This window comes from Methylohalobius crimeensis 10Ki (assembly GCF_000421465.1).
GTDB lineage: Bacteria > Pseudomonadota > Gammaproteobacteria > Methylococcales > Methylothermaceae > Methylohalobius > Methylohalobius crimeensis.
This window is the reverse complement of sequence record NZ_ATXB01000001.1, coordinates 509423-565268: the sequence shown is the minus strand read 5'-3', so window position 1 is coordinate 565268 and position 55846 is coordinate 509423. Positions and strand designations below refer to the sequence as shown.

Sequence of the window (55846 nt, the reverse complement as noted above, 5' to 3'; positions counted from 1 at the left end):
GCGGGATCCCAGCGGACGTACTTGTTGCGCCGCGACTCGAAATCAACCAGCTCGTTCATATAAAAGAACATATCCTCGTAGCGTCCGATCTTGCGCAACATCACTTCCGCGGGACTATGGGGAACGAAGGCGATCCGCTCGGCTTTTTGCAGCACCGGGTCGTCCCAGTCCTGCACCGCCATCCCCTGCCGGGTGACGAACACATAGCCGGAGCGGTAGTAGGGTTCCGTGGTCGCCAGGCGCGGGTCTCCGGGATCGGCCCCGATGATGACGTCGCATTTGCCGGCATTCAGATAATTGCGCACCACGAAACGGGCATCCTGCCACCATACGTACTCCACCGGCCGATTGAGCGCTTCGCCCAATTTCTCGGCGATGGCGTTCTCGAATCCCTCCCGCTCGCGGTTGGAATAGGGCAGCTCGTTTTCCCCGGCGCAAACCCTCAAGGGTTTCGCGGATTCCAGCGAGGCCAGACCGCTGTTATCGGCGGTCTGGCAGCCGGAAAACAACACAAGCAGCAGCGTACTCAATAATCGTTGTTTCATTTTCTCCTTGCCTTCTTGACAGGGCGTGTTGACTGACAGTCTGTTTCCAAACTCGATCTCCCGTACCAGCCTGCGAGGCACGTCATCGCCTTAATCCCTTCTCCGTCCGTGAATGACTCAAATAGAGTCCCTTCTCTCGTTGGCGGGAGAAGGTTAGGAAGAGGGTGGATCTAATTGCAATGAAAGGCATTTTTTGATTCAAACCACCCTCTCCCGCCAGCGGGAGAGGGTGGTTTTATGACACCTTAATCAGGTTTCATCCAAGGCGAATACCATCACGCCGCCGCCCATCTTGGTGTAGTGGGCCAATTCCTTGAAGGCGCCCACCGCGCCCAGACCCGCGGACGGGTCCTTGAGGTCGAACACCAGACCGACGCCGGGCCAACCGCCGACCCCGTAGTAGATGGCGAGGTACTGTTTGCCGTTATGTTCATAGGTGACAGGATGGCCGATCACCCCGGAAGGCAGCTTGAACTTCCACAACTCATCGCCGCTGCGGCTATCCAAAGCCTTGATCCAGCCGTCCAGAGTGCCGTAGAAGACCAGATCTCCCTTGGTCGCCAAGGTGCCGCCCCAGACCGAGAATTTCTCCGGCACGGTCCATTTGTATTCGCCGGTCTTGGCGTCGTAGGCGCGCACGAAGCCCATCACCCCTTTCGGTCCGGGATACATGTTGAGGGTGGCCCCGACGAAGAACTGACCGGCCCGGTAAGGCAGCATGAACGGTTCCCAGTCCATGCAGATATGATTGAGCCCCAGGAAGAACAATCCTTTCTCGGGATCGTAGGAATCCACGCCTTGGTTGTGATAACCCATGGCCGAGGGGCAAATGTTCTTGGCCTGATGGTCCATCCGGGTGGAATATTCCGGGTCCCGCACCGGTTGCCCGGTTTTGAGATCCACGTATTTGACCCAGTTGACCGTATCGTCGAGCTTGTCCGCCCGAACCAGTTCGCCCGTGTCGCGGTTGAGGCTGTAGATGATTCCGTTCCGGTCCGGATGGGTCAGCAGCGGGACTTTCTTGCCGTTGACCCGCTGTTCGGTGAGCGCCATCCAGTTGACCCCGGCGTAATCCCATTCGTCATGGGGGGTTTTCTGATAGCCGAAGTAGGCTTCACCGGTATCCGGATCGCGCGACCAGATGGTCATGGTCCATTTATTGTCCCCGGGACGCATGGTTTCGTTCCAGGGCGCCGGATTGCCGGAACCGTAATAAATCCGATCCAGCTTGGGATCGTAGGCATACCAACCCCAGTTGGTGCCGCCGCCGATCTTCCAGGCATCCCCTTCCCAGGTTTTGAGGCCCAAACCGAAGCGACCGTATTGCGGGGTTTGTTCGTTGAATTTTTCCGACAGCAGGATATCCTCGTCCGGACCGGTGGCATAGGCGCGCCATTCCATCTTGCCGTCGTGGATATTGAAGGCGGACACGTAACCCCGCACCCCGAGTTCGGCCCCGGAACAGCCCACCAGCACCTTGTCCTTGACCACGAAGGGAGCCTGGGTAATGGTGGCGCCGACGCGGATATCGCACACCTCCATCTTCCAGACTTCTTCCCCGCTCTTGGCATCGAGGGCCACCAGGTTGCCGTCCAATTGCCCCAGGAAGATCTTGGCGGGCTTGCCCGCCTCTGCCGGCGCGTAGGCAACCCCGCGGTTGACCACGTCGCAGCAAGCGACCGCCCGAGCGGCCGGACTTTGCTTGGGTTTGTACTCCCACAAAACCTTGTTGGGATCATCCAGATCCAAGGCATAAACGGTGTTGGGGAACGGCGTATTGATATACATGATGTCGTTCACCACCAACGGTCCGCCTTCGTGACCGTGGAGTACGCCGGTGGAGAAGCTCCAAGCGACTTTGAGATTCTTAACGTTCGCGGTATTGATTTGGTCCAGCTTGGAATAGTGGGTCGCTGAATAATCTTTGGTCGGCATCACCCAATTGCTGTCGTCCTGGGACAGACGAACCAGGCCTTCGTTGGCCTGCAGGGCGGTAGCGCCCGAGAGCAACGCCACGCCAACGGCGCCGCTCAATGACAGACTTTGCTTTATTTTCATTCATATCCTCCTTTATGGTTACGGGCAGGCGTCAATCCCGCACCCATTATGGGGCCCGCCCCCGGAGGAGAGTTACCGATATCCCCCCGCAAATCCACGGGACAAAACCGCGCCGATAGATAGGACGCCAACCCATGCGATCAAGGAGTCCGCCCCATGGGAGCAGGAAACTTTCCTATAGCTTTCGAGGCGCCATTTATCCGAAAATAAGGGGATGCTCCGACACTTCAGTCTGAAAACCCGTCTCAACCTGATCATTGCCGCCATTTTGATCGGCATCGTGGCGCTCGGCAGTTTTCTGGTGATTCACCGAGTGCGCCAGTCGGTGGCCGAGGAAACGGTTTCAGCGATGGAAATGGCCCGCCGAACCGTGGAAGCCACCTACCTTCAAGGACCGCTGTCGGAGTCCATGGTGCAACCCTGGATCGCGATGCTGGCGAGCCTGAACCAACTCCGTCACGTCCGCCTTCATGTGACCCGCGACCGGGTTCTCGCCCCCGAACCTCCCGCGCCCGAATACGGCAACCCCGAAATCCCCCGCTGGTTTATCAAACTGATCCAGCCGCCTCCTCTGCGGATCGAACAGTTGATCCCCATCCGCGAAGGCGGTCGGCTGCGGGTGACTTTGGTCGCCGACCCCCGCGACGAATTTCTCGAGGCCTGGCACGAAACGCGGGTGTTTTTAGGGTTATTCGCCCTACTGGTGCTGGGATTCTTCATCGCCGTGACCATCGTCCTGGGGCGTGCCTTCCGGCCGGTGGACGCCATTCTGCAGGGACTGCAGGCATTGGAGCAGGGAAACTACCATTGCCGCCTACCCAGCTTTTCCGACCCCGATTTCAACCGGATCGCGGCGGCGTTCAACCACTATGTCGACGTGCTGGAACAAACCCGCAGCGACAACCGCAATCTAACCCGCCAATTGCTGAAAGTGGAAGAGGAAGAGCGGCGCCTGCTGGCCCGCGAACTGCACGACGAATTGGGACAGGTCCTCAGCGCCATCAAGGTAATGGCGCGATCGATCCAAAAAGGCAGCGACCGCGAGCCGGTCGTTCATGCGGCAAAAAATATCACCGCGAACGTGGATCATTTATTCGACATCATTCGCCTGATGATCCAGAAACTGCGCCCCCTGATGCTGGACGATCTCGGCCTATCCGCGGCCATCGACACCTTGGTTTCCGGTTGGCGGGAAAAGCAGGCCGACACTCGGATCCATCTGAACTGCGACCAAATCGTGGATCGTTTTCCGCGGGACAGCCAGATTCATGTCTATCGGATTGTCCAGGAATCCCTCACCAACGCCTTCAAGCACGCCCACGCCAAAGAAATTCGGGTGAACCTGACCCGGCAAACCAGCGACGTTCCCCGTAGGCGCTGGCTGAGAATTAAAGTCATAGATGACGGCCGCGGCACGAAGATCGATTCATCCCAAGGTTGCGGCTTGCGGGGAATGCGGGAGCGGGTGGAAAGCTTGGGGGGCCGATTCGAGATTCGCACCGAACCCGGTCAGGGATTCACGATGTGTGTATGGTTACCATTCGAGGAAGAAGAGGAAGAAAATGCCAATGCCCATTCGCGTCATGCTCGTGGATGATCACGCGGTGGTCCGGGCCGGGTACCGTTTCCTGCTGGATCAATTCCCGGAAATCCAAATCGTGGCCGAAGCCGGGGACAGCCACGACGCCTATCACGCCTATTTCAAGCACCGGCCGGATGTCATGGTGCTGGATCTATCCATTCCGGGGGCCGGGGGGCTTGCGGTGATTCGCCGCCTGCTGGCGCGGGACCCCGACGCCAAGATATTGATCTTCACCATGCACCAGGAAACGCTTTACGCCAAACGCGCACTGGAAGCAGGCGCCAAGGGCTATATTCCCAAAAACGCCGATCCGGAAATCCTGCCCGAGGCGATTTTGAAAATCGCCCGAGGCCAAAGTTACGTCGTGGACGCCATTGCTCAGCAACTGGTGGCGCAATACGCCAGCGGCGCATCCGGAGAAACCCTGCTGGGCTGCCTTTCCAATCGTGAATTTGAGATTTTTTGCCTGGCCGCGCGCGGGCTCACCACCCATAAGATCGCCGAGAAACTGCACATCAGCAACAAAACCGTGGCTAACTATATCACCCAAATAAAACGCAAACTGGAGGTGGATACCCTGGCGGAACTGACTCGCTTGGCTTATTTGCACGATGTGTTTGACAAATAGTCGATGTTTATTCACTATCGCATCATGGTCGACAGACTATTTACGTAGGCAGCGCGGTGCGACCGGAAATGATCGCCTGAATTTTCAACCGTTTTGGGAGGTGTATGTCATGAACAAGGTCGTAGCAATATCGATCGCCGGGGTATTGGGGCTTGCTTCATCTGCCGTCATGGCAGAAAAAGACCCCTTGGATCGTTGTCTCGATGCGGTGAAAAAAGAAAAATCAGGCAAGTTCGTGAAGGTGGAACGCCTCGACTTCGAAGGCAAACCCACTTATGAAATCGAATTATGGGATGACGCAGGCAATGAATGGGAGTTCATGTGCGATGCCGCCACCGGTAAAATCTTCGAAACCGAAAGTGAAGTCGAATCGGAAAACGACCCCCGCTTCCGGTCCAAAATGAAAGTCGATCTGGAAACGGCCAAAAAAACCGCATTGAAACGCTATCCCGGCACCGTCCGGGAGATCGAATACGAGATCGAGTCCAATGGCGATGCGTCCTATGAGATCGACATCGCCGACGAATCGGGGCGTGAAACCAAGGTCGAAGTCGACGCGGCCACGGGCAAGATCATTGAAGTTTCTGAAGAATTATGGCAGATCGGCGAAGAGGCCGAAGAACACCCCTGAATCATCTTCACGGCAGCATGCGGCAATCCGGAGGTCAATAATCAATCCGGCGCTCGGTGAATTATTCGCCTATCAAGCCTCCTAAAAACGCAGCTCGCCTTCCAGCTGCTCTCGGCAAATGGCCAACACCGCCGGATGATCCGAGCGCCGTTCGTGATAAATGGCATAAAAATGCACCCTCACTTGGTCAGTGCGGCCGATCACCTTAACCTGATATTGAGCGACGATCTCCTTTTCCAAGATCGTGGGAGCACAGAAAATACCCACGCCGGCCTGACCGAAAACTTTGAGCAACGCGCTGTCGTCGAACTCCCCCACCACCCGGGGCTGCACGCCCAGCTCCTCGAACCATTGCTGGAGATGTCCCCGCAGCGGGGTATCGGGCGCCATCATCAACATGGGCGCGCCGTCCAAACCGGGGGGGAAATCCCGGGCATACACATCGGCCAACTCCGGAGCGGAGAAAAAACTCACCCCGCTCTTGCCCAATAAGCGATCACAGGCCCTCACCGGCGCATCCTCCGGCAAAGACCGGTCACTCAACACCAAATCCAATTTATGAGCGGCCAAATCACCCAACAGCTTCTCCAGCCGATCCTCATGACAATGGATTCTCAGTTCCTCCGATAAAGTGTAAACCGGCCGTAATAATTGATAAGCAATGAGTTTGGGCAAGAATTCGGTCAAGCCGACGACGAAGTGCTGTTGATGCGCCACCGTTTGCCGATGGACTTCCTCGGCCAATTCCCGCCCCAGGGAAAAAATTTCATCGGCGTAACGCCAGACGGTCTTTCCCATTTCGGTCAACACCAGATTCCTTCCTTGGCGCCGAAACAATTCGGCGTTGAGGCGTTCCTCCAAGGCTTGAAGCTGACCGCAGATGGTCTGCGGGGTGAGATGCAGACGCTGGGCGGCGGCGGTCAGGCTTCCCTCGTGAGCGGTCGCCCAAAAATAGTACAAATGCTTGTAATTGAATGGTATCGACACGATACTTCGTAAAAATAGAAAGGTTAGCTGGAAATTTCGAATTATTTTAATGCATCGAAGCGGTTATTCTAAGCAAAATTGGAGATAGCCGGTATGGCCACAACGTAAGGAGGAAAGCGATGCCAGCACAGCAACGCAACGACGATTTAAAAATTTGGCGTAATTTGCGTTACGACCTTCCCGCCGGATTGGTGGTTTTTCTGGTGGCGGTGCCGCTTTGCCTGGGAATCGCCCTGGCCTCGGGCGCGCCCCTGTCTTCCGGCATCATCGCCGGTATCATCGGCGGCCTGATCATCCCCTTGCTCAGCCGTTCGCCGCTGGGGGTCTCGGGTCCCGCGGCGGGGTTGGCGGTGATCGTCTTCGAGGCGGTCGGACAGATAGGATTCGAAGCTTTCTTGACGGCCGTGGTCCTGGGCGGCATGTTGCAAATTGCCCTCGGCTTTCTCCGCGCCGGCATCATCGGTTATTACTTTCCCTCCTCGGTCATCACCGGCATGCTGTCGGGCATCGGAATCATCATCGCCCTCAAGCAAATTCCCCACCTGGTGGGTTACGACACCGATTGGGAAGGAGATACTGCTTTCGTGGAACCCGGCGGCGAGACCACCTTGTCTGCCTTGGTGGACATGCTGGGTGCATTCCACCTGGGCGCCACCCTGATCGGCGCCATTTGCTTGGCAATTTTGATCGCCTGGGAGATGCCGTTCTTCAAACGGCAAAAGCTTTTTCAGTGGCTCCCCGGACCCCTGATGGCGGTGATCGCCGGGGCGGTGGTCAATTGGGCCTTCAACCAGTACGCACCTGAACTGGCGGTGCGCAGCGAACATTTGGTATCCCTGCCGGTTCTGGACGATTTGAGTCAGTTGCCGCAATTTTTTACTTTCCCCGACCTGACCTCCGTGACCGATCCGCATATCTTTACCCTGGGCGTCATCGTGGCCGTGGTGGCGAGCCTGGAGACCCTGCTTTCGGTGGAGGCGGTGGACAAGCTCGACCCCCATAAACGCGTCACCCCCACCAATCTCGAACTCATCGCCCAGGGTGCCGGCAATATGGCATCCGGCCTGATCGGCGGCCTCCCCATTACCCAGGTGATCGTGCGAAGCTCGGCCAATATTCAAGCCGGGGGCAGAACCAAAATGGCGACGATGGTCCACGGTACCTTTCTGTTGGTCAGCGCTTTTTTCTTTCCCTTCCTGTTGAATAGGATTCCTCTGGCCAGCCTGGCGGCGATCCTGCTGCTGGTGGGCTACAAACTGGCCAAGCCCCAATTGTTCACGCGCATGTATCGGGACGGCTGGTATCAGTTCATTCCTTTCATGGTGACCATCGCCGGCCTGGTGTTCACCGATTTGCTGATCGGGGTCGGCATCGGCATGGCGACTGCGATTTTCTTCCTGCTCCTGGAAAACTTCAAAATCGATTACTACCGTCACGAGGAGGAAGCCGATCACCGCGTCCAGATCACCCTTGCCGAGCAGGTCACATTTTTGAACAAGGCCAACCTGCTCAAGGAATTGAACCGCATTCCTCCGTACAAGAAAGTCATCATCGACGGCTCCAACGCCCGCTACATCGACCACGATGTATTGGAGATCCTCGATAACTTCAAAAGCGAGGCCAAGTTCAAGAATATTCACTTGACCTTGATCGGCCTTCCCATCGAGGGAAGCCTTCCTCCCCATACCCCGCCGGTAACCGGCGTAGCATCCAATGTACCGAAAGCCGCCATTCGATAATCGGACCTGAGGAGACGATCCATGCGTTTACTGCAACATTTGTTCGACAATAACCGCCGCTGGGTGAAAACCATCGAGAAGGAAAATCCCGGATTCTTCCAGCGATTATCCCGGGGACAATCGCCCGAGTACCTGTGGATCGGGTGTTCCGACAGCCGAATTCCGGCCAACGAGGTGGTGGGTCTGCTGCCGGGAGAGTTGTTCGTGCACCGCAACGTGGCCAATCTGGTAATTCACAGCGATATGAATCTGCTGTCGGTCCTCCAGTACGCGGTGGAAGTCCTCAAGGTCAAGCACGTGATCGTTTGCGGCCACTACGGTTGCGGCGGGGTGCTCGCGGCGATGCAATGCGGCTCCCACGGATTGATCGACAACTGGCTGCGCTTCATCAAGGATACCTATCACCATAACCTCCAACTTCTGGAAGACGAACCCGAGGAGCGGAGAGCCGACCGACTGTGCGAATTGAACGTGATCCAGCAAGTCGCCAACGTGTGTCACACCAGCATCGTCCAGAATGCTTGGCGACGGAATCAGACGCTGGCCGTACACGGCTGGATTTACGACATCAAAGATGGTCTGCTCAAGGATTTGGACGTCTGCATCAGCGCGCCGGAGCAGATCCCCAACATTTATCAGCTGGAGGCCCGGATCGACTAGGCGTTCAGTTTTGGTGGATGCGCTGCGCTTAACCTCTTAAGCGCAGCGCATCCACCGATTCCGGCAGAATTAACTCCCCCCGACCGGCGGCGATTGAATATACGCCGATTTATTCTCGCTCAAGCGTACCCACCCCACCACGATCCGATACACCATCCAGATCATATCCGCGATCAGGATCATATAGCCCGCCAGCCACATCAGGGAGATGCCCCCCAGGACACCCCACAGCAGGCTGTACCAAAAAGTCCGGATCTGCCAGAGATAATGGGACTCCAGCCAAGTGCCGCGCGCCTCGGGGAGCTTGAGGTAGGCGACGATCAGCGCGGCGATATAACTGATCCCGACAATAAACGACACCGCCTGTAGGGCATAGCCGATCGTCGCCCACTTTTTAAGTGCCTCGACCTGCCGGGTCTCGGTTTCTTCAATCGGTTGGCTCATGGTTCTCCTCCTCGTCGTTTTAATTCACGATCCCATGCCTTCAATCTTTCCGGCGTCCCGATATCGCTCCAAAATCCGCGATACAATTGCCCACTCACGCTTCCTTCCGCAATCCCCCGACGAAGCAAAGGCGCCAGGGCAAAACGCCCCGGTCGACAATGGCAAAAAAGCGCGTGGCTGTAAATCCCGATTCCGCTAAAGGTATAGGTCGGTTCGGAAACACCCGAGGGAAGCACGCGTCCTTCCCGCAGGGCGAAATCGCCGCCGGGATGATGCGGCGGATTGGGCACCAGCACCAAATGCGCCAGACCGCGCGGATTCCGAGGCAGTTCGGCGAAAGGAAAATCCGTGGCCACATCGCCGTTCACCACCAGGCAGGGATCGCTCAAATGGGGAAGCGCTTTGAAGATACCGCCCCCCGTGTCGAGCGCGGCTTCGGGTTCACGGGAATAGACGATGCGCGCCCCCCAGGCATCGCCTCCTCCCAAGGTTTCCTGAATCTGACGGCCCCGGTATCCCAGGTTGATCACCAGATCCGTCATCCCGGCCGCGACCAACTGCTCGATCATGCGCACGATCAGGGGTCTGCCCCCCGCTTCGAGAAGCGGTTTGGGAGTCGTATCGGTCAAGGGCCGCAGTCGCTCGCCGCGGCCGGCGGCCAGAATCATCGCTTTCATGGGCTTATCCTTTGCCCGACTCGGGGCAGTATCTCCCGGTTCAAATAGTCGCCCAAGGCCTGCAATTCTTTATCTTCGCGCCCCACGTCGACGATATAGTCGAGGGTTCGGGGAATTTCCTTGAGATAGCCGGGCCGCCCGTCGCGCAACCACAAACGGGCAAATATGCCGGCCGCCTTGAGATGGCGCTGGGCGCCCATGCGATCGAACCAGCGACGCCACTGCGGCGGTGAAATATCGATCCCGGCGGTCGCCAGTCGCTGGCGGTAGTTCTCCCGCCAACGCGCCACTTGCGGGCCGGGCCAGGCCAGATAGCAGTCCCGCAGAAGGGATACCACATCGTAGGTCACCGGCCCTACCACCGCATCCTGGAAATCCAGCACACCGGGACCATGCCCGGGGAGCACCATGAGATTGCGGCTGTGATAGTCCCGGTGGACGCAGACCCGGGGTTGCTCCAAGGCGCTGGCCACCAGCCCTTCGACGGTGGAATGCCAGATTGCCTCAGGCACGCTGACCTTTAACCAGCGCGTCAACAACCAGTCGCGAAAAATTTCCAATTCGCGCCGAAGCAAGCTGTCGTCATAGGGGGGGAGATCGCAATCGCCAGGGTCGATGCGAGTCTGAAGACGAAACAGGGCGGTCAGGGCATCGCCGTACAACTTCTCCACTCGATCTCGATCCAGCGCCCGAAAATAGGTGGTATCGCCGAAATCCTCCAGGAGCAAAAAACCCTCGTCGATCCGCCGGGCATGGATCTGCGGCACCCGTATCCCGGCATCCCGCAACAGCGCCGCCACCGCCACGAAATGAGGGAGGGTTCGGTCCGAAGGCGCGTCCATGACGATCCACGACCGATCCGGCGTCAGTACCCGAAAATAGCGGCGTGCGCTGGCATCGCCCGCCACCGGTTCCCAAGATTTCACCTCCAATTCCAAGTCACTCTGAATCCAGGTCAGAAGTTCTCGGGTCCGCTCATCCCCGTTTTCCCGTCTCGCCGCCTCGCGATTCCCCGGTCTCACCCTGCTTTTCTCCATGTTAAAATGCCGACTTCATTTTTCGCTACCGTCTAACCGTCTCCAGCAACTCTAATAAGACCAAACCGATCATTCCACGATGCCGTCCCAACTTACGGGGAGATTTACCCTGCCGCTGGCTTTGCTGGCCTGTCTGATCATTCTGCCTCAGATTGGCGCCGGCGCAAATGTATCCGAGTGGGACTGCCGTCTCTCGGGCGATGAATGGATCTGCGTAACCAAGGGGGAAAAGCCCCAACCGACCGAACCCGCCGTGAGCGAACCCCTGCCTCGGGAAGCGCCTTCGCCATCCGAGACCGCCGCCGTTTCAGCGCCGGAACCCGCCTCGGGTCCTGAAATCCGCGTCGGCCAAGTGCCCGCAATGCCCCAGGCACCGCCGGCAGTGAGCCAAGCGGATTCGGAAGGCTGGACCTGCGAATCCGATCCGGAAAGCGACGACTGGCGGTGCAAACTGATCGGCACCGACCCCGGGGGCAAACCCCGGCTGGTGGCGAGTCGCCAGCGCGGCTGGTACGAATTGTCCCCGACCTTCTCCTCCCTGGACGAACAAATGTTTTGGCGCCTCACCCAAATCCTCCCGGAAGATCCCTGGCCGGCGTATTGCCAGGGACGCAACGCCACGCTGCCGGGACTCGCAGCCGCCCCGAGCCGGCGCGGTCTGCCTATGGATTTGGAGGCCGATTTCAGTCAATCCTTAGGCGAAGGTCTATTGTATTTCTCCGGCAACGTCAAAGCGGAACGGGGTCCGCAGCGACTTTGGTCCGACGCCTTGTCCTACGATCGCGATCCCCAGATCCTCAACGCCTGGGGCAACGTGATTTACGAAGAAGCCGGCTATGTATTCGCCAGCGACAGCGCCTGGCTGGATGTGCAGCACGACAAGGCCAAGCTCGACCGGACCCATTTCGTGCTTGGCAACACCCCGGCCCGCGGCACCACCGCCCGCAGCCGCTTCGAGAGCGAAGCCTTGTCGCGCCACCACGAAGTCGCCTATACCACGTGCCCGATCGGCTCCGAGGATTGGGTCCTGCACGCCAAGGACCTGCGCATCAATCGGGATACCGGCAAGGCCGCCGGTCATCACGTGTGGCTCGAATTCATGCACGTGCCGTTCTTATATTCACCCTTTTTCGGTTATCCGATCGACGACCGCCGCATCACCGGCTTTTTACCCCCGTCTTTCGGCCGTTCGGATACCAGCGGAATCGATTTTTCCCTCCCCTATTACTTCAATCTGGCGCCCAACTACGACCTGACCTTCACCCCGCGCGTCCTATCGCAGCGGGGATTCATGGCCGGGCTGGAATTCCGTTATCTAACCCCCAACACCCGAGGTTTTTTCGCCGGCGAACTCTTGCCCTACGATAAGCAACGCAAAAAAACCCGCGGGGAAGTCGCCATCTTCAACCAGACGCGATTCAATCCCTACTGGACCAGCTTCGCCGATCTGCGCTACGTCTCCGACAACCATTACATCAACGAATTGGGGGACAATCTCTCCCTCTCCAGCAACCGTCAAATCCGCAGCGAGGCACGGGCGGAATACCGCCGGAATGGCTGGTATTTCCTGAGCCGACTGGAAAACTGGCAAACCATCGACCCCAACATTCCGGATGAAGCCAAACCCTACCGGCGCCTACCGCAACTTCTGTTGACCAAGGACCTGCGCCTGACATCCTGGGCGGTGGGGCGCTGGGAAAGCGAGTTCTCCTACTTTCAGCAGGACGAACGGGTCGACGGCCAACGCCTGCACTTGCGTCCGACCATCGGCATTCCCTGGCGTACCGCCGCCACCTTCCTGGTTCCCAAAATCGGCCTCGATTACACCCAATATTGGCTGCAGGGCCAATCTCCCGGCCAGAACGATCAGATTTCCCGCATCCTGCCGGTAGCCTCGGTGGACGGGGGCCTTTTCCTGGAAAAAGCCTGGGGACCGGACTACTTGCAGACCCTGGAGCCGCGACTCTTTTATCTCTATATTCCACACGACAATCAAGACGACATCCCGGTGTTCGACACCGCCGTGTTCGACTTCAATTTCAATCAACTCTTCCGCGAGAACCGTTTCAGCGGCCACGACCGCCTGAACGACGCCAATCAGCTTTCCGTCGCCGTCACTTCGCGCCTGCTGGAATCCGACAGCGGCCGGGAACGTTTGCGCGCCAGTCTGGGTCAGATCTACTATTTCCAGGACCGGCGCGTGACCTTCCCCGGGCAGGAACCGGAAACGGACAGCGGCTCCAACATCGTCGCCGAAGTGAACCTGTTGCCGACGGATACCTTCTCGTGGTTTTCCGCAGCGCAGTGGGACCCTTATGAAAACCGCCTGGATCGAGGGGAAACCCTGGTGCAATACAAAAACACCGACGATTACATCGTCAACTTCGGCTACCGCTTCCGACGCGATCAGCTGGAGATTCTGGACGGTTCCTTCCGCTGGCTGCTGTACCAAGGATTGCATGCGGTGGGGCGCTGGCAATATTCGCTCCGCGACGCGATCACCCTGGAAAGCTTCCTCGGGGTGGAAGTGGAGTCGTGCTGTTGGCGCCTGCGCCTGATCGGCCGGCGCTTCATCCGCGACGTGAACCGCAACGAGGACACCGCGGTGTTCGCCCAACTGGAGCTCAAGGGGCTGGTCAGCTTGGGCACCCGGGTCGACGAGTTCTTGGAAAGGAATGTACGCGGCTATCGCCTCGACGACTGATCGAATGGATCAAGCAACAACGATATGAAATGTAATCGGCTTTTCTATTTCATCCCCTTTCGGGCCTGGCTTTTCTGTCTGGGTATCTTTACCCCTTCACCCCTTCCCGCCGCCCCCCAACTTTTGGATCGTATCGTGGCGGTAGCCGAGGAAGACGTGATTTTGGCAAGCGAGCTGATGCGCCAAGTGGGGGCGATCAAACGGCAAATCGGCGCCAGCGGCTCCCGGTTGCCCCCGGATCAGGTGCTGCGCCGGCAAGTGCTCGAACGGATGATCCTGCACCGCCTGCAATTACAGTTGGCTCAGCGCCAGGGGATTCAAATAGACGATGAAACCTTGCGCCAGGCCTTACTCGACCTGGCTCGGCGCAACCAAATGGATCTGGACAGTTTCCGCCGCGCAATCGAAAACGAGGGCATGAATTACGCCCAGTTCGTAGACGATCTGCGCACGGAACTCATGCTCAACCGCCTGCGCGCCAGCCAGGTAAACGCCCAAATCCAGGTCAGCGACAGGGAAGTCGCGCATTTTTTGGAAACCGAAGGTCAAACCGCCTCCTCCAAGGGCGGAGAATACCACCTCGGCCACATCCTCATCGCCACCCCCGCCGCCGCTTCCCCGGAAAAAATCCAACAAGCCCAGCAAAAGGCCCAACAAATCGTCGCCGAGCTCGAACAGGGTTTGGACTTTCATCAAACCGCCATCGGCATGTCCGATGGCGCCCAAGCCCTGAAGGGCGGCGATTTGGGCTGGCGCAAGCGGGAGGCGATTCCCACCCTTTTCGCCGACATCGTCCCCGACATGGAAAAAGGCGACATTCGGGGACCGATCCGCAGCCCCAGCGGTTTCCACATCATCAAGTTGATCGACGCGAAAGGCACCGACACCACGCACATGGTGACGGAAAGCCACGTGCGCCATATCCTCGTCAAGACCAATGAAATCATCGACGACGAAGAGGCGCGGCGACGTTTGAAGCTGCTCGCAGAGCGTATCCGAAAGGGGGAGAATTTCTCCGCCCTCGCCCAGGCCTATTCCGAGGACACGGGCTCCGCCGCCAAGGGCGGGGAGTTGGGGTGGATCACACCCGATGCGGTGGTGCCGCCGTTCGCGGCCGCCATGAACGAGCTCGAGGAAGGCGAACTCTCGGACCCCGTCCAGACACCGTTCGGCTGGCACCTGATTCAGGTTCTGGAACGCAAGACCCGCGACGATACGCTCGAATACCGCAAAAAACGCGCCCGCCAAATTCTCACCCAGCGGAAAGTCGAGGAAGAAACCGAATTGTGGCTGCGCAAATTGCGCGCCGAAGCTTATGTGGAAGTCAACCTGGATGAATAACCCATTACCCCATCTGGCATTGACGGCCGGCGAACCCGCCGGCATCGGGCCGGATCTGTGCCTAATACTCGGCCGCCGGGCGCTGCCCTGTTATTTGACCGTATTGGGCGACCCCGAGACACTCGAAAATCGGGCCGAGCGGCTCGGCCTGCGGTTGGAATTCCACTCGGGTCGGGCCACCGACCCCCATCGCCCCGGCCACCTCTGGGTCCAGCCGTATCCCGTGGCCGCCCCGGTCACCGCCGGCCGGTTGAACCCGGCCAATGCCCGTCACGTATTGGCTTTGATCGAAGCCGCCGCGCAAGGGTGCCTGGAGGACCGCTTCGACGCGATGGTCACCGCGCCGGTCCACAAGGGGGTCATCAACGACGCCGGCATTTCCTTCAGCGGGCATACCGAATTCATCGCCGAGTTGACCGGCGGCCATCCGGTCATGATGCTGACTGCCGGGACACTCCGAGTCGCCCTGGCCACCACCCATCTCCCCTTGCGGGAAGTGCCGCAAGCCATCACGCCCGAGCGTCTTCGAAGCGTCCTTGAAATCCTCCACCACGATCTGCAAGCCCGTTTCGGGATCGGCCGCCCCCGGATCACCGTCCTGGGTCTCAACCCCCATGCCGGCGAAGGCGGGCATTTGGGCCGGGAAGAGCTCGACATCATCCAGCCGGTGATCAAAGAACTATCCATCCAAGGGATGCGCCTGACCGGCCCCTTGCCCGCCGATACCGCCTTCCTTCCCCCCCAACTGAAGCAAAGCGACGCCTTCCTGGCCATGTATCACGATCAGGGCTTGCCGGTGCTCAAATACGCCGGCTTCGGCCACGCGGTGAACATTACCCTGGGCCTGCCGATCGTCCGCACCTCGGTGGATCACGGCACCGCCCTGGAGTTGGCCGGCACCGGCCGGATCGACGCCGGCAGTCTCCAGGAAGCAGTCGCCACCGCCATCGATCTCAGCCGACATGCATAGACCCAAAAAACGCTTCGGCCAGAACTTCCTCCGGGACGGCCGGGTCCTCACTCGCATTCTAGCCGCTGTCGCGCCGCGCCCGGACGATCACATTGTGGAAATCGGCCCCGGCAAGGGGGCCCTGACCCGGTATCTGCTGCCCCATTGCCGCCGCCTGGACGCGATCGAAATCGATCGAGACCTGATTGAACGGCTAGAGGAGAAATTCGAAGACCAGCATTTCCACGTCCATGCCGCCGACGCCCTGGCTTTCGACTTCAGGCAACTGGCCGCCCCGGGAAAGCGCCTGAAGGTGGTGGGTAACCTGCCCTACAATATCTCCACACCGCTACTGTTTCACCTGTTCGAACAGAAGGCTGCGATCACCGAAATGGTGTTCATGCTGCAGAAAGAGGTGGTCGAGCGCCTGGCCGCCCTTCCCGGCAACAAGCAATACGGGCGCCTCAGCGTCATGGCCCAATACCATTGCCGCATGGAAAAGCTTTTCACGGTCGGACCGGAGAGCTTTCAGCCTTCCCCCAAGGTGACTTCGGCGGTGATCCGGCTGACTCCCCACGAGGTTCCGCCGGTGGAAGTGGGCGATCTTAGCTGTTTTAAACAGGTGGTGACGGCCGCCTTCGGGCAACGCCGCAAAACCTTGCGTAATTCCTTGAAATCCTTGCTGCCGGTGGAAACCATCGACGCCTGCGGGATCGATCCTCGCGCCCGGGCGGAGACGCTTTCGCTGGAAGATTTCGGTCGCCTCAGCCAAGCCATGGAAAAAGCCCCTGTACACCCGATTGCCGGCTAGATGATAATATCCGGCTTTACTATCAATCGATCAAAGCGACCATTATGAAAAACTTATTGATCCTCACCCTCACCGCCGTTTTGCTGGGCGGCTGTGCCAGTAAGGAGCGCAATGAATTTCAGGAAAAACTGGCCGCGCGCCTGGCCACGGACCCGGATTTGAAAGATTACAATCTCGATCCCAACGAAGTGGCCGAATGCGTCACCAGCGAGATTGCCCAGACCTTACCCGGCTTCCGCGGCACGCCGGCGCGCAAGCCTTACTGGGAAGCCTACGCCGCCTTCGAATCCACCCGCACGACGGACGAGGCGCTGGATACGATCAAAAAATACAAAGACGTGTTCGGTTCCGAGCAAAAAGCCAGCGCGGCGGCATTGGGTGTCACCCAGTACATCATGCAGTGCATGGGAAAACTCATCGAGAGTGCCCATCCGGCGCCTGAACCGGAACAATCTCAAGACTAGGCTCTGTTGACATCTGCAGCAGAAGCCGGGGAGAGCGTTCCGGGACACACTGTGAATACCTCCCTGTACGCTCGAATCGCAGCATCCCTGCTGCGAACGGTCCCGGAACGCTCTCCCCGGCTCTCCATAAACGCTGGGTTTATCAAAATGTCAATAGTCCCTAGAATTCTGTCAGTCGGAACGAAAGAGCGAACCGGAAACCAATGCTCGGGAGGTGAACGATGCGTATCCTGCATACCATGCTCCGGGTCGGCGACCTGGATCGATCCCTGCATTTCTATACCGAAGTCCTGGGAATGAAGCTGTTGCGCCAGCGCGACTATCCGGAAGGTCGCTTTACCCTGGCTTTCGTCGGTTATGGCAACGAAGGGGAAAAGACCGTCCTGGAACTGACCCACAATTGGGATACATCCAACTACGATCTAGGCGACGGCTTCGGGCACATCGCCATTGAAGTGGACGATGTTTACGCGGCCGCGGAAAAAATCCGCGCCCACGGGGGAAAAGTCGTCCGGGAACCGGGCCCGATGAAGCACGGCAATACCGTCCTGGCTTTCGTGGAAGACCCGGACGGCTACAAAATAGAGCTCCTCAGCCCCCATCGTAGCGATTGAGCATTGAAATTTCTCCCCGCGCCTCCATATTCCAGTTGTAATGAAACGATTGGTTATGGAGGCAAACGTTATGGCTCAAATCACTCGCTATGAACCTTGGACTTTTCTGAATCAACTGCAACGAGAGCTGGAGCGGTCATTCGAAAGCATGCGCAGCGACATGGTACGCGGAGGAGAGGAAATGCCCGCCGCCGCCGAATGGGCGCCTGCGGTGGATATCAAGGAAAAAGCCAATCAATACGTGGTCCATGCGGATCTCCCGGGCGTCAAGCCGGACGATATCGAAATCACGCTGGAGAACAGCATTCTGACCATCAAGGGCCACCGGGAAACCGAAGCCAAGGAGGAACAGGAAGACTATAAGCGCGTCGAACGGGTTTACGGCGGCTTCTTCCGCCGCTTCGCCCTTCCCGACTCCGTCGATGCGGATAAAATCCAGGCCAATTACGAACAAGGCGTGTTGATCATCACGATCCCCAAAAAAGCCGAAGTGCAGCCCAAGAAAATTACCGTCAAAACCGCCTAAATTTCAGCAGCCGGATTGCCGGCGCTCTTTAGGGGGCGCCGGCGATTTTTCAGCTTCCCCTGCCAACGGCTCGACCACCAACAACGCACCTTTTACTCGGCTCACCCGCACCCGATCGCCTCGCTGCAACGCCTTGTCCTTCCCGGCCGCGATCGCCAACCACAAAACCCCGTCGATCAGGACGTCGCCACGTCTACCCACCGGGATTCTTTGGCGGACTTCCGCCCGCCGGCCCACCAGAGTGCGCGCCGCGTTAGAACGCTTCTTTTCACGCTGCCGCCGCCAGCCACGCCAGAGAATGACCAAGATCGACATCAGGGCAAGGGCAAAAAATACCCCGACGAGGAACGACCGGTCATTCGCCAGCAAGAACTTTATTCCCGTTACGACGGCGATCAATCCGAAGATCGCCGACAATCCGGCCGCTGCTTTCATGGTCTCTCCAACCACCCCACCTGAAATCAGAAAACCCTAAGCCTAATGATATAATTAGCAGAATTTTTATGGTTAACACAGATCGAGTCGTGCCCCCTCGGAGCCCTTCTCCCGAAAAACGGAATATCCTTGCCGATCTAATACCGCGTTCGGGTCGTTGTCAATTCGACCGGATCTGCCGGCAATGTCTGTAGGTCGGTGGCTCCTCCGGAATTTATCGTCTCCATTATTCTTAGAGGTCAACCCATTATGAGTCGTGCCTTCGTCAAAGAAGATAACGCCGAAGCGGTCGAGGAACTGCCCGACAAACCGATCAGCTCCCACACCAATTACGTGACTCCCGACGGCTTCAAGCAATTGCAAGCGCGGCTGGCGCAACATTTGAAGCATCAATCGGAATTGAACCGCCGCGACGACTTGAGCGCCCGCCAGGAACTGCCGGTCGTTCAACGCGAGATCCGCTATCTGGAAAAACGCCTCGAATCAGCGGTGGTGGTGGATTCCAGCGCCCAACCTTCGGACCGAGTCCACTTCGGCGCCTGGGTAGAAGTGCTGGACGACGCGGATAAGCGCCATATCTACCACATCGTGGGCGAAGACGAGGCCGATGCAACGCGCGGCTGCATCAGCTGGGTATCCCCCCTCGCCCGAGCCCTTTTCGACGCCCGCGTCGGCGACCTGGTCACCTGGCGCCGACCGGCGGGAGACGTGGAACTGGAAGTGATCGCCATCCACCGGGACGGGAAATCATGAGTTATTCACCGCTCGCTACCTTGACCGACTGGTTGGAAAAAGGCCTCCGCCGCCGAGTCCCTGCCACCGGCTTGGGAATCTTCCGGATCGGCTACGGCTTGGTGGCACTGCAGGAAATCGCCTTTCTTTATTTCTTCCGCCACCTGATTTTCGACGAAACGCCGTATCTCGATCCGGGTCCGCCCCTGATTTCCCTCTTTCTCTTGCTTTGGGGAACCGCGGCGCTGGGCTTGACCCTGGGGTTGAGAACGCGGCTGTGCGCGGCGGTCAATTACCTGTTTTGGGTGCTGTTTACCAGTTTCACCCCCATGTGGCGGGACTTCGACGGCGGTTTCGATCAACTGATGATCTCCTCGGGGCTGCTGCTCGTCTTTCTGCCGTCCTGGCGGGCCCTGTCCCTGGACAATCTGCGTCTGAAGCTTCAAACCTCGACCTTGGGACAGCGCTTCGAGCCTCCCCGGACGGTCCCGATCCTGGCCTATTATCTGCCGCTGCTCATTTCCCTGGGACTGCTGTATTTCGATTCGGCCATCCATAAACTGTTCGCCGAACACTGGCGCAACGGCATGGGCGCGTGGCTTCCCTCCTCCCATCCGTATTACGTCTCTCCGCTCAGCATGCGCTGGCTGCTGGAACTGGAATGGCTCCAGCGCGCCATCACCTATACCATCATCGGCTTTCAGTTCCTGTTCCCCTTCTTATTCTGGCATCGCCGTTTCCGGGTTCCGTTTTTAATTCTGGGGACCTTGTTTCACGGCGGCATTACCCTGTCCTTCAACATTTATCCCTTCGGTCTGGGGATGCTGATTCACTACGCGCTGCTGGTGCCGTTCGGCTGGTGGCGCCGGATCGGGGAGAGTTGGCGCTCGGCCGAACCACGCCTGACCGTCTTCTACGACGGTCAATGCCCCCTGTGCTGGCGGACGGTACTGGCGGTGGAACACTTCGACCTGCGCCGCTGCGTGGTGTTTCGCGATCTCCAAACCCACGCCGCCCAAGAACCAGTCCTGGCGGATATCGACCCATCCGAACTCCTGGCGGATTTATACGCCGTCGACCCGGAAGGTCGGCGCTACCGGGGAATAGACACCTATCTGGCGATTCTGAAAGCGATGGGCTACCTTCGCCCTCTGGCCTGGGTGCTGCGCCTGCCGGGCATCTATTCCCTGGCGGCGCATATCTATCGGCGCATCGCCGACAGCCGCCAGCGGCTGATCTGCGATGCCGCCTGTCTTCCCGCATCGGGGAAGGAATCCCCGCTCCGCAATAATTGGGAAGCCTGGCTGGGGTCCTCTCGCCGGCAGGCGTTCCGCTTGTCCAGGATGCTGGTGGTGCTGCTGCTCCTTCAGCTCAACAGCACCCTTCATTACGGCCTGCTCTACCGCTTCGGCCTTGCCGACCGACTCGGCCCCTTGGGGCCGTTGAGCAATATGCTGGTGTCGGTATCTCACGCCTTCCTGGGCATCACCCCCCACGCCCTGTATCTGGACGACCACTTCAAGGGATACGAGCAGATCTTCGCGATCACCTACTTGGACCGGGACGGGAAAGAGCACTGGCTGCCGTTCGTCAACCGGGAAGGGCGCCTGATCTCACCCAACTGGGGGCGGGTTCATTCCATGTGGGCCAATATCGCCGTCACCCCCAAGCTCGACAAACGCCGGCTGGAAAAATTCCTGGAGAAAGTAACCGCCTTTTACGGCCTTCGCCTGGGATTCGATCTTGACGATGCCCGCTTCCGCCTCAAAGCCAAGCCGATTCGAATGCCGGCGGACTGGGAGCCGGAGCTGCGCCGCTGGAATCTATCCCAACCCTGGCGGGACGTGGGCGAGATTATCTGGCGAGACCAAGTGATGGAAATGACCCTTCGGGAAGCCTTGCCAACTCGGATCAAGTATTCCGATCCCCGTTAGCTTCGCGATCGGCTTGATTCAAGGCCGCCTTGCGCAGCTGGAACTGGCGCAGCACGCCCGCCCCCCAAAGGCCCCAAGAGGCGGTCTTGAGCATCAACATGGGGATGGCGACCGTCTTGATGCCCCAAATCAGGACCGCCACCGCACCGGCGCTCGACAAGCCCCAGGCCACGGCTCCGACCCGTCCGCCGATCAAAACCTTGAGCGATAAGCGACGCCGAATCGCCCGACCGATTTTTGTCAGAATTGTTTTCATCGGTCTGCGCCGAATACTACAGTCGGCAATCGATAATGCGGTAACGTTCATTGAATTGCAATATGCAAGAAAAGTAGGATTGTGGACAAATTAGACGCAAAACACGGATAATCGTTGCAATTGGAAAGCGGGTCGGACATCTCGATGCTCGGGCCCGGCTTCGATTTTGACTCGCGACCGACTTCGGGCAACAGACTATGCAAGGCAACGCTTTCCCGCCGGGAACCGCCTTCCTCGAACCCTTGATTGCCGCCGTTTGGATCGCCGGAGATGGAAACCGATGGCGATGTGGGTGAAGTGGTTTCCGTGGCGATTCATCATCCGCTATTTGGCCCGCACTCACGGCTTCATCGATCCCTTGGCGCTCGTGGCCAAACTGCGCCGCTTCGCCAAGCCGTCGGAAGTGGGCGAACCCATCGAACTGTTGCGGGCGGGCATGGTGTTCCACGCCCGCGGCCTGATCAACAGCCGGGTGATTCAGCACAATCTGGATTGGATCTGGCCCTATTGGATCGAGCGTCAATTCGACCCCGGCGACGAATCCTTCATCCCCCGCGCTTTCTCCATCAGCCACATCAATCTCACCCATCGCAATTGGACCGCCCTCGGCTGGCCCGACTACGGCGAATACCCCCTCGTCGACCCGCGCGGTCTGGTGACGCCTTTGTACGACGGCTGGTCGGTGGACAGCTGGATCGTCACCGACACCGGCGACCGGCTTTTACCGTCGCGAAGCCGCGATTGCCGGCAGACGCTGGTTCAAGAACCCGTCCCCGCCATCCTAACAGACACCTGGGAGAAGGATCTCGCCCTGCAAACCCGCACCCGCGTCGTGCTGGAAAACGGCCGCCCCATCCTCTGCCTGGAACTGAACGCGCTCGCCTCTCAGCCCGCCTGGGCGGTATTGGCCTTGCGCCCCTACAATCCGGAAGGGATCAGCTTCATCCATAAAATCGAACTGACCTCCGACCGGCGCGGCTGGCGGGTGGACGATACCACCGCCATCGATTTCGATACGCCGGCCGAGCGTCACGCGACTTCCGACTATCACGCCGGCGACGTCGCCTTGACCTTGCTGGATCGGGAGGAGCAAACGGCGGTGAGCTGCAATGTGGGCATGGCCACCGCCGCCGCTTTATTCCGCCTGGAACCGAACCGAAACCGTCGCATCCAAGCCCGAATTGCGCTGCCCTCATCCGCCTCCACCGGCTTGAACGCAAGCGCCTGGGAGCGGGAAAGACGTCAGTCCTGCCGGCTCGAAGTCACGGATGAAACGATCCGGGCGCTTTACGACACCGCGCTGACCAGTTTGATCCTGCACTCACCCGGGGATGTGTATCCGGGCCCTTACACCTATCGCCGCTTCTGGTTCCGGGACGCCGCCTTCATCCTCCACGGACTGCTCTGCACCGGACTGACCGAACGCGCGGAAAGCATCCTCGACCGCTTCCCGGAGCGCCAGGACCACCAAGGTTACTTCCACTCCCAAGAAGGAGAATGGGACGCCAACGGCGAGGCGCTGTGGATTTTCGGCCGTTTCTGCGAATTGACCGGCCGCCCGCCCAAACCGGAATGGGAAAGGGCGATACGCCGCGGCGGCCGCTGGATCCTCCGTAAACGGTTAGCGGAAGATGGTTCACCCCACGCCGGCCTGATGCCGGCCGGATTCAGCGCCGAACACCTGGGTCCCAACGATTACTACTATTGGGACGATTTTTGGAGCGTCGCCGGCCTCGAGAACGCGGCCCGATTGATCGAGCATTTCGACCCCGAGCTGGCCCGAACCTTCGCCGCCGAAACCGAGCGTTTCCATAGCGCGATCGACCGCAGCCTCGGCCTCGCCGCCGCCCGCCTCGGTCGTCCCGCCATGCCGGCCGCACCGTCGCGGCGGCTGGACGCCGGCGCCATCGGTTCCCTGGCCGCCGGTTATCCCTTGCAACTGTATTCCCCCCGCGACCCCCGCTTGCTGGATACGGTGGAATTTTTGCTCGACAGCTGCTTCGTCAAGGGCGGTTTCTTTCAGGATATGATCCACTCCGGCATCAACCCCTATTTGACCCTCCATGTGGCGCAAGTATTGCTGCGGGCGGGGGATACGCGCTATCTGGATTTGATCAAAACGATCGCCGTCCTGGCTTCCCCCACCGGGCAGTGGCCCGAGGCCATTCATCCCCGCACCTTGGGGGGTTGCATGGGGGACGGTCAACACGTATGGGCGGCGGCGGAATGGCTGCTGATGATCCGCAGCTGCTTCGTGCGCGAGGAAGGGCATCAGTTGATTCTCGCCGACGGCGTTTCCCGTTCCTGGCTGGAACCGGGCCGGCCGGCACGCTTCGGCCCTTCGCCGACCGCCTTCGGAGCGGTTCGGGTCTGCGTGGAAGAAATCGCGGGCGGTCGCATCCGCGTTTCTTGGGAAGGCCGCTGGCACCGCCGGCAGCCGCCGATCATCGTTCATCTACCCGGCTACGAACCCTGCGCGGTCGAACCGGGCCAACGAGAGGTGGTGCTATGAACATCGTGATGATGACCAATACGTACCTGCCTCACGTGGGGGGTGTCGCCCGTTCGGTCGCTTCGTTTACCGAGGAGTACCGGCGCCAGGGGCATAGGGTCCTGGTGGTGGCGCCGGAATTTTCCGGGTCTCCCGGAGAGGAAACGGATGTGGTGCGAGTGCCGGCGATCCAAAATTTCAACGGCAGCGACTTTGCCGCGGTCCTACCGGTATTCAGCGATCTGGACGACGCCCTGGAGGCATTCCGTCCCGACCTGATCCACGCCCACCATCCCTATTTGCTGGGCATGACCGCCCTGCGGGAAGCCCGCACCCGCGATCTGCCGCTGGTGTTCACCCATCACACCCGGTATGAGTTCTATACCCACTATGTGCCGATGAATTCGCCCGCCCTGAGACGTTTCGTGATCGAACTGGCCACCCGCTACGCCAATCAATGCGATCTGGTGTTCGCCCCCAGCGAGAGCATCGCCGAATTACTCCAACAGCGCGGCGTCAAACGCCCCATCGAAATCGTTCCCACCGGCATTCGAATCGAACATTTCGCCCGGGGGGATCGGGCCACGCTCCGCAAACGCCTGAACATTCCGGAGGAGGATTTCGTCATCGGCCACGTGGGCCGACTGGCGCCGGAGAAAAATCTGGGCTTTCTGACCGAGGCGGTGGCCGACTTTCTGACCCGCCACCCCCGCGCCCATTTTCTAGTCGCCGGGCGCGGGCCGGGCGAGGAGGAAATCCGAAGCCGCTGCCGTTTCCGGAGACTCCTCGATCGCTTTCATTGCCTGGGGGTTTTGGTGGAACAAGAATTGATCGATGCCTATCACGCCATGGACGTATTCGCCTTCGCCTCCCAAAGCGAAACCCAGGGCCTGGTCCTGGTGGAGGCGATGGCCGCCGGGGTGCCGATCGTGGCCTTGGACGCCCCCGGCAGCCGCGAGGTGGTGAGGGATCGACAGAACGGGCGTTTGGTGCTTCACGAAGACACCGCCGAATTCTCCGCGGCCCTGGAGTGGATTTTTTTCGTCCCCCCTCCTAGACGGCAACAACTCATCGAGATGGCGAGAGAAACCGCCGAACATTTTTCCTTGACCCGCACCGCCGACCAAGCCCTGGCCTGTTATCGGCAACTGACCACTACCAGGCAACCGCAGCCGAAAGAAAGCATGGAGGGATGGGACCCATTGCTGCGACGCATCAAAATCGAATGGGAAATCGGCCGGCAAATGATGGAAGCGGCAGGAACCGCCCTGGTCAGCGGGGAGCCCTTGAAAAAACAATTTTAAGAAGCTGTTTACAACCGCTTATTTCAAAAGGGGGCCGGGTCAACTTTGCAAGCAGTCTCTGAAAATTCGAGTTGGGAACTGCTTGCCTCGGCCATGTCGGGAGGAGAAATCCATGATTCCAAGGTATACTCTCGATATTTTCATCGTTTCAAGGATTCATTCATGCGACCTAGCAGCCGACAACCGGACGAATTGCGTCCCATCCGATTCACCTGCCATTACACCAAACACGCCGAAGGCTCGGTACTGGTGGAATTCGGCGATACCCGCGTCCTCTGCACCGCCAGCATAGACGAGCGAGTGCCGCCGTTTCTGCGGGGCCAAGGGCAGGGATGGGTCACCGCCGAATACGGCATGCTGCCGCGCGCCACCCACGAGCGTACCCACCGCGAGGCCGCCCGGGGCAAGCAAGGCGGGCGCACCCAGGAAATTCAACGCCTGATCGGGCGCGCCCTCCGGGCGGCCATGGATCTCCGGGCCTTGGGAGAGCGATCGATCATTATCGACTGCGACGTCCTGCAAGCCGACGGCGGCACCCGCACCGCCGCCATCACCGGCGGTTTCGTGGCATTGTCGCTGGCGGTGGAAAAACTCCTCCAAACACGCAAGCTGAAAAAGAATCCCCTCCACGGTCAGATCGCCTCGGTATCGGTGGGCATCTATCGCGGTGTTCCAGTGCTGGATCTCGACTATCGGGAAGACTGCGAGGCCGAAACCGATATGAACGTGGTCATGAATGACGGCGACGCTTACGTGGAAATTCAAGGAACCGCCGAAGGCCATCCCTTCCGCAAGGACGAACTCCAGGCGATGCTGGCATTGGCCGATAAAGGCATCGGCGAACTGCTGGAACATCAACGCCAAGCGCTGATCCTGGCAGGGGTGGAATGAGCTCGTCGGTATCGGAGTCCCAGCGCATCGTTCTGGCCAGCGACAACCGGGGCAAGGCGCGAGAAATCCAAACCATGCTGGCCTCCCGGGCCATTCGGGTGCTCCCCCAGAATGCCTTCGCCGTTGCCTCCATCGAGGAGACGGCGCCCACCTTCGTGGAGAATGCGCTGCTCAAAGCCAGGAACGCCGCCCGTTATACCGGACTGCCGGCACTGGCCGACGACTCCGGTCTGGAGGTAGAGGCACTGGCCGGCGCGCCCGGCATTCACTCGGCCCGTTACGCCGGCGGCGATGCCGACGATCAGGCCAACACTAGCAAGCTGCTGCAGGCCTTGGAAGGTTTCGAGGGCGAGGAGCGCGGCGCGCGCTTCCGCTGCGTACTGGTCTTTCTACGCCACCCTTACGACCCCAGCCCGCTGATCGTCGAGGGCGCTTGGGAAGGCCGCATCACCGAATCGCCCCGGGGCCAAGGCGGCTTCGGCTACGACCCGGTGTTCTATCTCCCCGACTTGGACCGCACCGCGGCGCAATTGTCGGCGGAGGAGAAAAATCGCCTGAGCCACCGGGGAAAGGCTTTGCAGCAATTGATCCGCAGATGGAGAAACTAGCTGCCGATGCCTACAACCGCCTGCCCTTTGTGCCAATCCGAATCCGCCGATATTTTGTGGCGAAACGCGTTGTGCCGCGTTCTCTGGGTCGAGGACGACGATTATCCCGGCTATTGTCGTGTCATTCTCAATTCCCATCGACAAGAAATGACCGATCTGCCGGAATCCGAGCGTCAAGAATTGATGGCGGTGGTTTTCGCCGCCGAGGCCGCGCTGAGGGAAACGGCCCGGCCCGACAAAGTCAATCTCGCCAGTCTGGGCAACCAAGTGTCCCATCTTCATTGGCATGTCATTCCACGCTGGCAAGAAGACGCCACCTTTCCCGATGCCATTTGGGTCGCGGCAAAACGATCAGGCCGGGTTCAGGTCGACCGGGGGAGGCTTAAACGAGACTTTGCCGCAAGATTGCGGGAGTTACTTTCTCCGCCGGAAAAAACCTGAAAAGCGGCCCCCGAAAACGCGGCACAACCAGTCATTCTGGCCGGACTCAGCGCAATCGCCGCGCCACCAAAACGCCGTCGCGGATGGGGTTGATGAAGGCTTCGAAGTCCGGGTCTTCGAAGATCAAGCGGTTGTGTTCGCGAATCGCCTCGGTCCAGCCGGGAACCACGTCCACGAAATCGTCCACCGCCACCCGTCCATACCACAGGGTATTATCGGCAATATAAAGACCGCCCGGCCGGATACGCTCGCGCGCCAACCGCCAAACTTCCGGATAATCGCCTTTATCCACATCGTTATAGCAAATGTCGAACGCCCCCGGTACCCGTTCGAACAAGGTTTGGGCCCGACCCGTCTGAAAGTGGATTCGATCCCACAAACCGGCGCGGCGCAAGTAGCCCTCGGCCAGATCGCGGTTGGCCGCCGCGCCATCGGTGCAATACACTTCTCCGCCGGGTCCTATCGCGTGGGCGAACCACCAGGCCGAATAACCGTAACCGCTGCCGAACTCGAATATCCGCCGGGCACCGATCATCGCCGCCATCTGCTTGATAAATCCCCCCACCAAACGACCGATGATAGGAAACTCGTGGGCCTTGGCCCGAGCTTCCATCTCGGTGAGAACCGGATCGTCGGTACGCGGTTCCGCCAGACCGCGCAAATAATCTTCAATCTCGGACGCCACTGGGGCTAAAACGGTGGGTGGAACACGGGGATCTTGCAAGCGGCTCATGACTGCCTCCGAGGTGTGGAATCGGTTTTCATCTTACCGCGATCGAACGGTCGGAGAAAATATCACTCGATTCTTCCCTCGGTTGCGGTTGATTTAATCGGCATTTATGCCTAATCTGCCGGATCGGCTCCTTGATCGCCAAATACCTATACCTATAATCTGCCTGGAGGAGAAACAACCATGCAAGAAATTCACAGCACCAGTCTGCTGATATTTCAATCGGCGGTGATTATATCCCTGATTTTGCTGGTGGCGGGGGTGATCAAACCGGGCTGGTTCCTGTTCTGGATGAAGGCGCCCAAACCGTTTTTCATGTTCGCCATCGGTTCGGTGATTTTCATGGGGTGTTACTTCGGCTACGGCCTCAAAGTGGGGTCGCCCCCACCGATCGCCGCGATTCATGCCTTGATCCTGTTTTCCATTCTGTTTCTCGTACTCGGCCTGATCAACCCCAGCTGGGTGTTCGGGACCCCCAAACTCGACCGGATATGGGTGATGGCCATCGCCGCCCTCCTTTTCATGGGGTTCATGACCCTACAAGGTGTCTACTATGGCCCTAAAAAGAAGCGGCCACCCACTCCCGCCCCGGAATCCTCCATTAAGCCACGGGAATTTCCCCAACCCGCTGCCCCCGAGCCGGGTTCCGAATCATAGGAACACGCTGTGCTTTCACGCCTGATTGCCCTCATCGTCTTGGCTTTGCTGCAAAGCGCCTGCTCCCTGGATCCCGTTTTCGCGCCGCAGACACCCGCCCCGGACTATCCTTCTTCACCGACGCCCCCCCCAGAGGCGCAGACATATCCCCAGCCTCCTCCACCGCCGACTCCCGAACCCGCACCGGTGCCGGCGGAGACGCCTCCCGCGCCTACGGTGGAGGCTTCTCCCGCGGTGATCGCCTTGATGCAACAAGCGGAATCCGACCGCCAACAAGGGGACTTGGAGCGGGCAGCCACACGCTTGGAACGCGCTTTGAGAATTCAACCCCGCAACCCCGAACTTTGGCACCACTTGGCCCGGCTGCGCCTGGAACAGCACCAGCCCCGGTTGGCGGAAGAGCTGGCCAAGAAATCCATCAGCCTGGCGAGCGGAGACAAGGACCTCCTGCGTGGCAACTGGCGGCTCATCGCCCAAGCCAGACGCTTGAACAGCGATCCGTCCGGCGCCCGGGAGGCGGAACGACAGGCGGCCCGTTACTGACTGTCGAACTGGGCGAACCATTGCCCCGCTCCGCCGGGACCGGCCGGATCGTAGTAGAGGGAACGCAAGCGGAGATGGCCGATCAGCCCCAACTCCGGTCCCGGCAACATGGTCCGAAATGCCTCGCCCCCCATGAGCTGATGGGTGATGGTTTGATATAATCGATCCAATTGGCCGCTGCGCAGGACGGTATCCAGCATGGCGGGACCGGCAATCAGATAAATGCTACGATACCCCAATTGCCCCAGGATCGAAATCAAACGCCGGCCTTCCACCAAACGGCCGGAACCGGCGAAAATCACCGGATAGCCCTCCTTGCGCCAGGCTTCGACCCGGACCGGATCGGCCCCTTCGCCGGTAAAGAGGTAGACGGGCTGATGATGTATCCGTACCGACTCGGGAATCACGAAATCCAGGCTGCCGCTGGCGATGGCGATCGCCGGTTGAGGCTTCAGTCCTTGGGACTGGCGCCAGGCGACCAAATCCTCGCCCGCCGGATGCGCTCCCAGTTGGAGAATGTTGCCCAGGGTGCCTTCGGCCAATGCGCGCAGATAGCCGCCGTGGGTGATGAGACAATCGGCCTGGGCCTCCAACTCCAGGAACAGACGGAAATCCGCCGGCGTGGTCAAACTCTTGGGCAAATAGGGCTGACCGGTGCGCATGTCCTCCAAAGCGATGCGGCCGTCGAGGCTGGCGAGAAAATTGGCATACACGAAAGGGCGAGGACGCCCCGATAGCCCCAATTCGAACAGGCGATGACCGAGATATAAACCCTTCAGCGGGACTTCGCTGAACGGTGGCGGGTAAAGGCAAAAAATTTGTTTTTGCATAGCTGCCACGTAATAATTGAAGAAATATCTTTAAACGTAACAGAAACAAGGGCCGAGCTCATGGAAAAACCCTATATCTTGCACATGATCACCACCGAAAAGAACTTAAGCCCTTTCGACGTCAACATGGCGCAAGATGCCGGCTGGCAAGTGACGATGCCGTATTTGAACGTGGCCGAAGACGAAGTCCAAAATCTCATCCAAGACTCGATCTTCTCGCGTGGTCCCAAAGGGGTCAAGCGGACCGCCGCTTTCATCGGCGGACGCGATCCGGAAATGGCGGTCAAGATGCTCCAAAGCGCCCAAGGCGCCATGGTGCCGCCGTTTGAAATCTCCGTGCTCGCCGACCCGTCGGGTGCTTTCACCACCGCCGCGGCGATGGTGGCCGCCGCCGAGCGCGAGCTGGCCGACAAATTCGATACCGAACTGGCCGGCAAACGCGTGTTGATTCTCGCCGGTACCGGTCCGGTGGGACAAATCGCCGCCGTCCTATGCGCCAAGGCCGGTTGCGAGGTCACCATCATGGGGCGGCAAAAAGAAAAATCCGAACGCATCGCCAAACTTTGCAATGAATGCTTCGGCGAAGGGAAGACCTCGATCGGCGGTGAAGGCAACGACCGGTTGGATTCCTTGCTTCCCGAAGCCGATCTCATCTTCGCCACCGGTGCCGCCGGCATCCAATTGCTGAGCGCCGATCAGGTCGCCGCCGCCCCCCATCTGAAGGTCGCCGCCGACGTCAACGCCGTCCCCCCCGCCGGGATCGCCGGCATCGATGCGATGGCGGACGGCGCAGCCATTCCGGGTTCTTCCGGCGGTGCCGTGGGCATCGGCGCGCTTGCCATCGGCAACGTCAAATATCAGGCCCATCACCGGCTTCTGAAGCAGATGCGCGAAACCGACAAGCCGGTTTATCTCCATTACGATCAGGCCTTTGCCGTCGCCCGCGATTTCATCCAGTCCAAACGCTAATTTCCACGAGGCTAACGATTCATGACCACCCGAACCGTACTCCACATGTTAAGCCCCCGCCCCCAAGTCAGCCCCTTCGACATCAACATGGCGGTGGACGCGGGCTTCGACATGATTTTCCCCCACGCCAACGTGTCGCCGGACCAGGTTTACGGCCTGACCCAGGACATCATCTTTTCCCGCGTACCCAAGGGAGTGAAGGAAACCGCTATTTTCATCGGTGGCCGCGACATCGGTATCGCCCTGGATATGATGGAAACCGTCAAGAAAGCCATGGTCCCGCCGTTCGAGGTATCGGTTCTGGCCGATCCTTCCGGCGCCTTCACCACCGCCACCGCCTTGGTCGCCTCGGTGGAGAAGCAGCTCAAGGAAAAACACGACCTGGAAATGAAAGACTGCCGGGCAGTTGTTTTCGGCGGCACCGGACCGGTGGGCATCTCCACCGGGGTCATCGCCTCCCTGGCCGGGGCCGACGTAACCCTGGTGGACCATTTGAGCCTGGACACCGCCATGCAGACCGCCGCGGAATACAGCCGTCGCTGCGGCTGCCATCTGAAAGGCACTTTTTCCAGTTCCGGCGCCAGCAAGTCGTGGCTGGTCAACCGCGCCGACATCCTCTTCAATACCACCAAGGCCGGCATCCAGGTATTGGATAAGGAAATGCTCGAAGATACCACCCGGCTGAAAGTGGTCGGAGACGTCAACGCCGTCCCGCCGGCGGGAGTCGAAGGCGTGAAAGCGAAGGACATGGGCGCTCCCCTGTCCACCACGCCCAACAGCCCCGATGCGGTGAGCGTCGGCCCCCTGGCCGTGGGCGGCATCAAATACAAGCTTCAGAACGCCATGCTGCGGGATCTTCTCCGCACCGAAGAACACGTGTACTTCGACTTCCGGGAAGCCTTCACCCGGGCCCGGAGATTGGTGTAATCCGCAGACGTTTCACAAACCCTCCTATCTCCCTCTCCCGCTGGCGGGAGAGGGCCAGGGTGAGGGTGGTTTAAATCACAAAATACCTTTTATTTCAATTAGATCCACCCTCATCCTAACCTTCTCCCTCCAAGAGGGAGAAGGGGACCCATACTTTTGTGCGACACTCTTTCCGAACGAGTCTGTCACAAAACATACAAGGGTCGGGGTGAGGAGGGTGGTATCAAAAAACAGAACCCCATCTATTCGGTTGCATTGCCCTTCTTTCGATCGAACACCACCCAACCCAAGATTCCCAACATCCCCAGCCACAATGGCCAATCGCCCCAAATCACATAGGGGGTCGCTCCGGCCAAGGGAACGATGGTTTCCGTCAAGGAAGTCCGAACGAAAGAAGCCGCCTGCGCCTTCACCTTCCCCCTTGAATCGATCACTGCGGTGATCCCGGTGTTGGTGGCGCGGAGCAAATAGCGCCCCCCTTCCAATGCCCGCATTCTGGCCATTTGCAGGTGCTGATGGGGCGCGATCGTATCGCCGAACCAAGCGTCGTTGCTGACATTGACCATGTAGGCGGCCTCCGGCAGTCCCACCAAGGCGTCGCGGGCGAAGGCATCCTCGTAGCAGATGGTCGCCGCCACCGGAAAACCGGCCGCTACGATCAATGCTTGATCGTCGTCGCCGGCACTGAAGTCGGACAGGGGAATTTGGAGCACCTCCAGAATGAACCCCAAAAGCGAACGCAAGGGCAAAAACTCCCCGAACGGCACCAAATGCCGCTTATAGTAACGTCCGGATGCCTCGCCCAGACCGATCAAGGCGTTGTAGTAACGATCCGTCGCCGATTCCAGCATCGGCACGCCGACGAGCAAATCGCTTCCCCGAGCTGCGGCTTCCCGCTCCAGAGGCAGGAACAATCCTTCCCGAACTTGATGATAAAACGCCGGCACGGCGGTCTCCGGCCAGACGATCAAATCCGCCCCCCAGTTCCGGCGGGTCATGTCCAGATAGGCGGCCAAAATCCGCCTTCGGGTCTCCGGCCGCCACTTGAGATCTTGGGAAATATCGCCCTGAAGGAGAGCGACTCGAAAAGGATCGCCGGCGGGTTGGGTCCAAGGAACGGCTTTGAAACCCGCCCCCGCCAGCCAGAGGATTACCGCCACCGCGACCCAATGGCCCGCTTGGCGATTTTGCGTTGGGAGAGCTTTCGCGCGCCAAATCGCCCACAGCACTGCGGCGGTCAGCACGGTCAGCCAGCCGGTTCCGTATTCCCCCACCAAGGGCGCGAATCCGGCCAGGGGGGCATCGATCTGGCTGTAGCCCACCTCGAGCCAGGGAAAACCGGTCAACAGCCATCCTCGCAACCATTCCACCCCAATCCATATGGACGGCAAGACCAACATCGGCCGCCAGTTCGCGGGGTCGGCTTCCCAGCCCTTTGCGTTGCGCTTGAACAACCAACCGGTGAACGCGCTCGCCACGGCCGGATACAAGGCGAGAAAGGCGACCAGCAGCACCGTCAACCCGCCCGCCGCCGCAACCCCGGCGCCGCTGTATCGATGCATGCTCACATACACCCACCAAACCCCGACCCCGAATTGCCCCAGGCCGAATAGATAGCCCAGGGCGAACGCCCGACGCGGGCAAGGCGTCTGCCGCCATATCAGATGGAAAAGCCAGGCCAAAACCAGAGGCGCCAGCCATGACTGGCCATAGGGGGCGAAAGCGAAAGGAAGCAAGGCACCTGCAATCAGCGCCTGGAACAATTGGGCCCGATAACCGGCCAGCACAATCAGGCCTCCATGTCGTAGCCGTGCTTCGTGTCGGGCTCCTTCAGCTTCACCTTCAATAAATGGACTCGGCGCTTGTTGGCGCGCAGCACCTCGAACAAGAACGAATCCAATGCCACCTGTTCCCCCCGCTTGGGGACGTATCCCAAGGTGTGGACGATCATCCCGCCGATGGTATCGAAATCCTCGGCGCTGAAGTCGGTATCGAAATAGGCATTGAACTCTTCGATCGGGGTAATCGCCTTGACGGTAAAGACTCGATTGCTGCGCCGGAAGATGTACTCTTCCTCCAGATCGTGTTCGTCGGCGATATCTCCCACGATTTGTTCCAGAATATTCTCGATCGTCACCAGACCCGCGGCGGCGCCGTACTCGTCGATGACGATGGCCATGTGTTGGCGGCGCATCCGGAACTCGCGCAACATCACGTTGAGACGCTTGCTTTCGGGAACGAACAAGGCGCGCCGCATCAGTCTTTTGACGGGAATGTTGAATTTCCGGCGCAGGACGTAGGGCAGCAAATCCTTGGCCAACAAAATCCCAACCACCTGGCTGCGGTCTTCGCCGCTCACCGGGAATCGGGAATGGGCGGTATCGATTACCACCGAGAGAATGTCTTCCAGGGAAGCGTCTTGATGGAGTACGGCCATCTGCGCCCGCGGCACCATCACGTCGCGCACCCGCAATTCGGAGACCTTCAACACCCCTTCGATCATGGGCAAGGCCTCGCTGTCGAGGAGTTCGCGTTTTTGAGCATCCCGCAAGATTTCCATCAAATCGTCGCGGGTCTTGGGTTCGCCGGAAAAGAAATGACTCAAACGTTCGACCCAATTTTTTGAGTCGCTTATCTCATCGGCCTGCTCGTCGTTCATGATCGTTCAATTACCTCAATCGACAAATAGGGATCTTCAAAACCCAGCTGGGACAAAATTTTCCTTTCGAGGGACTCCATCATTTCCGCCTCCTCCGTAGCGATATGGTCGAAACCGCGCAAATGCAGCACCCCATGGACCACCATATGGGCCCAGTGAGCCGCTTCCGTCTTGCCCTGGGCTTGCGCCTCGCGAGCGACCACCGGCGCGCAGATCACCACGTCTCCGAGAAACGCCAGCGGCACGCCGGCGGGGGCTTCGAACGGAAAGCTGAGGACATTGGTGGGACGGTTCCGATGGCGATAGCGCTGGTTGAGGACGGTGATTTCCGCCTCGTCCACGATCGCCAGGGAAACTTCGGCCGACTTTCCCTCTAAAGCCGCATCGACCCATTGGCGCAGCTTCTCCTCGGATGGACAAGGGTGATCGCACCGGATCTGAATATCGACGCAAGCGGTCACGTCAATCTCCTGACGCCAAACGTTGCTGCCGTTTCTCATGGGCCTCGTAGGCGGCGACGATGCGCTGGACCAAGGGGTGGCGCACCACGTCGTTCGCATCGAAATAGGTAAAACCGATTCCCTCGACCCCTTTCAGGACCTCGAGCACGTGCTTGAGTCCCGAGGGCCGACCTTTGGGCAAATCCACCTGGGTCACGTCCCCGGTGATCACCGCGGTGGAACCGAACCCCACCCGGGTCAGAAACATTTTGATCTGTTCGATGGTGGTATTTTGAGCCTCGTCCAGGATGATGAACGAGTCGTTCAGGGTCCGCCCGCGCATGAAAGCCAACGGCGCCACCTCGATGACATTGCGTTCGATCAGTTTCAGGACGCGGTCGAAACCCAGCATTTCATACAGCGCATCGTAAAGCGGCCGCAGGTAGGGGTCGACCTTCTGCGCCATATCGCCCGGCAGAAATCCCAACCGTTCCCCGGCTTCCACCGCCGGACGGGTCAATACCAAGCGTTTGACCACTTCTTCTTCCAATGCCGCCACCGCACAGGCCACCGCCAGATAGGTTTTTCCCGTTCCCGCCGGCCCGATGCCGAAGTTGACGTCGAGAGAAAGAATGTTTTTCAAATAACGTTGCTGGTTGGGTCCCCGCGCTTTGATCAACGCCTTGCGCGTACGGATGACGACCGGCGCTTCGACCTCGGACGCCTCCTCCGCATCCAATAGCGCATTGACGCTGGAGTTTTGCAGCGACAAATGCACGTGCTCGGGAGTGATGGTTTCCGAAGTGGTCGCTTGAAACAAGTTGCGGATAAGGAGGGAAGCCGCTTCCGCCGGCTGACTCAAGCCAATGATCCGGAATCGATTGCCGCGGCTGGCGATTTCCACGCCGAGGCGTTGTTCGATTTGTTTCAGGTTTTCGTCGTATTGCCCGCAAAGATTGGCCAAACGCCGGTTATCCGCGGGCTCCAAGGTAATTTGCAGCGTGGTAGATTCGTCTGTCAATGGGTAAGAATTAAGCCCCATAGGGCTGGTTTAACACCTCTATCCAAGTTTTCCTCAGCATAACTTAGACCAATCGCCCCCGCAAGGAGTTCGGCAGCGCGTCGGCGATGACCACCTCGGCAAAGCGTCCCACCAAGGAAGACGGTCCCTGAAAGTTCACCACCCGGTTGTTTTCGGTGCGTCCGCACAATTCCCGCGGATTCTTTCGGGAAGCCCCTTCCACCAGAATCCTGGGACGGGTGCCCACCATTTCGCGGGAAATATCCGCGGCCATCGACTGGATTCTCTGCTGCAGCCGGCTGAGGCGGGCTTTTTTCACCGCCGGGGGCACATCGTCGGGCAGCTCGGTCGCCGGGGTTCCGGGGCGGGGACTATAGATGAAACTGTAGGAATGATCGAATCCCACCCGTTCGATCAAATCCATGGTTTGCTCGAACTCTTCCTCCGTCTCGCCGGGAAAGCCCACGATGAAATCCGATGACAAGGAAAGGTTGGGCCGGACCTGGCGCAGGCGTTCGATTTTCTCCATGTATTCGCGCCGTGTATAGCCGCGCTTCATTCGGGCCAATACCGCGTCGCTGCCCGACTGAACCGGCAGGTGCAGATGATCGACCAATTGCGGGATCGAGGCGAACGCCTCGATCAGATTGTCGTCGAACTCGGCCGGGTGGGAAGTGGTAAAGCGGATCCGCTCGATCCCGTCGATGGCGGCCACTTCGAACAACAACAGCGCCAAGTCGGTCTCCTCGCCGTCTTCACTCTCGCCCCGATAGGCGTTGACGTTTTGTCCTAGCAGGTTGACCTCTTTCACTCCCTGCTGCGCTAAATCCTCGATCTCTTCGATCACATCGCGCACCGGTCGGCTGACTTCGGCGCCTCGGGTATAAGGCACCACACAATAGGTGCAGTACTTGCTGCAGCCTTCCATCACCGAAACGTACGCTTTCGCCCCCTCGGCGCGAGGCTGAGGCAAGGCATCGAATTTTTCGATTTCGGGAAAGGAGATGTCCATGACCGACCGCCGCTCCCGACGCACCCGCTCCAACAGTTCCGGCAGGCGATGCAGAGTCTGGGGACCGAAGACGATGTCCACATAGGGCGCTCGCTGTTGGACCGTTTCGCCTTCCTGGCTGGCGACACAGCCGCCGACGCCGATGATGACCTCGGGCCGCCGTTTTTTCAGCGGCCGCCAGCGGCCCAAGAGGGAAAACACCTTTTCCTGCGCCTTCTCCCGCACGGAACAGGTATTCAGCAGCAAGACATCGGCTTCCTCGGGATCGAGAGTCCGTTCCAGACCGTGGGATTGGCGCAGCACGTCTCCCATCTTGCCCGAATCGTATTCGTTCATCTGGCAACCGAAGGTCTGGATATAAAGCTTTTGGGCCATGTGAAATCCCATCAAACATCAAAATCGGAAAGCAGGCAATTATATCAAACTGCCGTGTTGCCCTGGGGGACGTTTGTAGGCGACAATTGGCCCAAGATGGGTTGACATTTAGTTGTTCCAAACACTCATTGAGGGAGCCGGAGAGAGCGCTCCGGAACACGCTGTAAATACATCCATGTACGCTCGAATCGCAGCATCCCTGCTGCGAACGGTCCCGGAGCGCTCTCTCCGGCTCTTCCTTGCAAATGTCAACAGAGCCCAAGTTTTGGAGCCTCTCTCATGCATAGCCATGACGATCTGCGGATCCGAATCCCCGAACCCGAGTTGATGGACGAACCGCTTCAGGCCAAAGCCTATGCCGAGGCCGATTTCCAGGAGGCCAATACCCTGTTTTTGGAATTGTTCGAGCGTTACTTCCCCGGTCATCGACCCGCACATGGATTGGACATCGGCTGCGGTCCCGGAGAGATCACGCTCAGTTTCGCCGAACGCCATCCGGACTGCCGACTGACCGGCATCGACGGCGCGGAGGCGATGCTGGCCATCGCCCGCCGCAGGCGAAACCGCCGACCGGCGCTCGTCCCGGGGGTGGATTTCCGCAAGGCACGCATTCCCACCGAACGATTGCCTCGCCGCTACGACACGATCCTCAGCAACAGCCTGCTCCACCACCTCCCGGATCCCACCATTTTGTGGCGGGAAATCCGTCGCCGGGGATTTCCGGGAGCGGCGGTCTTGATGATGGATCTGGCAAGACCGGCAAGCAAGGAAAAAGCCCGCCAACTGGTGGCGCGATACACGGCGGAGGCGCCGGAAATTTTACGCCGGGACTTTTACAACTCCCTCTGTGCCGCCTTTACCCCGGCCGAAATTGGAGATCAATTACGCGCGGCCGGGTTGGAAGATTTTCGAGTGGAAAAAGTCAGCGATCGTCATCTGGCCGTTCACGGCCGGTTGCTCTGAACCGCGACAGGCGCTGGGTGGGGGCAGACCTACGTGTCCGCCCCTCCAGTCATGGATTATTTGACGTAGTCGAAGGTCTTTCCCGGAGTCACCGGCAGACGCGGCATCTCCTGTTCGGGGAATTCTCCGGTCAAGCCGTTCAGGAACGCCGAGATGTCTTCCACCTGCTGATCGGTCAGACTCCGATTGAGCTGCAGTTTACCCATCACCCGAACCGCCTGATCCAAGGTCTTGACCGAACCGTTATGGAAATAAGGTGCGGTCAAAGCGACGTTGCGCAAGGTCGGCACCTTGAACAGGTGCTTGTCGGCATCGTCCTGGGTCACCTCGTAGCGACCCAGATCTTCCTTGAAGTTGTACTTGCGCTCGAAAAAGGCGTTATCGAAGACGGGGAATTTCTGGAACACGCCGGCCCCCTGCTTCATCTGACCGCTGAAAGCCGGACCCGAGTGGCAGCCGACGCACCCCACCTCGGCGAAGGTCTGCATCCCCCGCACTTGTTGCTCCGACAAAGCGGACTTGTCGCCCTTTACATAACGATCGTAGGGGCTGTTGGGCGTGATCAAGGTGCGCTCGTATGCGGCGATCGCCTTGACCGCGTTGTCCTCGGTGATTTCGGCATCGGCGCCGAATGCCTCCTTAAACAAATCGGGATAGCCGGGAACCTGCTTCAAACGGGCGACCACGTCATCCCAACCCTTCATGCCCATTTCGACGGGGTTGGTGACCGGACCGCGCGCTTGATCCTCGAGGCTGGCCGCGCGCCCGTCCCAGAATTGGGTCGCGTGAAAAGCGGAATTCCAAACGGTCGGCGCGCTGCGTCCCCCGGTTTGACCGTGAACCCCGGCGGCAAATGGACGGTTGTCGTCCCCGCCCGCCATCACGTTGTGACAGGAATTGCACGAGAAGGTCCCGGTGGAAGACAGACGCGGATCGAAATAGAGGATTTTCCCCAATTCGACCTTGGCCGGCGTGGTGGGATTGTCGGCCGGCGCCGGTGCCTCCTCCGGCAGCGGCTGCCACTGGATCGCTCCCGCCGAATGGGTGACGCTCGCCAACGCCACTACGGTCAACAAAGGTTTCATGTCGAACATGTCTCAGCCTCCTTTTATGATGAACCCTCAAGGCTCGCATGAGGATTTTGATTCTTATTCGGGTACTTTCATATTGAAGCACACGCATTTATAAACCTGCAATTACAGGTATATATTTTCCAGCGGACATGCCCGAAGATTTAACGCACCCATCACCCCGGCCAACAGCCGATTCAATCAAACGGATGTTCGATGACGATGGTCTGATGTCGGTCGGGTCCGGTGGAAAGGATGGTCACCGGCACCTGGAGCAGTTCTTCGATCCGCCGGATATAAGTCCGGGCATTGGCCGGCAGATCCTCCCATCGGGTGATTCCGGCAGTGCTTTCCTTCCAGCCGGGCAGGGTTTCCAGCACCGGCTCGCAGCGGACATAATCCTCCGCGCTGAGAGGGGTCTGCTCCATCAACCGACCCTCGAGCCGATAGCCGACGCCGATGGCGATTTCTTCCAAGCCGTCCAAAACATCCAATTTGGTCAGACAAATACCGGACAGGCTGTTGAGGCGCGCGGATTTGCGCATCGCGACCGCATCGAACCAACCGCAGCGGCGCGGACGGCCGGTGGTGGCGCCGAATTCCTGGCCTTTATCCGCCAAGTGTCGACCGACCGCGTCCTGGAGTTCGGTGGGAAACGGCCCGTTGCCGACCCGGGTGGAATACGCCTTGGTAATCCCCAGCACGTAATCGAAATCCCGCGGCCCCAGACCGCAACCGGGGGCGGCTCCGCCGGCGGTGGTGTTGGAGGAAGTCACGAAGGGGTAAGTGCCGTGGTCGATATCCAATAAAGCGCCTTGCGCCCCTTCGAAGAGCAGATCCTCTCCCTGACGCTGCAATTCGCTCAAGCGCACCCCGACATCGGCGACCATGGGTTTGAGGGCTTCACCCCAGGTCGTCAACTCGTTCAAAGCCGCCTCAAAATCGACCGCGGGGCACTGATAATAACGAGTCAATACGAAGTTGTGGTAGTCGAGCAAGGCGCGCAGCTTTTCCGCCAATTCCGCCGGATAGAACCAGTCGTCGGCCCGAATGCTGCGGCGGGCCACCTTGTCCTCGTAGGCCGGCCCGATGCCTCGCCCGGTGGTGCCGATGGCGCCGTCTCCGCGCGCCGTCTCGCGGGCCTTGTCCAAGGCCACATGGACCGGCAGCAACAAGGGACAAGCGGCACTGATCTTGAGACGATCACGGATGGCCACGCCTCCCCGCTCCAGCGTCTCGACTTCTTCCAAAAGCGCCGGAGGTGACAAAACGACGCCGTTGCCGATCAAACACTCCACCCCCGGATGCAACGCACCGGAGGGAATCAAATGCAGGATGGTTTTATGGCCGTCGATCACCAGGGTATGGCCCGCATTGTGCCCGCCTTGAAAGCGCGCCACCGCTTTGACCCGGTCGGTCAACCAATCGACGATCTTCCCTTTCCCCTCGTCCCCCCACTGGGTTCCGATCACAATAACGTTTTTTCCCATGTTTTTTCCGTTTTCACCCCTAATCAGAACGACAAACTTGCTCGACGCTTTCAATCAGTCAAAGGGACGATCTCCCATCGCCCATCGAGCGGTTCGAGTCGCCACTTACACCCCATCCGGCGCGGATCGTCGGCCTCCGTCAGCGCCTGTACCACTTGCCAGCCTTCCAGGCGCAGTCTCCGAATCGTTTCCAAAAGCGCCGGGGCCTCGCCGGCGGGCGCGAACAAACGCTTGCGGGGCGCCTTTGGCAGCGCAGTTCCCGAACGGATCAGTTGCTTTAAATCCGCACTGAACCCCACCGCTGGCCGGGCCCGCCCGAAAACTTCGCCGATGGCGTCATAGCGCCCACCACGGGCAATCTCGCGCCCATATCCGGGCACCAGCGCGGCGAATACGAGGCCGGTATGGTAGTGGTAGCCTCTCAGTTCGGCCAAATCGAAATGAATCGGAAGCGCCGCATGCAGGCGCCGCAAACAAGCGGTCACCTGTTCCAATCGGTCCAGCGCCTCCAGGACCGACGAATCCGCGGAGGCCAACACTTCCCGGGCACGCACCAATACCTCTTCCCCGCCGTTGAGATCCAGCAGCGCCGCCAAGCGCGCCTTGGCCTCTTCCGGGCACGAGCATTGGGCCAAAAACGCTTGCAGATCCGGACGCGATTTGCGCTGCAAAATATCGAACAGTTCCGCCTCGGCTTCTTCATTCAACCCCGACTGCCGCGCCAGGCCCCGGAAAATCCCCACATGCCCCAAATCCAGATGGACTTCCAAAACACCGGCCTGGGCCAATAACTCCAACATCAAGCGGATGACTTCCAAATCCGCTTCGGGACCGCTGTGGCCGTATAATTCCGCGCCGATTTGAATGGGGCTGCGGGATTTATCTAAAGTATCGGCATAAGCCCTGAGCACCGTTCCCACATAGCACAGGCGGGTCGGTTCTGAGCGCTTGAGATGATGGGCATCGATCCGCGCCACTTGGGGTGTCATGTCGGGACGCACCCCCAGCAAACGGCCGCTTGAAGGATCGGTGAGTTTAAAGGTTTGGAGCTCGAGATCGTGACTCGTACCGGTCAATAACGAATCGAGAAACTCGATCATCGGCGGAACCACCTGCTCGTAAGCCCATGAGGCGCAAGTGTCGAGCAGACGACGCCTGAGCTCCTCGAGCTGGGCGGCTTCCTCCGGAAGCAATTCTTCTATTCCGTCGGGCAACAACCAACGGTCGGCGGGTAAACCTCGGACAGGCATGAAACTAACGCAATCTTGTACACACAAAAGGCCGGCTGCAGGGCAGATCCCCGCAGCCGGAGCTCACGCTTCTTAACCCCTTCCCCAGACTCAGCGTGGGGGTTGTTCGCGCTTGAAATAGCGGAAGAAGTCCGAAGTCGGATCCAAGACGATCATATCGCCTGGCTGAGCGAACGTCTTCTTGTACGCATTCAGGCTGCGATAGAAGGAGAAGAACTCACGATTCTTGTCATGCGCCTTGGCGTAAACTTCCGTAGCCACGGCATCCCCTTCCCCGCGAAGCTTGTCGGCTTCGCGCTGGGCTTCGGCCACGATCACCTCGCGTTGGCGATCGGCCTCGGCCTCGATCCGTTCGGCCGCTTCCTTCCCTTCGGAACGGAATTCCCGCGCCACCCGTTCCCGCTCGGAACGCATCCGGGCGTAAACGGAGCTGGATACTTGCGACGGCAGATCGATCCGTTTGATCCGAATGTCGAAAATTTCGATCCCCAGCTTATCCGCGATCGGAATGGTGGCCTTGAGCAACAGCTGGCGGATGATATCCCGATCGGTGGACACCACCTGATGGATGGTCCGCTTACCGAATTGACTGCGAAGCTCGTCTTTGATGACTTGATCCAGGCGGATATTGGCCTGCCGAACATTCCCCGCCAACGTCGTATAAAACCGTTTGACGTCCTCGATTCGCCACTTGACGAACGAATCGACGATCACGTTCTTCTTTTCCGAAGTCAGGAATCGCTCCGGTTTTGACTCCAGGGTCAAAACGCGGGCGTCAAATTTTTTGACCGCATTCCAAACCGGGACCGGCACCTTCCAATGCAACCCCGGCTCATAGTCATATCGAACGATTTCGCCGAAACGGAATTTGATCGCCCGCTCGGTTTCATGGACGGTGAATACCGACGCATAGCCGATCACCAAAACCAGAATCAGGATTCCCAAGCCGATTTTCGTCTGTGCCATTATCTTCCCCTTTCGAAACGACCGCGGTTCACTTGCCGCAGCGGCGTCTGCTGCGATTGTCCATTACCTTGGGTCGACGCCGAGCTCTTCGTGTTGGCGCCTTCCAGCAAACCGGACAATGCAGCCTGAGACCCTGGTCTGCGATCCAAGGGCAAATAAAGCAAATTATTGCCGCCTTCCACATCGACCATGACCGTCTCGGTCTTACCCAGAACCGACTCGAGCGCATCCAGATACAGACGCGTCCGGGTCACTTCCGGCGCGAGCTCGTATTCGGTCAATACCTGCTCGAAACGGCTGGCCTCCCCTTGCGCCTTGGCGATCGTCTTTTGCTTGTAACCCTGAGCCTGTTCCAAAATCCGGGCCGCCTCACCGCGGGCCTTGGGGATAATCTCGTTGGCATAGGCCTGCGACTCGTTGATATAGCGCTGGCGATCCTCGCGTGCCTTGATGGCGTCCTCGAAGGCGCCCTGCACTTCCTCGGGGGGCTGCGCGTCCACCAAGTTGACGGTCTGGATTTCGACCCCCGCCTGATAGCTGCTCATGATTTTTTGCGCCAGCGTCTTGACGTCGGCGGCGACTTCGCTGCGACCTTCGGTGAGGACAAAATCCATGGTATTTCGACCCACCACTTCCCGGAGGGAACTTTCGACCACTTCCTTGAGGGTGGTTTCCGGAGCGCGGATGTTAAACAGGAAATCGCGAGCATCGCCGATGTTGTACTGTACGGCCAAATGGACGTTGACGATATTTTCGTCCTCGGTCAGCATCAGGGCTTCCTGGGGAACGGACCCGACCCCGGTGCGATAGCCCAATTCCAAAAAGCGCTGTTGACTGATATCGACGCGCTCCACATTTTCCACAGGAAAAGGGATGTGCCAGTGAAGCCCGGGCAAGGTGGTTTCGGTATAGCGACCGAAACGCGTCACCACGCCCCGCTTACCTTCGTCGATAATGTAAAAGCCGGCGAACAGCCAAAGGACAATAATACCGCCGAGAATCAGCCCTATCAGGAAGAAAGGCGGCGGAGTTCCCCCCTCGCCGCCACCTCCTCCGAAAAGGCGGCCGAAACGCTCTTGAAGCGAGCGGATGATTTCCTCCAGATCCGGAGGACCTCCCGGCTGCTCTTGCCCACTCCAAGGATCTTTTTTTCCTCCACCCGGTTCATTCCAGGACATGCATACACTCCTAATCGTTGTTCAACGGCAATCCCGGCCAATGCCGGCCCCCCACATCGCACACAGGATCGGTTATCTTAGCATTCAATCAATTTTCAGTTTTCAATGGACCCGTTCGCTGCGGCAATGATAACCGTCAATGGCCTCGAGCACACCCCGGTATCTTGCCGGCAATTCCACTTCCATATTCCAGCCTCCTTGCTCGTCCACCTCATCCTTCAGGACTCGCCCGAGGGAGAATAGACGCGCGCGCAATCCGCCTTCCCGCGGGGAAAGATGGACTTCGGCATGCACCCTATCATCCGCCAATACCTCGACCAGGGCCTCCCAGAGCAGATCGAAGCCTTCCCCGGTCCGGGCCGATAACCAAACTCGCCGCGGCCGCCCCTCGGAATCTCTTTCCAAGCGCGGGGTCCGACCGATTCGGTCGGTTTTATTGTAGACCTCGATCACCCGTTCACGCTCGACGCCGAGTTCCCCCAGCACGGAATAAACCGCTTCTATATTGGCCTGGCGCTGGGGCGCGCTGGCATCGATCACATGCAATATCACTTCCGCTTCGCAGGTTTCCTGCAAAGTGGAGCGAAAAGCCGCCACTAGCTCATGGGGCAAGTGACGGATGAAGCCGACGGTATCGGCCAAAATGATATTCCCCCACTCCAGTTGGATTCGACGCAAGGTGGAATCCAGGGTGGCGAACAACTGATCGGCGGCGTAGACGTGAGCAGTGGTTAACGCATTGAACAGCGTCGATTTGCCGGCATTGGTGTATCCCACCAGGGCCACGGTGGGCAGCTCGGCCTTCTTGCGCGCGCTTCGACTTTGCTCACGCTGTTTTTCCACCTTGCGCAAACGTTGTTGAATCTGACGGATGCGCTGCCCGATCAACCGGCGGTCGGTCTCCAATTGGGTTTCCCCCGGACCGCGCAAGCCGATCCCCCCTTTCTGGCGCTCCAGGTGGGTCCAGCCCCGCACCAGCCGAGTGGCCATATGGCGCAATTGAGCCAACTCCACCTGCAGCTTGCCTTCGTAGGAACGGGCGCGCTGGGCGAAAATATCCAGGATCAAACCGGTGCGATCCACCACCCGAACCCCTAGCGCTTTTTCCAAATTCCGCTCCTGGCTGGGCGACAAGGCGTGATTGAAAAGCACCAGCTCGGCCTGGTATTCGGCGACCGCCCGGCTCAGCTCTTCCAGCTTTCCCTTGCCGATGAAAAAGCGGGGATCCGGTTGCCGGCGGCTCCCCTGCACCACGGCCACCGGCTGCGCGCCGGCGGTTTGGGCCAAAGCTTCCAGTTCGGCCAAATCCTCCGCGTCGAAGGTAGTGGCGATATGGACCAGGACCGCGTGCTCTCCGGCCCCGGGACGTTCAAACAACTGCATCTGCCGGAAATCGGAGCGGGCGCCTACGTCGTAGCACAATCATTCGATTTTGTTACCCTCGTCGGTGCCATGAGGAATCCGCACCGGCCGTGCCGGCACGATGGTGGAAATGGCATGCTTGTAGACCATCTGGTTGACGGAATTCTTAAGCATGATCACGTATTGATCGAACGAATCGACCTTGCCCTGCAGCTTGATCCCGTTGACCAAGTAAATGGACACGGGAACGTGTTCCTTGCGCAGGGTATTCAGGAAGGGATCTTGTAAATTCTGGCCCTTAGACATCCTAGTTTCTCCTTATTCTTCAGGTTGCGGCTCATTCTAATCGCCACCCCCCAACCGCCTCGAGGTAGACTAAATTAAAACAAATTCTACCCAAATTGGCTATTCGCCACTATCATAGACAGTTCGTTTGGCCCTAAGTTTAGGTTCGCCCGCATTATGATTGAAAACAGTTCCGGAAGGTAGACCTTATGCAAATCTTACTCGCCAATCCCAGAGGCTTTTGTGCCGGTGTCGATCGGGCCATTGAAATCGTCGAGCGCGCCATCGACGCCTTCGGCGCTCCAGTTTACGTCCGTCACGAGGTCGTACACAACCGCTACGTGGTGGACAATCTGCGTCAACGAGGTGCGGTCTTCATCGAAGAATTGACCGAGGTCCCCGAGGGGGCGACCCTCATTTTCAGCGCCCACGGCGTGTCGAAAAAAATCCAAGAGGAAGCGCAAAAACGCGATCTTCAGGTCTTCGACGCCACCTGCCCCTTGGTCACCAAGGTTCATATCGAAGTCCACAAACTGGCCAAAGAGGGACGCGAGCTCATCTTCATCGGCCACGCCGGACACCCGGAAGTGGAAGGCACCATGGGCCAGTACCACACCGGCAACCCCAACGGAGGCATCTATTTGGTGGAAACGCCCGAAGACGTGGAGAAACTCCAGGTCAACGATCCCGATCATCTCGCTTACGTCACTCAGACCACCCTGTCCATGGACGATACCCAAGCCATCGTGGAGGCGCTGAAACGACGTTTTCCCAACATCCTCGGCCCCAAAAAAGAAGACATCTGCTATGCCACCCAAAATCGGCAGGAAGCGGTCAAAAATCTCGCCAATCATTGCGACGTGATGTTGGTGGTGGGATCTCCCAACAGCTCCAATTCCAATCGTCTGCGGGAAATCGCGGACAAGTTGGGCATCCCGGCCTACCTGCTCGACGACGCCGCCCAATTACGGCGCGAGTGGATCGAGGGCGCCGAAACGGTAGGGGTCACCGCGGGCGCCTCGGCACCGGAAATCCTGGTTCAGCAAGTGGTGGAAAAACTTTGCGGCTGGGGGGGGCAGGTCGCCGAGGAAAGATCAGGGGTGGAAGAAACCGTCACCTTTTCGATTCCGCGCGGCCTGCAACGCATGGCGGCCGGTTAAACCCCTTCAGGCTCTGAGGACATCTGGAGAGGAGCCGGAGAAGTCGCTCCGGCTCCCAATAAGTATCTGGAATGACTAGGAACCTACTCATTGGAGAGAATACTTTTGGGCCAACCGTTATGCGGATCCTTGCCTTGCCCTCTGCGTAGCCAACGCATCCAATAAGCTCTGGGCTTGTCCCGCCCGGTGACCAGATAATACAAGGTGTATTCGTTGTGGACCGTCGCTTCCAGCATACGATGAGCCGCCTCCGTGCCGCACAACAGCACCCGATCGTTGCGACGCAAACGGAAACTTTTCGCGGGCATATAGGTAACCCCATCGTCGGAACGCACCACCAGGGGAACGGTATGCAGGGATACCCGGCGATCCCTGGGATCGCGCAACAAGTCCCCCAGACTGATTTCCACATCGCCGCCTAAAGCACCCCAGAGGGCGGGTGACTGCTCGTCGAGTATTTTCAAGGTAAACAGATGGGGTGGCTCGGCGCCCAAGACGTGCCGCAGGCGTTTGATCAAATCCGTAATTCTTTCCGGATGAGTGGCATGACTCTCCAATAAATCGATAAAGAACCGCCTGAGCAACGGGGCGGTCAACATGAACAAAACGCGCCGCGCGGCAATCAAGGACGGCTGCATGATGATGTCGGCCTTGGCGGCGCTGAAAGCCAGTTCGTTCTGATGGCGGTTCTGGCGCACGATCATAAACACCTTGGGATTCAAGGCGCGGGCGTTGATCAAGATACTCAGGTTGCGGCCGTCGTCATCGGTGGCCGCAACCACCCCCACCGCCCGCTCGATCCCTCCCGCCTTCAAGGTTTTGGCGGTCGCGCTGCCGCGGATAAAGATATCCATGGGATATTCGCTACCGGGCTCGCCTTCGTCGATGACCGCCACCGACAAGCCGTATTCGGTCATGACTTTATGGACTTCCCGCCCCATGCGCCCGAAGCCGCAGATGATCCAATGCCCCTTGGGAAGGGGAGTGATTTCCTTGTCCAAAGCGGCGCCCTTGGCCCGCGCCAACCACTCGTTGAACAAATAGAGATAGGGATTGCAGATCGCCGCCCCCAACTCCTTGGCGAAGGTCTTGAACGGGTCCACGAAGTGGGTCCGCCGCCCCAAAGTCGCCACCGTTTCCTCGTGCATCTCCGAACCCGACATGACGATGATACGCACCGACGGATTGAGCAAACGGGCCACCGCGGCGATTTTGAGGTTGGCTTCCTCGTTGTGGGTCAGCGCCACCAATCCTTGACAATGGGGCGATTGCAAACCCGCTTCCAACAGATGTTGCGGCAGGGTGGCGTCGCAGCATAGACCCGGCATGGGCACCGTATAGTCGCGCAGTTGCAGTGCCTTGATCCGGACATCATCCTTTTCCAGGATCGCGGCCGAAATGCCGGCGTTACTGAGTCCCCGGGTCAAAATACTGCCGGTGTCGCCGAATCCGCAAACGATGAAGAAATCTCTCGGTAGACGCTGCACCGCACGCGTGAACCGGCCTTCCGCCAGGGTACGTTGAAAATAAACGTTCTGTAACAGACGAATGATAGCGCCAACGGCATACAACCAACCCACCACCGTAATGAACAAACACACCACCGCCCACAACCGCTGGGCATTGCTGAACTCCTGCGGAAGTTCGCCGAACCCCGTCGTGGTGGCGGTATACATGACAAAGTAGAACGCGTGAAAAACGCTCATGTGCCCGCCGTCCTTCCCGGGCATCAAGGTCATCCCCAAAATGGCGAAGGCATAGGTGGAGATCAATACCAACATGGGAGTGCGCATTTCCCGGAGAACGAGAAAAGTCACTCGCTGGGCGCGGGGAGGGCTAAACAGAGCCATCAGCGGCGCAGCATCAGGGTTTCCGACACCACCATGATGACCGAGACGATATTGGCCATCAACGCTCCCCCGCTCAGGGAGACGATCGTGGCAGTCACATCCGGCGTCAAGCCGGACTCGGTGATATGAACCACGACGGTCCAGTAGATGGCGGCGGAAATCAGCTCCAGATCCGCCACCAGGCTGGTGGAAAGGAGAATCGCGCCGATCTGGGTACGATCTCCCAGTTTGAGCACGGTGGCGATCAAATTCACCACCACCACCACGAACAGCTCATAGACCTGATGATACTGGGGGTTATCCATTTCACCCAGAAAAAACCCGAAATTCAGCGTGAAGGCCAACACGATAAAAAAGCCGAAGACGACTTTTTCCAAGTTCATGGCGTACCTCCCTGTACGCCACCCTTACGGGCAACCTTCAGTTGCGCCAGGCGCACTAAAGTGCGTGAAAATTCTCTATCCTGATAATTTTTCATTCACTTTCCCCTTTGACAGAATTCGACCACGACCCTAAAACTGCGTTATTCTCCTCGTTTATCGGTGTATTCTCAATCGCAAGCGTTACTCTGAACCGATTCCCATGAACGAAGCCTTAACCAAAATGCGCCTGGACAAGTGGCTCTGGGCGGCGCGCTTTTTCAAAACCCGGTCATTGGCGGCCGAGGCGGTCAAGGGCGGCAAGGTGCACGTGGACGGCCAGCGGGTCAAACCGAGCAAGGAAATCGGCGTCGGCGTCCGACTGGAGATCACCAAGGAACCCTACGTTTGGACCATCACCGTCACCGCACTCAACCCCCAACGCCGACCCGCCAAGGAAGCCGTCCTGCTGTACGAGGAGGATCCGGCGAGTCACGCCCGGCGCCAGGAGGAAGTCGCCCGCCGACGCGCCGAGAAAAACGCCTCGGGCCAGCCCCTGCGCCGCCCGGATAAACGGCAGCGGCGCCAGATTCACCGCTTCAAGCGAGCCGTGGACTGATGGTCGCGGTGCCACCGGATTTCCCGTCCGAGTCCGAATCGATCGCCGAGACATTTGAAATCAAGCGCGACGTCTATACCGTCAGCCGCCTCAACCGCGAGGTGAAATGGCTGCTGACCGACAACTTTCCCCGCCTCTGGATCGAGGGAGAAGTGTCCAACCTGGCGCGCCCCGCTTCCGGACATTGGTACTTCACCCTCAAGGATGGCGAAGCCCAGGTTCGTTGCGCCATGTTCCGGCAACACAATCGCAGGCTGAATTTCATCCCCGCCAACGGAAATCACGTGCTGGTCCGGGCTCAGGTCAGTCTTTTTGAGCCCCGCGGCGATTTCCAGTTAGTGGTCGAATCCATGGAAGAGGCCGGCGACGGCGCCCTGCGGCGGGCCTTCGAAGCCTTGAAGCAGCGCCTCCATGGCGAAGGTTTGTTTGCGCCGGAACACAAGCGTTCCCTTCCTCCCTGGCCCGAGCGGCTCGGCGTGATAACCTCCCCCAGTGGCGCCGCCGTCCGCGACGTGCTGACCGTACTCAGGCGCCGTTTTTCCGGACTGGAAGTGATTCTCTATCCGTGCCAGGTTCAAGGGGAATCGGCCAAATACGAGATCGCCCGCGCCCTTGAAACAGCCAACCGGCGACACGAATGCGACGTATTGCTGCTGGTGCGCGGCGGTGGCTCCCTGGAGGATTTGTGGGCCTTCAACGAGGAAATGGTGGCGCGCGCCATCCATGCCAGCCGGATTCCGGTGGTCGCCGGGGTCGGTCACGAAATCGACTTCACCATCGCCGATTTCGCCGCCGACCACCGTGCGCCCACGCCCTCGGCCGCCGCCGAAACCGTCAGCCCCGACAGCGAAGCCCTGCACCGCCATCTGGTGGCGCTGGAAAATCGGATAAGCCTCTGGTTCCAGCGCCACCGTCGCCAACTGGGGCAACAGCTGCGCTGGCTGACCACCCGGCTTCGGCAAACCCATCCCGCCCGACGCCTGACGGAAAAGATGCAGCGCCTGGACGAAGTGACATTGCGCTGCCAGCGAGCCCTCCAAAGCCAACTGGCTTCCCGGCGGCAACGCCTGGAAACCCGGCTGGCCCGGCTGGCGCGCCATCATCCGGCGGACCGGCTGATCCGGACCCGAATCCAAGTCGAATATCTGGATCGGCGTCTCCACGAAGCCCAAGGCCGCCGACTGGACAGGCACAAGCAATATTTAGGCGAGTTGAGCCGGGCCTTGGACACGGTCAGCCCCCTGGCCACCTTGGGACGCGGTTACGCCATCGCGACCGATGCGGAAACCGGCCACGTGTTGACCGAGGCTCGGCAAATGCAAGCCGGCGATCACATACGAGCCCGCCTGGCCCAAGGGCAATTACTCTGTGAAGTCAAAGAGGTGATAGAAGATGAGTGACCGGATAGCCTTGCAAGCGAGTGAAAACAGGATCTTTCGACCGCCAAGTGTTTTGCCCAACCGCTGTTCCTCAATCCTTGCCTGGATGGCCCTGCTTGCATTCGCCCTGCTGGGGCATTCCGCCGGCGCCCAACCGCTCCCCGCCCACTCCCCGGTGCCGGGGGGAATCGCGGTTTTGGATCTGGGGGAGGCAAAGGGGCAGCTTCCGCACGCGACCTTCGCCGACAAATCGGTCCTGGTGATCGAAAACGAAGGACGCTGGACCGCCCTGGTGGGCATTCCCCTCGGCACGAAGACCGGCCCCCATGAAATTCGGGTACGCCGCGCCGACGGCACGGAGGCTTTGGCATTCGAGGTAAAGCCCAAGGAATACCCCGCCCAATACATTACCCTCCCCAAGGGCAAGGAAAATTACGTCTCTCCGCCGCCGGAAGATCTGGCCCGCATCAAGCGGGAGCGTAAAATCCTGGGAAGGATTCTGTCCGCCCGAACCGATCGCGACGAGGTGGATACCGATTTCCACCTACCGGTCCGCGGGCGTATCGGCAGCCCCTTCGGCCTGCGCCGCTTTTTCAACGATCAACCGAGAAACCCCCACAGCGGACTCGACATCGTCACTCCCAAGGGAACGCCGATCAAGGCCCCGGCGGACGGCGAAGTAATCGGCACGGGTGATTTTTTCTTTACCGGCAACGCGGTGTTTCTGGAGCACGGCCAGGGGCTGATCAGCGGCTACTTCCACATGTCCCGGATCGACGTGGAAACCGGCCAGACCGTTCAGCGCGGCGACATCCTCGGCGCCGTCGGCGCCACCGGACGGGTGACCGGCCCCCATCTACATATGAACGTCTATCTCAACCGAACCAAGGTGGATCCGGAATTGTTCCTGCGCCGCTACCTAAACGTCGCCCGGCAGTAAAGAATCGCTTAGAGTCTGTTTCAAAACGCGTGTGAGGGTCAGGGAAATCGCGAATGCCATTATCCCTCTCTCCCGCTGGCGGGAGAGGGTGGCCAAATAAAAAAGTCTTTCATTTCAATTAGATCCACCCTCATCCAACCTTCTCCCGCCAGCGGGAGAAGGGATGCTTCTTGCGTCATTCCCGGACGGAGAGGAAATTAAGGAGACGTCATGCCTCATAGGCTTGTACGGTATATCGAGTTTTGAAACAGACTGTTAGAGCTTATTTACAAATCCGAAAAGGCGGGTATCGGGCGTTCGTCCGAAGGGCGTACTCGACCGGGATGGCCGAGTCCCGAGCGTCCAGGGACGGACTTGCAGCGTCCCTGAGGACGAATGACCGATACCCCATAGCAATTGGTAAGCAAGCTCTTATTCCAGCTCGCGTTCCCGGGGTTCGATAAAATGGCGCAGAGCCGCGATACCGAGCACGACCAGAGAAATAACCAGCACCGCCCCCACCACGGTTCCCACGTCTTCGGCTTCAATCAAGGAAGCGAGCTGGCCGCCGATCACCGTCATCGCAAACAGCCCCGGGACAATGCCGATCACGGTGCCGAGCAGATAGTCTCGGAACCGGAGATGAAACGCCCCGGCGGCCATGTTGGTGAGGGTGAAAGGCGCCAGCGGCAATAGGGAAACGATGGCCATGGTACGCACGCCGCGCCGGGCCAGGATTCGAGCGAGCCGATTGAGCCACTTGCCGCCGTGCCGCGCCAGCGCCTTGCGTCCCAACGCCCACCCCACCCAATAGGTAACCGTTGAGCCGAGCAAGGTGCCCGTCAACGCGTAGACGAATCCCCAGATGGCGCCGTAGATCATGCCGGTGGCCGCCACCAGAATGCTGAGCGGAAACACCACCAGTGACCCCACGAGATAGCTCAACAAAATCACCGCCGGCATCCAATCCCGGTCGGCCAAACCGGTGAGCCAGGCGAGACCGGCGCGCAACATGCGGGGCGTGACGGTGTCGGTCATTGCCAACCACTGCCAGAATCCGGCCAAACCCGCGAGAACCGCCACGAACAGCGTCAGTAGCCACAATCGTCTCGGCACTGGAGCGAGGCTGCAATATAAGTGGGATCAATCCCTTTCGACGATACCCAAACCCGCCTGGCTGGCATAATAGGCGGCCAGGTTGCGGATATCCTCCTCCGACAAGCCCTGAACCATGGCTTGCATGATGGGGTGCTTACGTTTTCCACTTTGGTAGGACAGCAAGCTATTGATCAAATAACTTTCGTATTGGCCGGCAAAACGCGGGAAATTGGGCGCCGGCGGATTGCCGTCCTCGCCGTGGCAACTGGCGCATTTTTCGGTCAACGCTTTGCCCGCCACCGGATCGCCGGTAATCGGGCCTGATCGTTTATTGCTTCCGAATTGGGCCACGTAGGCGGCCAAGTCGGCCATATCCTGCTCGCTCAGGGAGCCGGCGTTGCCTTGCATGCTGCCATGGGTTCTGCTGCCATCCTTGTAGGCTTTCAATGCGCTGATGACGTAGGCTTCGTTTTGACCGCCGATCTTGGGCACGTGGTACGTCGGATAGGCATTGGTATAACCGGGAATACTGTGGCAACCCTGGCAAGTATAGAATTTAGCCTTGCCGGCTTCGGGGTCTCCCGCCGCCACGGCCGCTTGCCCCATCGTCAGCACCGCTGCTCCGAGAATGCCCGCCCACAACGCCTGATGTTTCATCTTCAATTCTCTCCCCCAAATTGGATTTCAATAAAGTGGTTTATTATACCTACAACAACGCCTTAACCGCTTCCCGCTCTTCCAGCAGTTCTTTTTCCGTCACCGTCATGCGCTCGCGGCAAAAATCGTCGATCTCCAATCCCGACACGATTTGCCAACGGCCTTCTTCCACAGTGACCGGAAAAGAGTACACGATTCCTTCGCTGATGCCGTAACTGCCGTCACTCAGCACGCCCATGCTGGCCCAGTCGTCGGGCGGGGTACCGAACACCCAGTGACGCATGTGCGTCAAGGCGGCGTGAGCCGCGGACGCAGCACTGGAACGCCCCCGTAGACGAATCACCTCGGAGCCGCGCTGCTCGATCGCCGGAATGAAGGTCTTCACGTACCAGTCCCAATCCACCCTTTCCAGTGCCGGTTCGCCCTGCACCCGGGCGTGGACCAAATCGGGAAACTGAGTCAGGGAATGATTCCCCCAAATCGCGATCCGCTGCACGTCAGTCACCGGCACTTGACAATGCCGGGCCAGCATACCCACCGCGCGGTTGTGATCCAGGCAGGTCATGGCGGCGAAATTTCGGGATTCCAGATCCGGCGCGTTGCGGATCGCAATCAAGGCATTGCTGTTGGCCGGATTACCCACGATCAGGACTTTCGCATCCCGCTTGGCCGAATGGTTCAGCGCTTTTCCCTGGGTTGCGAAAATACCCGCGTTGGCAGCCAACAAGTCCTTGCGCGCCATCCCCGGCCCGCGGGGTTTGGCGCCCACCAAGAAAACCAAGTCCGCATCCCGGAAGGCGACGTCCGGATCGTCGGTCACCACGACGTCCTGCAGCAAGGGAAAGGCGCAATCGTGCAATTCCATGACCGTGCCGGTCATCACCTCCGCCATTTCCTTGATTTCCAGAAGTTGGAGAATCACCGGCTTCCCGGGCCCCAGGAGTTCGCCCGCCGCAATGCGAAACAATAAGGAATAGCTGATCTGTCCGGCTGCACCCGTCACCGCGATGCGTACTGGCTTCATCTTGCGTCTCCCGGATTGAATTAGGTTCTGTTGACACTCACGGAGAGAACGGAGTCTAGGTTCACATGCCAACCTTTGATATGAGCCATTACTTTACCCGGCCCATGGGGTTTTGACAAAGGGAAAAGGCATAGGGTGAAATTCTCCCCACAAACCGCTCCAGCGAGAATGACTCAAACCTCTCCCTCCTCCCATACCGGCATCACCCAATAGCGAATCCCGCTTTGGGAAAAATCCTTTTTCAAACGATCGAGGAGAAGATTTTTCTCCGCCTCGTCCACGCACATTTGGAAACGGACCTGACGCTTGCGTCCGGTCACTTGCTCGGCCAGGCTCAGCCCCTCCAGACGGCTGGAATGGCCGTGTACCGGGGTGCTGGTGAAACCGTATCGGGCCTCATAGCGCAGCAGCCAATCCACCACCGGCTCCTCCAGATCGGGACCCGCCAGCAAGGTTATGAGATAAAGCGGCGTCATGACGCTCCTCCGAAACGACGATAGAGAATGGGCAGCACGATCAAGGTCAAGGCGGTGGAAGTCACCAATCCCCCGATCACGACGATGGC

The 55846-nt window shown here is 59.1% G+C and carries 57 protein-coding genes (2 of these 57 cut by a window edge); 28 read left to right on the top strand and 29 right to left on the bottom strand.

Features of this window, described 5'->3' with window-relative positions; all coding sequences use genetic code 11:
- Both moxJ and H035_RS0102985 read right to left on the bottom strand, forming a co-directional pair.
- Positions 1–545: the 5' portion of a methanol oxidation system protein MoxJ gene (gene moxJ / locus H035_RS0102990; RefSeq protein ID WP_022947523.1), read on the bottom strand. Its footprint begins 310 nt before the window's first position; the window shows 545 of its 855 coding nt (coding positions 1–545); it begins with the start codon at positions 543–545; the stop codon falls past the left edge of the window.
- A gap of 249 nt (positions 546–794) precedes the next feature.
- Positions 795–2603, bottom strand: coding sequence for a methanol/ethanol family PQQ-dependent dehydrogenase (locus H035_RS0102985; RefSeq protein ID WP_022947522.1), 1809 nt, complete (start codon positions 2601–2603; stop codon positions 795–797).
- Between the two features lie 214 nt (positions 2604–2817).
- On the opposite strand from H035_RS0102985, the gene H035_RS17950 reads away from it, so the two are divergent.
- The 3 genes from H035_RS17950 to H035_RS0102970 all read left to right on the top strand — a co-directional run bounded on the left by H035_RS17950 (position 2818) and on the right by H035_RS0102970 (position 5444).
- The gene (locus H035_RS17950) at positions 2818–4200 is read left to right on the top strand and encodes a HAMP domain-containing sensor histidine kinase (protein ID WP_022947521.1); all 1383 of its coding nucleotides are present in this window, start codon (positions 2818–2820) and stop codon (positions 4198–4200) included.
- The gene (locus H035_RS0102975; RefSeq protein ID WP_022947520.1) at positions 4172–4813 is read left to right on the top strand and encodes a response regulator; all 642 of its coding nucleotides are present in this window, start codon (positions 4172–4174) and stop codon (positions 4811–4813) included. Before H035_RS17950 ends, H035_RS0102975 begins: the two co-directional genes overlap by 29 nt.
- A 109-nt stretch (positions 4814–4922) precedes the next feature.
- Entirely contained in the window at positions 4923–5444 is a 522-nt protein-coding gene (locus tag H035_RS0102970) for a PepSY domain-containing protein (protein WP_022947519.1), read from the top strand.
- 81 nt (positions 5445–5525) lie between these two features.
- Here the strand turns inward: H035_RS0102970 and nhaR are convergent, their stop codons facing one another.
- The gene (nhaR, locus tag H035_RS0102965) at positions 5526–6431 is read right to left on the bottom strand and encodes a transcriptional activator NhaR (RefSeq protein ID WP_022947518.1); all 906 of its coding nucleotides are present in this window, start codon (positions 6429–6431) and stop codon (positions 5526–5528) included.
- 119 nt (positions 6432–6550) lie between these two features.
- Between nhaR and H035_RS17945 the strand changes: the two genes are divergently transcribed.
- Entirely contained in the window at positions 6551–8170 is a 1620-nt protein-coding gene (locus tag H035_RS17945) for a SulP family inorganic anion transporter (RefSeq protein ID WP_051149729.1), read from the top strand.
- Between the two features lie 21 nt (positions 8171–8191).
- Positions 8192–8830 carry a carbonate dehydratase gene (gene can, locus H035_RS0102955; RefSeq protein WP_026596209.1) on the top strand — a complete coding sequence of 213 codons (639 nt, stop codon included), beginning with the start codon at positions 8192–8194 and terminating at the stop codon, positions 8828–8830.
- A gap of 69 nt (positions 8831–8899) precedes the next feature.
- Here can and H035_RS0102950 read toward each other — a convergent pair whose 3' ends face one another.
- Genes H035_RS0102950 through H035_RS17940 form a run of 3 tightly spaced genes read right to left on the bottom strand, consistent with a single transcriptional unit; the run spans position 8900 to position 10973 of the window.
- Entirely contained in the window at positions 8900–9274 is a 375-nt protein-coding gene (locus tag H035_RS0102950; protein ID WP_022947517.1) for a DUF4870 family protein, read from the bottom strand.
- Complete coding sequence (murU, locus tag H035_RS0102945; RefSeq protein ID WP_022947516.1) at positions 9271–9951, bottom strand: N-acetylmuramate alpha-1-phosphate uridylyltransferase MurU; 681 nt, start codon at positions 9949–9951, stop codon at positions 9271–9273. The genes H035_RS0102950 and murU overlap by 4 nt, the downstream gene beginning before the upstream one ends.
- Positions 9948–10973, bottom strand: a complete 1026-nt coding sequence (locus H035_RS17940) for an aminoglycoside phosphotransferase family protein (RefSeq protein ID WP_051149812.1) — start codon at positions 10971–10973, stop codon at positions 9948–9950. The genes murU and H035_RS17940 overlap by 4 nt, the downstream gene beginning before the upstream one ends.
- A 94-nt stretch (positions 10974–11067) precedes the next feature.
- Between H035_RS17940 and H035_RS17935 the strand changes: the two genes are divergently transcribed.
- From H035_RS17935 to H035_RS0102905, 7 genes are all read left to right on the top strand, one after another.
- Complete coding sequence (locus H035_RS17935; RefSeq protein ID WP_084684815.1) at positions 11068–13692, top strand: LPS-assembly protein LptD; 2625 nt, start codon at positions 11068–11070, stop codon at positions 13690–13692.
- A gap of 24 nt (positions 13693–13716) precedes the next feature.
- A complete protein-coding gene (locus H035_RS0102930; RefSeq protein ID WP_022947513.1) occupies positions 13717–15033 on the top strand; it encodes a peptidylprolyl isomerase in 1317 nt (438 codons plus the stop codon).
- On the top strand, positions 15026–16003 hold the full coding sequence (pdxA, locus tag H035_RS0102925; RefSeq protein WP_022947512.1) for a 4-hydroxythreonine-4-phosphate dehydrogenase PdxA: 978 nt from the start codon (positions 15026–15028) through the stop codon (positions 16001–16003). Before H035_RS0102930 ends, pdxA begins: the two co-directional genes overlap by 8 nt.
- Positions 15996–16793, top strand: coding sequence for a 16S rRNA (adenine(1518)-N(6)/adenine(1519)-N(6))-dimethyltransferase RsmA (gene rsmA / locus H035_RS0102920; protein ID WP_022947511.1), 798 nt, complete (start codon positions 15996–15998; stop codon positions 16791–16793). Before pdxA ends, rsmA begins: the two co-directional genes overlap by 8 nt.
- Before the next feature lie 44 nt (positions 16794–16837).
- Positions 16838–17257: a putative periplasmic lipoprotein gene (locus H035_RS0102915; RefSeq protein WP_022947510.1), complete on the top strand. Its 420-nt coding sequence runs from the start codon at positions 16838–16840 to the stop codon at positions 17255–17257.
- 221 nt (positions 17258–17478) lie between these two features.
- Positions 17479–17871: a lactoylglutathione lyase gene (gene gloA / locus H035_RS0102910; RefSeq protein ID WP_022947509.1), complete on the top strand. Its 393-nt coding sequence runs from the start codon at positions 17479–17481 to the stop codon at positions 17869–17871.
- Between the two features lie 70 nt (positions 17872–17941).
- Complete coding sequence (locus H035_RS0102905) at positions 17942–18397, top strand: Hsp20/alpha crystallin family protein (protein WP_022947508.1); 456 nt, start codon at positions 17942–17944, stop codon at positions 18395–18397.
- 3 nt (positions 18398–18400) lie between these two features.
- Here the strand turns inward: H035_RS0102905 and H035_RS0102900 are convergent, their stop codons facing one another.
- Positions 18401–18832, bottom strand: a complete 432-nt coding sequence (locus H035_RS0102900) for an NfeD family protein (RefSeq protein ID WP_022947507.1) — start codon at positions 18830–18832, stop codon at positions 18401–18403.
- 249 nt (positions 18833–19081) lie between these two features.
- On the opposite strand from H035_RS0102900, the gene H035_RS0102895 reads away from it, so the two are divergent.
- Together H035_RS0102895 and H035_RS0102890 are read left to right on the top strand one after the other, a co-directional pair.
- On the top strand, positions 19082–19585 hold the full coding sequence (locus H035_RS0102895) for a GreA/GreB family elongation factor (RefSeq protein ID WP_022947506.1): 504 nt from the start codon (positions 19082–19084) through the stop codon (positions 19583–19585).
- Complete coding sequence (locus H035_RS0102890; RefSeq protein ID WP_022947505.1) at positions 19582–21498, top strand: DCC1-like thiol-disulfide oxidoreductase family protein; 1917 nt, start codon at positions 19582–19584, stop codon at positions 21496–21498. Before H035_RS0102895 ends, H035_RS0102890 begins: the two co-directional genes overlap by 4 nt.
- On the opposite strand, the gene H035_RS0102885 is transcribed toward H035_RS0102890, so the two are convergent.
- Entirely contained in the window at positions 21476–21754 is a 279-nt protein-coding gene (locus H035_RS0102885) for a hypothetical protein (protein WP_022947504.1), read from the bottom strand. The genes H035_RS0102890 and H035_RS0102885 overlap by 23 nt on opposite strands.
- Before the next feature lie 280 nt (positions 21755–22034).
- On the opposite strand from H035_RS0102885, the gene H035_RS0102880 reads away from it, so the two are divergent.
- The 5 genes from H035_RS0102880 (at position 22035) to H035_RS0102860 (ending at position 27489) form a co-directional block, all read left to right on the top strand.
- A complete protein-coding gene (locus H035_RS0102880) occupies positions 22035–24266 on the top strand; it encodes a glycoside hydrolase family 15 protein (RefSeq protein WP_200861523.1) in 2232 nt (743 codons plus the stop codon).
- The gene (locus H035_RS0102875; RefSeq protein ID WP_022947502.1) at positions 24263–25549 is read left to right on the top strand and encodes a glycosyltransferase; all 1287 of its coding nucleotides are present in this window, start codon (positions 24263–24265) and stop codon (positions 25547–25549) included. The genes H035_RS0102880 and H035_RS0102875 overlap by 4 nt, the downstream gene beginning before the upstream one ends.
- Before the next feature lie 162 nt (positions 25550–25711).
- The gene (gene rph, locus H035_RS0102870) at positions 25712–26440 is read left to right on the top strand and encodes a ribonuclease PH (protein ID WP_026596205.1); all 729 of its coding nucleotides are present in this window, start codon (positions 25712–25714) and stop codon (positions 26438–26440) included.
- Complete coding sequence (rdgB, locus tag H035_RS0102865) at positions 26437–27048, top strand: RdgB/HAM1 family non-canonical purine NTP pyrophosphatase (protein WP_022947500.1); 612 nt, start codon at positions 26437–26439, stop codon at positions 27046–27048. The genes rph and rdgB overlap by 4 nt, the downstream gene beginning before the upstream one ends.
- Positions 27049–27054: 6 nt before the next feature.
- On the top strand, positions 27055–27489 hold the full coding sequence (locus H035_RS0102860; RefSeq protein ID WP_022947499.1) for an HIT family protein: 435 nt from the start codon (positions 27055–27057) through the stop codon (positions 27487–27489).
- A gap of 46 nt (positions 27490–27535) precedes the next feature.
- On the opposite strand, the gene H035_RS0102855 is transcribed toward H035_RS0102860, so the two are convergent.
- Entirely contained in the window at positions 27536–28222 is a 687-nt protein-coding gene (locus H035_RS0102855) for an O-methyltransferase (protein ID WP_022947498.1), read from the bottom strand.
- A gap of 180 nt (positions 28223–28402) precedes the next feature.
- Here H035_RS0102855 and H035_RS0102850 point away from each other — a divergent pair, with 180 nt between their 5' ends.
- Complete coding sequence (locus tag H035_RS0102850) at positions 28403–28876, top strand: hypothetical protein (protein ID WP_022947497.1); 474 nt, start codon at positions 28403–28405, stop codon at positions 28874–28876.
- A gap of 9 nt (positions 28877–28885) precedes the next feature.
- Positions 28886–29419 (top strand): tetratricopeptide repeat protein, encoded by a 534-nt coding sequence (locus tag H035_RS21720; RefSeq protein WP_026596204.1) that lies wholly within the window; start codon positions 28886–28888, stop codon positions 29417–29419.
- On the opposite strand, the gene H035_RS0102840 is transcribed toward H035_RS21720, so the two are convergent.
- Entirely contained in the window at positions 29413–30249 is an 837-nt protein-coding gene (locus H035_RS0102840) for a RibD family protein (RefSeq protein ID WP_022947495.1), read from the bottom strand. The genes H035_RS21720 and H035_RS0102840 overlap by 7 nt on opposite strands.
- Positions 30250–30309: 60 nt before the next feature.
- Here H035_RS0102840 and H035_RS0102835 point away from each other — a divergent pair, with 60 nt between their 5' ends.
- Together H035_RS0102835 and H035_RS0102830 are read left to right on the top strand one after the other, a co-directional pair.
- Positions 30310–31218, top strand: coding sequence for an NAD(P)-dependent methylenetetrahydromethanopterin dehydrogenase (locus H035_RS0102835; protein WP_022947494.1), 909 nt, complete (start codon positions 30310–30312; stop codon positions 31216–31218).
- Between the two features lie 21 nt (positions 31219–31239).
- Positions 31240–32145, top strand: coding sequence for an NAD(P)-dependent methylenetetrahydromethanopterin dehydrogenase (locus H035_RS0102830; RefSeq protein WP_022947493.1), 906 nt, complete (start codon positions 31240–31242; stop codon positions 32143–32145).
- Positions 32146–32387: 242 nt separating this feature from the next.
- Here H035_RS0102830 and lnt read toward each other — a convergent pair whose 3' ends face one another.
- Genes lnt through miaB form a run of 5 tightly spaced genes read right to left on the bottom strand, consistent with a single transcriptional unit; the run spans position 32388 to position 37652 of the window.
- Positions 32388–33932 (bottom strand): apolipoprotein N-acyltransferase, encoded by a 1545-nt coding sequence (gene lnt / locus H035_RS0102825; protein ID WP_022947492.1) that lies wholly within the window; start codon positions 33930–33932, stop codon positions 32388–32390.
- A gap of 2 nt (positions 33933–33934) precedes the next feature.
- The gene (locus H035_RS0102820; RefSeq protein WP_022947491.1) at positions 33935–34804 is read right to left on the bottom strand and encodes an HlyC/CorC family transporter; all 870 of its coding nucleotides are present in this window, start codon (positions 34802–34804) and stop codon (positions 33935–33937) included.
- The gene (ybeY, locus tag H035_RS0102815) at positions 34801–35304 is read right to left on the bottom strand and encodes an rRNA maturation RNase YbeY (protein ID WP_152485953.1); all 504 of its coding nucleotides are present in this window, start codon (positions 35302–35304) and stop codon (positions 34801–34803) included. The genes H035_RS0102820 and ybeY overlap by 4 nt, the downstream gene beginning before the upstream one ends.
- Complete coding sequence (locus H035_RS0102810; RefSeq protein ID WP_022947489.1) at positions 35267–36286, bottom strand: PhoH family protein; 1020 nt, start codon at positions 36284–36286, stop codon at positions 35267–35269. The genes ybeY and H035_RS0102810 overlap by 38 nt, the downstream gene beginning before the upstream one ends.
- Before the next feature lie 43 nt (positions 36287–36329).
- Entirely contained in the window at positions 36330–37652 is a 1323-nt protein-coding gene (gene miaB, locus H035_RS0102805; protein ID WP_026596201.1) for a tRNA (N6-isopentenyl adenosine(37)-C2)-methylthiotransferase MiaB, read from the bottom strand.
- Positions 37653–37931: 279 nt separating this feature from the next.
- Here miaB and H035_RS0102800 point away from each other — a divergent pair, with 279 nt between their 5' ends.
- Complete coding sequence (locus H035_RS0102800) at positions 37932–38615, top strand: class I SAM-dependent methyltransferase (protein WP_022947487.1); 684 nt, start codon at positions 37932–37934, stop codon at positions 38613–38615.
- Between the two features lie 56 nt (positions 38616–38671).
- Here the strand turns inward: H035_RS0102800 and H035_RS0102795 are convergent, their stop codons facing one another.
- The 7 genes from H035_RS0102795 to hfq form a co-directional block, all read right to left on the bottom strand.
- On the bottom strand, positions 38672–39709 hold the full coding sequence (locus H035_RS0102795) for a cytochrome-c peroxidase (protein WP_022947486.1): 1038 nt from the start codon (positions 39707–39709) through the stop codon (positions 38672–38674).
- Positions 39710–39882: 173 nt separating this feature from the next.
- Positions 39883–41175, bottom strand: coding sequence for an adenylosuccinate synthase (locus tag H035_RS0102790; RefSeq protein WP_022947485.1), 1293 nt, complete (start codon positions 41173–41175; stop codon positions 39883–39885).
- 50 nt (positions 41176–41225) lie between these two features.
- Positions 41226–42425 (bottom strand): ATP phosphoribosyltransferase regulatory subunit, encoded by a 1200-nt coding sequence (locus H035_RS0102785; RefSeq protein ID WP_022947484.1) that lies wholly within the window; start codon positions 42423–42425, stop codon positions 41226–41228.
- 90 nt (positions 42426–42515) lie between these two features.
- The gene (gene hflC, locus H035_RS0102780) at positions 42516–43391 is read right to left on the bottom strand and encodes a protease modulator HflC (protein WP_022947483.1); all 876 of its coding nucleotides are present in this window, start codon (positions 43389–43391) and stop codon (positions 42516–42518) included.
- Complete coding sequence (gene hflK, locus H035_RS0102775) at positions 43391–44569, bottom strand: FtsH protease activity modulator HflK (protein WP_022947482.1); 1179 nt, start codon at positions 44567–44569, stop codon at positions 43391–43393. Before hflK ends, hflC begins: the two co-directional genes overlap by 1 nt.
- 102 nt (positions 44570–44671) lie before the next feature.
- A complete protein-coding gene (hflX, locus tag H035_RS0102770) occupies positions 44672–45946 on the bottom strand; it encodes a ribosome rescue GTPase HflX (RefSeq protein ID WP_026596199.1) in 1275 nt (424 codons plus the stop codon).
- 45 nt (positions 45947–45991) lie between these two features.
- Positions 45992–46237 carry an RNA chaperone Hfq gene (hfq, locus tag H035_RS0102765; RefSeq protein ID WP_022947480.1) on the bottom strand — a complete coding sequence of 82 codons (246 nt, stop codon included), beginning with the start codon at positions 46235–46237 and terminating at the stop codon, positions 45992–45994.
- Between the two features lie 188 nt (positions 46238–46425).
- Between hfq and ispH the strand changes: the two genes are divergently transcribed.
- On the top strand, positions 46426–47376 hold the full coding sequence (gene ispH, locus H035_RS0102760; protein WP_022947479.1) for a 4-hydroxy-3-methylbut-2-enyl diphosphate reductase: 951 nt from the start codon (positions 46426–46428) through the stop codon (positions 47374–47376).
- An 83-nt stretch (positions 47377–47459) separates the two neighbouring features.
- Here ispH and H035_RS17930 read toward each other — a convergent pair whose 3' ends face one another.
- Positions 47460–49226 (bottom strand): potassium channel family protein, encoded by a 1767-nt coding sequence (locus tag H035_RS17930; RefSeq protein ID WP_022947478.1) that lies wholly within the window; start codon positions 49224–49226, stop codon positions 47460–47462.
- Positions 49226–49609: a DUF6394 family protein gene (locus tag H035_RS0102750; protein WP_022947477.1), complete on the bottom strand. Its 384-nt coding sequence runs from the start codon at positions 49607–49609 to the stop codon at positions 49226–49228. The genes H035_RS17930 and H035_RS0102750 overlap by 1 nt, the downstream gene beginning before the upstream one ends.
- Before the next feature lie 199 nt (positions 49610–49808).
- Between H035_RS0102750 and H035_RS0102745 the strand changes: the two genes are divergently transcribed.
- From H035_RS0102745 to H035_RS0102735, 3 genes are read left to right on the top strand one after another with little or no spacing between them, the layout of a single operon-like run.
- Positions 49809–50204 (top strand): RNA-binding S4 domain-containing protein, encoded by a 396-nt coding sequence (locus tag H035_RS0102745; RefSeq protein WP_022947476.1) that lies wholly within the window; start codon positions 49809–49811, stop codon positions 50202–50204.
- Positions 50204–51604: an exodeoxyribonuclease VII large subunit gene (xseA, locus tag H035_RS0102740; RefSeq protein ID WP_022947475.1), complete on the top strand. Its 1401-nt coding sequence runs from the start codon at positions 50204–50206 to the stop codon at positions 51602–51604. The genes H035_RS0102745 and xseA overlap by 1 nt, the downstream gene beginning before the upstream one ends.
- A complete protein-coding gene (locus tag H035_RS0102735; RefSeq protein WP_200861522.1) occupies positions 51597–52523 on the top strand; it encodes a M23 family metallopeptidase in 927 nt (308 codons plus the stop codon). The genes xseA and H035_RS0102735 overlap by 8 nt, the downstream gene beginning before the upstream one ends.
- 411 nt (positions 52524–52934) lie before the next feature.
- Here the strand turns inward: H035_RS0102735 and H035_RS0102730 are convergent, their stop codons facing one another.
- The 5 genes from H035_RS0102730 to H035_RS0102710 all read right to left on the bottom strand — a co-directional run.
- A complete protein-coding gene (locus tag H035_RS0102730; protein WP_022947473.1) occupies positions 52935–53606 on the bottom strand; it encodes a TVP38/TMEM64 family protein in 672 nt (223 codons plus the stop codon).
- A 39-nt stretch (positions 53607–53645) separates the two neighbouring features.
- A complete protein-coding gene (locus tag H035_RS21945) occupies positions 53646–54257 on the bottom strand; it encodes a c-type cytochrome (RefSeq protein ID WP_022947472.1) in 612 nt (203 codons plus the stop codon).
- A gap of 49 nt (positions 54258–54306) precedes the next feature.
- Positions 54307–55281 carry a malate dehydrogenase gene (locus H035_RS0102720; protein ID WP_022947471.1) on the bottom strand — a complete coding sequence of 325 codons (975 nt, stop codon included), beginning with the start codon at positions 55279–55281 and terminating at the stop codon, positions 54307–54309.
- A 173-nt stretch (positions 55282–55454) separates the two neighbouring features.
- Positions 55455–55757, bottom strand: a complete 303-nt coding sequence (locus H035_RS0102715; protein ID WP_022947470.1) for a DUF3240 family protein — start codon at positions 55755–55757, stop codon at positions 55455–55457.
- On the bottom strand, positions 55754–55846 hold the 3' end of the coding sequence (locus H035_RS0102710; protein WP_022947469.1) for an efflux RND transporter permease subunit. The gene runs 2958 nt beyond the window's last position; only the last 93 of its 3051 coding nucleotides appear in the window; its start codon lies off the right edge, out of view; it ends in the stop codon at positions 55754–55756. The genes H035_RS0102715 and H035_RS0102710 overlap by 4 nt, the downstream gene beginning before the upstream one ends.

Bases quoted from the DNA above. Each gene is read 5' to 3' on its own strand.
- H035_RS0102750 (WP_022947477.1), bottom strand. From the start codon at position 49,609: ATGAACTTGGAAAAAGTCGTCTTCGGCTTTTTTATCGTGTTGGCCTTC.
- H035_RS0102850 (WP_022947497.1), top strand. From the start codon at position 28,403: ATGCAAGAAATTCACAGCACCAGTCTGCTGATATTTCAATCGGCGGTG.
- H035_RS0102860 (WP_022947499.1), top strand. From the start codon at position 27,055: ATGCCTACAACCGCCTGCCCTTTGTGCCAATCCGAATCCGCCGATATT.
- H035_RS0102875 (WP_022947502.1), top strand. From the start codon at position 24,263: ATGAACATCGTGATGATGACCAATACGTACCTGCCTCACGTGGGGGGT.
- H035_RS0102975 (WP_022947520.1), top strand. From the start codon at position 4,172: ATGCCCATTCGCGTCATGCTCGTGGATGATCACGCGGTGGTCCGGGCC.
- H035_RS0102880 (WP_200861523.1), top strand. From the start codon at position 22,035: ATGGCGATGTGGGTGAAGTGGTTTCCGTGGCGATTCATCATCCGCTAT.
- H035_RS17930 (WP_022947478.1), bottom strand. From the start codon at position 49,226: ATGGCTCTGTTTAGCCCTCCCCGCGCCCAGCGAGTGACTTTTCTCGTT.
- H035_RS0102840 (WP_022947495.1), bottom strand. From the start codon at position 30,249: ATGCAAAAACAAATTTTTTGCCTTTACCCGCCACCGTTCAGCGAAGTC.
- H035_RS0102720 (WP_022947471.1), bottom strand. From the start codon at position 55,281: ATGAAGCCAGTACGCATCGCGGTGACGGGTGCAGCCGGACAGATCAGC.
- H035_RS0102895 (WP_022947506.1), top strand. From the start codon at position 19,082: ATGAGTCGTGCCTTCGTCAAAGAAGATAACGCCGAAGCGGTCGAGGAA.
- H035_RS0102820 (WP_022947491.1), bottom strand. From the start codon at position 34,804: ATGAACGACGAGCAGGCCGATGAGATAAGCGACTCAAAAAATTGGGTC.
- rph (WP_026596205.1), top strand. From the start codon at position 25,712: ATGCGACCTAGCAGCCGACAACCGGACGAATTGCGTCCCATCCGATTC.
- H035_RS0102970 (WP_022947519.1), top strand. From the start codon at position 4,923: ATGAACAAGGTCGTAGCAATATCGATCGCCGGGGTATTGGGGCTTGCT.
- H035_RS0102830 (WP_022947493.1), top strand. From the start codon at position 31,240: ATGACCACCCGAACCGTACTCCACATGTTAAGCCCCCGCCCCCAAGTC.
- H035_RS0102735 (WP_200861522.1), top strand. From the start codon at position 51,597: ATGAGTGACCGGATAGCCTTGCAAGCGAGTGAAAACAGGATCTTTCGA.
- rdgB (WP_022947500.1), top strand. From the start codon at position 26,437: ATGAGCTCGTCGGTATCGGAGTCCCAGCGCATCGTTCTGGCCAGCGAC.
- ispH (WP_022947479.1), top strand. From the start codon at position 46,426: ATGCAAATCTTACTCGCCAATCCCAGAGGCTTTTGTGCCGGTGTCGAT.
- H035_RS0102855 (WP_022947498.1), bottom strand. From the start codon at position 28,222: ATGAGCCGCTTGCAAGATCCCCGTGTTCCACCCACCGTTTTAGCCCCA.
- H035_RS0102800 (WP_022947487.1), top strand. From the start codon at position 37,932: ATGCATAGCCATGACGATCTGCGGATCCGAATCCCCGAACCCGAGTTG.
- gloA (WP_022947509.1), top strand. From the start codon at position 17,479: ATGCGTATCCTGCATACCATGCTCCGGGTCGGCGACCTGGATCGATCC.
- H035_RS0102950 (WP_022947517.1), bottom strand. From the start codon at position 9,274: ATGAGCCAACCGATTGAAGAAACCGAGACCCGGCAGGTCGAGGCACTT.
- miaB (WP_026596201.1), bottom strand. From the start codon at position 37,652: ATGGCCCAAAAGCTTTATATCCAGACCTTCGGTTGCCAGATGAACGAA.
- rsmA (WP_022947511.1), top strand. From the start codon at position 15,996: ATGCATAGACCCAAAAAACGCTTCGGCCAGAACTTCCTCCGGGACGGC.
- H035_RS17935 (WP_084684815.1), top strand. From the start codon at position 11,068: ATGCCGTCCCAACTTACGGGGAGATTTACCCTGCCGCTGGCTTTGCTG.
- murU (WP_022947516.1), bottom strand. From the start codon at position 9,951: ATGAAAGCGATGATTCTGGCCGCCGGCCGCGGCGAGCGACTGCGGCCC.
- can (WP_026596209.1), top strand. From the start codon at position 8,192: ATGCGTTTACTGCAACATTTGTTCGACAATAACCGCCGCTGGGTGAAA.
- hflK (WP_022947482.1), bottom strand. From the start codon at position 44,569: ATGTCCTGGAATGAACCGGGTGGAGGAAAAAAAGATCCTTGGAGTGGG.
- H035_RS0102900 (WP_022947507.1), bottom strand. From the start codon at position 18,832: ATGAAAGCAGCGGCCGGATTGTCGGCGATCTTCGGATTGATCGCCGTC.
- H035_RS17950 (WP_022947521.1), top strand. From the start codon at position 2,818: ATGCTCCGACACTTCAGTCTGAAAACCCGTCTCAACCTGATCATTGCC.
- H035_RS0102915 (WP_022947510.1), top strand. From the start codon at position 16,838: ATGAAAAACTTATTGATCCTCACCCTCACCGCCGTTTTGCTGGGCGGC.
- H035_RS0102795 (WP_022947486.1), bottom strand. From the start codon at position 39,709: ATGTTCGACATGAAACCTTTGTTGACCGTAGTGGCGTTGGCGAGCGTC.
- H035_RS0102890 (WP_022947505.1), top strand. From the start codon at position 19,582: ATGAGTTATTCACCGCTCGCTACCTTGACCGACTGGTTGGAAAAAGGC.
- H035_RS0102745 (WP_022947476.1), top strand. From the start codon at position 49,809: ATGAACGAAGCCTTAACCAAAATGCGCCTGGACAAGTGGCTCTGGGCG.
- H035_RS0102790 (WP_022947485.1), bottom strand. From the start codon at position 41,175: ATGGGAAAAAACGTTATTGTGATCGGAACCCAGTGGGGGGACGAGGGG.
- H035_RS17945 (WP_051149729.1), top strand. From the start codon at position 6,551: ATGCCAGCACAGCAACGCAACGACGATTTAAAAATTTGGCGTAATTTG.
- H035_RS0102835 (WP_022947494.1), top strand. From the start codon at position 30,310: ATGGAAAAACCCTATATCTTGCACATGATCACCACCGAAAAGAACTTA.
- H035_RS0102810 (WP_022947489.1), bottom strand. From the start codon at position 36,286: ATGGGGCTTAATTCTTACCCATTGACAGACGAATCTACCACGCTGCAA.
- H035_RS21945 (WP_022947472.1), bottom strand. From the start codon at position 54,257: ATGAAACATCAGGCGTTGTGGGCGGGCATTCTCGGAGCAGCGGTGCTG.
- hfq (WP_022947480.1), bottom strand. From the start codon at position 46,237: ATGTCTAAGGGCCAGAATTTACAAGATCCCTTCCTGAATACCCTGCGC.
- hflC (WP_022947483.1), bottom strand. From the start codon at position 43,391: ATGGCACAGACGAAAATCGGCTTGGGAATCCTGATTCTGGTTTTGGTG.
- H035_RS0102985 (WP_022947522.1), bottom strand. From the start codon at position 2,603: ATGAAAATAAAGCAAAGTCTGTCATTGAGCGGCGCCGTTGGCGTGGCG.
- H035_RS0102715 (WP_022947470.1), bottom strand. From the start codon at position 55,757: ATGACGCCGCTTTATCTCATAACCTTGCTGGCGGGTCCCGATCTGGAG.
- H035_RS0102930 (WP_022947513.1), top strand. From the start codon at position 13,717: ATGAAATGTAATCGGCTTTTCTATTTCATCCCCTTTCGGGCCTGGCTT.
- ybeY (WP_152485953.1), bottom strand. From the start codon at position 35,304: ATGAGAAACGGCAGCAACGTTTGGCGTCAGGAGATTGACGTGACCGCT.
- H035_RS0102885 (WP_022947504.1), bottom strand. From the start codon at position 21,754: ATGAAAACAATTCTGACAAAAATCGGTCGGGCGATTCGGCGTCGCTTA.
- pdxA (WP_022947512.1), top strand. From the start codon at position 15,026: ATGAATAACCCATTACCCCATCTGGCATTGACGGCCGGCGAACCCGCC.
- H035_RS0102785 (WP_022947484.1), bottom strand. From the start codon at position 42,425: ATGCCTGTCCGAGGTTTACCCGCCGACCGTTGGTTGTTGCCCGACGGA.
- H035_RS0102905 (WP_022947508.1), top strand. From the start codon at position 17,942: ATGGCTCAAATCACTCGCTATGAACCTTGGACTTTTCTGAATCAACTG.
- xseA (WP_022947475.1), top strand. From the start codon at position 50,204: ATGGTCGCGGTGCCACCGGATTTCCCGTCCGAGTCCGAATCGATCGCC.